The organism is Solilutibacter tolerans, assembly GCF_900155935.1.
GTDB lineage: Bacteria > Pseudomonadota > Gammaproteobacteria > Xanthomonadales > Xanthomonadaceae > Solilutibacter > Solilutibacter tolerans.
Genome location: NZ_FTLW01000003.1, coordinates 395,001 through 445,045 on the forward strand (window position 1 = coordinate 395,001; position 50,045 = coordinate 445,045).

The 50,045-nt window shown below is 63.8% G+C and carries 43 protein-coding genes, 2 pseudogenes and 1 riboswitch (1 of these 46 only partly in view); of the genes and pseudogenes, 20 read left to right on the plus strand and 25 right to left on the minus strand.

What is annotated here, in order from left to right; genetic code table 11:
- Both hemL and BW989_RS08115 read left to right on the plus strand, forming a co-directional pair.
- Positions 1-953, plus strand: partial view of a glutamate-1-semialdehyde 2,1-aminomutase gene (hemL, locus tag BW989_RS08110; protein ID WP_076587113.1) — the 3' portion only. 331 nt of this gene lie to the left of the window's left edge; the window shows 953 of its 1,284 coding nt (coding positions 332-1,284); the start codon falls outside the window, past its left edge; its stop codon occupies positions 951-953.
- A gap of 26 nt (positions 954-979) precedes the next feature.
- The gene (locus tag BW989_RS08115; protein ID WP_083688391.1) at positions 980-1,888 is read left to right on the plus strand and encodes an ion transporter; all 909 of its coding nucleotides are present in this window, start codon (positions 980-982) and stop codon (positions 1,886-1,888) included.
- A gap of 7 nt (positions 1,889-1,895) precedes the next feature.
- Here the strand turns inward: BW989_RS08115 and BW989_RS08120 are convergent, their stop codons facing one another.
- Genes BW989_RS08120 through BW989_RS08130 form a run of 3 tightly spaced genes read right to left on the minus strand, consistent with a single transcriptional unit; the run spans position 1,896 to position 4,382 of the window.
- Positions 1,896-3,125 (minus strand): acetylornithine/succinylornithine family transaminase, encoded by a 1,230-nt coding sequence (locus BW989_RS08120; RefSeq protein ID WP_076587114.1) that lies wholly within the window; start codon positions 3,123-3,125, stop codon positions 1,896-1,898.
- Between the two features lies 1 nt (position 3,126).
- The gene (locus BW989_RS08125; protein ID WP_076587116.1) at positions 3,127-3,558 is read right to left on the minus strand and encodes a VOC family protein; all 432 of its coding nucleotides are present in this window, start codon (positions 3,556-3,558) and stop codon (positions 3,127-3,129) included.
- Positions 3,555-4,382: an SDR family oxidoreductase gene (locus BW989_RS08130; protein WP_076587298.1), complete on the minus strand. Its 828-nt coding sequence runs from the start codon at positions 4,380-4,382 to the stop codon at positions 3,555-3,557. The genes BW989_RS08125 and BW989_RS08130 overlap by 4 nt, the downstream gene beginning before the upstream one ends.
- 79 nt (positions 4,383-4,461) lie before the next feature.
- Between BW989_RS08130 and BW989_RS08135 the strand changes: the two genes are divergently transcribed.
- Complete coding sequence (locus tag BW989_RS08135) at positions 4,462-6,453, plus strand: bifunctional DedA family/phosphatase PAP2 family protein (RefSeq protein ID WP_076587117.1); 1,992 nt, start codon at positions 4,462-4,464, stop codon at positions 6,451-6,453.
- Positions 6,454-6,471: 18 nt separating this feature from the next.
- On the opposite strand, the gene mpl is transcribed toward BW989_RS08135, so the two are convergent.
- A complete protein-coding gene (gene mpl / locus BW989_RS08140) occupies positions 6,472-7,830 on the minus strand; it encodes a UDP-N-acetylmuramate:L-alanyl-gamma-D-glutamyl-meso-diaminopimelate ligase (RefSeq protein ID WP_076587119.1) in 1,359 nt (452 codons plus the stop codon).
- 110 nt (positions 7,831-7,940) lie between these two features.
- Positions 7,941-8,519: an adenylate kinase gene (locus tag BW989_RS08145; RefSeq protein WP_076587300.1), complete on the minus strand. Its 579-nt coding sequence runs from the start codon at positions 8,517-8,519 to the stop codon at positions 7,941-7,943.
- Positions 8,520-8,619: 100 nt separating this feature from the next.
- On the opposite strand from BW989_RS08145, the gene BW989_RS08150 reads away from it, so the two are divergent.
- Positions 8,620-9,858: a 6-phosphofructokinase gene (locus BW989_RS08150; RefSeq protein ID WP_076587121.1), complete on the plus strand. Its 1,239-nt coding sequence runs from the start codon at positions 8,620-8,622 to the stop codon at positions 9,856-9,858.
- Between the two features lie 15 nt (positions 9,859-9,873).
- Entirely contained in the window at positions 9,874-10,098 is a 225-nt protein-coding gene (locus BW989_RS08155; protein WP_076587123.1) for a DUF167 domain-containing protein, read from the plus strand.
- 16 nt (positions 10,099-10,114) lie between these two features.
- On the opposite strand, the gene BW989_RS08160 is transcribed toward BW989_RS08155, so the two are convergent.
- Positions 10,115-10,606, minus strand: coding sequence for a hypothetical protein (locus BW989_RS08160; RefSeq protein ID WP_076587124.1), 492 nt, complete (start codon positions 10,604-10,606; stop codon positions 10,115-10,117).
- Between the two features lie 235 nt (positions 10,607-10,841).
- On the opposite strand from BW989_RS08160, the pseudogene BW989_RS08165 reads away from it, so the two are divergent.
- From BW989_RS08165 to ppa, 3 genes and pseudogenes are all read left to right on the plus strand, one after another.
- A pseudogene (locus BW989_RS08165) lies at positions 10,842-12,869 on the plus strand (sodium-translocating pyrophosphatase); the annotation flags it as partial.
- A 117-nt stretch (positions 12,870-12,986) separates the two neighbouring features.
- Positions 12,987-13,346 carry an OmpA family protein gene (locus tag BW989_RS12825; RefSeq protein WP_242651397.1) on the plus strand — a complete coding sequence of 120 codons (360 nt, stop codon included), beginning with the start codon at positions 12,987-12,989 and terminating at the stop codon, positions 13,344-13,346.
- Positions 13,347-13,452: 106 nt separating this feature from the next.
- Positions 13,453-14,007, plus strand: a complete 555-nt coding sequence (gene ppa, locus BW989_RS08170) for an inorganic diphosphatase (protein WP_076587128.1) — start codon at positions 13,453-13,455, stop codon at positions 14,005-14,007.
- Positions 14,008-14,074: 67 nt separating this feature from the next.
- Here ppa and BW989_RS08175 read toward each other — a convergent pair whose 3' ends face one another.
- The 3 genes from BW989_RS08175 to thiC all read right to left on the minus strand — a co-directional run bounded on the left by BW989_RS08175 (position 14,075) and on the right by thiC (position 17,385).
- On the minus strand, positions 14,075-14,686 hold the full coding sequence (locus tag BW989_RS08175; RefSeq protein ID WP_242651385.1) for a DUF4136 domain-containing protein: 612 nt from the start codon (positions 14,684-14,686) through the stop codon (positions 14,075-14,077).
- 98 nt (positions 14,687-14,784) lie between these two features.
- Positions 14,785-15,480, minus strand: coding sequence for an ion channel (locus tag BW989_RS08180; RefSeq protein ID WP_076587130.1), 696 nt, complete (start codon positions 15,478-15,480; stop codon positions 14,785-14,787).
- A 24-nt stretch (positions 15,481-15,504) separates the two neighbouring features.
- Positions 15,505-17,385: a phosphomethylpyrimidine synthase ThiC gene (gene thiC / locus BW989_RS08185; protein ID WP_076587132.1), complete on the minus strand. Its 1,881-nt coding sequence runs from the start codon at positions 17,383-17,385 to the stop codon at positions 15,505-15,507.
- Positions 17,386-17,437: 52 nt separating this feature from the next.
- Positions 17,438-17,537, minus strand: a riboswitch (TPP riboswitch).
- 76 nt (positions 17,538-17,613) lie between these two features.
- On the opposite strand from thiC, the gene BW989_RS08190 reads away from it, so the two are divergent.
- From BW989_RS08190 to BW989_RS08205, 4 genes are all read left to right on the plus strand, one after another.
- Positions 17,614-18,552, plus strand: coding sequence for a homoserine kinase (locus BW989_RS08190; protein ID WP_076587134.1), 939 nt, complete (start codon positions 17,614-17,616; stop codon positions 18,550-18,552).
- Positions 18,553-18,620: 68 nt separating this feature from the next.
- Positions 18,621-19,268 carry a TetR/AcrR family transcriptional regulator gene (locus tag BW989_RS08195; protein ID WP_076587136.1) on the plus strand — a complete coding sequence of 216 codons (648 nt, stop codon included), beginning with the start codon at positions 18,621-18,623 and terminating at the stop codon, positions 19,266-19,268.
- Between the two features lie 101 nt (positions 19,269-19,369).
- On the plus strand, positions 19,370-20,023 hold the full coding sequence (locus tag BW989_RS08200) for a protein-L-isoaspartate O-methyltransferase family protein (protein WP_076587138.1): 654 nt from the start codon (positions 19,370-19,372) through the stop codon (positions 20,021-20,023).
- Between the two features lie 58 nt (positions 20,024-20,081).
- The gene (locus BW989_RS08205; protein ID WP_076587140.1) at positions 20,082-21,485 is read left to right on the plus strand and encodes a TolC family outer membrane protein; all 1,404 of its coding nucleotides are present in this window, start codon (positions 20,082-20,084) and stop codon (positions 21,483-21,485) included.
- Between the two features lie 63 nt (positions 21,486-21,548).
- On the opposite strand, the gene waaA is transcribed toward BW989_RS08205, so the two are convergent.
- Complete coding sequence (gene waaA, locus BW989_RS08210; RefSeq protein ID WP_076587142.1) at positions 21,549-22,841, minus strand: lipid IV(A) 3-deoxy-D-manno-octulosonic acid transferase; 1,293 nt, start codon at positions 22,839-22,841, stop codon at positions 21,549-21,551.
- Positions 22,842-22,903: 62 nt separating this feature from the next.
- On the opposite strand from waaA, the gene lpxL reads away from it, so the two are divergent.
- Positions 22,904-23,824, plus strand: coding sequence for an LpxL/LpxP family Kdo(2)-lipid IV(A) lauroyl/palmitoleoyl acyltransferase (gene lpxL / locus BW989_RS08215; RefSeq protein WP_076587144.1), 921 nt, complete (start codon positions 22,904-22,906; stop codon positions 23,822-23,824).
- On the opposite strand, the gene BW989_RS08220 is transcribed toward lpxL, so the two are convergent.
- Genes BW989_RS08220 through BW989_RS08235 form a run of 4 tightly spaced genes read right to left on the minus strand, consistent with a single transcriptional unit; the run spans position 23,809 to position 27,211 of the window.
- Positions 23,809-24,579, minus strand: a complete 771-nt coding sequence (locus BW989_RS08220; protein ID WP_076587146.1) for a glycosyltransferase family 2 protein — start codon at positions 24,577-24,579, stop codon at positions 23,809-23,811. The two genes, lpxL and BW989_RS08220, sit on opposite strands and share 16 nt — an antisense overlap.
- Complete coding sequence (locus tag BW989_RS08225; protein WP_076587148.1) at positions 24,576-25,895, minus strand: O-antigen ligase family protein; 1,320 nt, start codon at positions 25,893-25,895, stop codon at positions 24,576-24,578. The genes BW989_RS08220 and BW989_RS08225 overlap by 4 nt, the downstream gene beginning before the upstream one ends.
- Entirely contained in the window at positions 25,892-27,004 is a 1,113-nt protein-coding gene (locus BW989_RS08230; protein ID WP_076587150.1) for a glycosyltransferase, read from the minus strand. Before BW989_RS08230 ends, BW989_RS08225 begins: the two co-directional genes overlap by 4 nt.
- Before the next feature lie 12 nt (positions 27,005-27,016).
- On the minus strand, positions 27,017-27,211 hold the full coding sequence (locus tag BW989_RS08235; RefSeq protein WP_076587152.1) for a zinc-finger domain-containing protein: 195 nt from the start codon (positions 27,209-27,211) through the stop codon (positions 27,017-27,019).
- A gap of 117 nt (positions 27,212-27,328) precedes the next feature.
- Between BW989_RS08235 and BW989_RS08240 the strand changes: the two are divergent.
- A pseudogene (locus BW989_RS08240) lies at positions 27,329-28,540 on the plus strand (low temperature requirement protein A).
- A 7-nt stretch (positions 28,541-28,547) separates the two neighbouring features.
- On the opposite strand, the gene BW989_RS08245 reads toward BW989_RS08240, so the two are convergent.
- The 3 genes from BW989_RS08245 to BW989_RS08255 are packed head-to-tail and all read right to left on the minus strand — an operon-like array spanning position 28,548 to position 30,607.
- Positions 28,548-29,255 carry a pirin family protein gene (locus BW989_RS08245; RefSeq protein WP_076587154.1) on the minus strand — a complete coding sequence of 236 codons (708 nt, stop codon included), beginning with the start codon at positions 29,253-29,255 and terminating at the stop codon, positions 28,548-28,550.
- The gene (locus BW989_RS08250) at positions 29,252-29,971 is read right to left on the minus strand and encodes a YceI family protein (protein WP_076587156.1); all 720 of its coding nucleotides are present in this window, start codon (positions 29,969-29,971) and stop codon (positions 29,252-29,254) included. The genes BW989_RS08245 and BW989_RS08250 overlap by 4 nt, the downstream gene beginning before the upstream one ends.
- Before the next feature lie 45 nt (positions 29,972-30,016).
- Positions 30,017-30,607 carry a malonic semialdehyde reductase gene (locus BW989_RS08255; protein ID WP_076587158.1) on the minus strand — a complete coding sequence of 197 codons (591 nt, stop codon included), beginning with the start codon at positions 30,605-30,607 and terminating at the stop codon, positions 30,017-30,019.
- Positions 30,608-30,694: 87 nt separating this feature from the next.
- On the opposite strand from BW989_RS08255, the gene BW989_RS08260 reads away from it, so the two are divergent.
- Positions 30,695-31,648 carry a mitochondrial fission ELM1 family protein gene (locus BW989_RS08260; protein ID WP_076587160.1) on the plus strand — a complete coding sequence of 318 codons (954 nt, stop codon included), beginning with the start codon at positions 30,695-30,697 and terminating at the stop codon, positions 31,646-31,648.
- Between the two features lie 3 nt (positions 31,649-31,651).
- Here BW989_RS08260 and glnE read toward each other — a convergent pair whose 3' ends face one another.
- The 5 genes from glnE to groES all read right to left on the minus strand — a co-directional run bounded on the left by glnE (position 31,652) and on the right by groES (position 40,074).
- Positions 31,652-34,444, minus strand: a complete 2,793-nt coding sequence (gene glnE, locus BW989_RS08265; protein WP_076587162.1) for a bifunctional [glutamate--ammonia ligase]-adenylyl-L-tyrosine phosphorylase/[glutamate--ammonia-ligase] adenylyltransferase — start codon at positions 34,442-34,444, stop codon at positions 31,652-31,654.
- Between the two features lie 168 nt (positions 34,445-34,612).
- Positions 34,613-36,217: a phytoene desaturase family protein gene (locus BW989_RS08270; RefSeq protein WP_076587164.1), complete on the minus strand. Its 1,605-nt coding sequence runs from the start codon at positions 36,215-36,217 to the stop codon at positions 34,613-34,615.
- A gap of 90 nt (positions 36,218-36,307) precedes the next feature.
- Entirely contained in the window at positions 36,308-37,969 is a 1,662-nt protein-coding gene (locus tag BW989_RS08275) for a sensor domain-containing diguanylate cyclase (protein WP_165688575.1), read from the minus strand.
- A gap of 127 nt (positions 37,970-38,096) precedes the next feature.
- The gene (groL, locus tag BW989_RS08280) at positions 38,097-39,737 is read right to left on the minus strand and encodes a chaperonin GroEL (protein ID WP_076587168.1); all 1,641 of its coding nucleotides are present in this window, start codon (positions 39,735-39,737) and stop codon (positions 38,097-38,099) included.
- 49 nt (positions 39,738-39,786) lie between these two features.
- Positions 39,787-40,074 (minus strand): co-chaperone GroES, encoded by a 288-nt coding sequence (gene groES / locus BW989_RS08285; RefSeq protein WP_076587170.1) that lies wholly within the window; start codon positions 40,072-40,074, stop codon positions 39,787-39,789.
- Between the two features lie 425 nt (positions 40,075-40,499).
- Between groES and BW989_RS08290 the strand changes: the two genes are divergently transcribed.
- Together BW989_RS08290 and BW989_RS08295 are read left to right on the plus strand one after the other, a co-directional pair.
- Positions 40,500-40,697 carry a hypothetical protein gene (locus tag BW989_RS08290; protein WP_076587172.1) on the plus strand — a complete coding sequence of 66 codons (198 nt, stop codon included), beginning with the start codon at positions 40,500-40,502 and terminating at the stop codon, positions 40,695-40,697.
- Positions 40,698-40,718: 21 nt separating this feature from the next.
- Positions 40,719-40,928 (plus strand): hypothetical protein, encoded by a 210-nt coding sequence (locus BW989_RS08295; protein WP_076587173.1) that lies wholly within the window; start codon positions 40,719-40,721, stop codon positions 40,926-40,928.
- Here BW989_RS08295 and BW989_RS08300 read toward each other — a convergent pair.
- A complete protein-coding gene (locus tag BW989_RS08300; protein WP_278245860.1) occupies positions 40,925-42,085 on the minus strand; it encodes an IS1595 family transposase in 1,161 nt (386 codons plus the stop codon). The genes BW989_RS08295 and BW989_RS08300 overlap by 4 nt on opposite strands.
- Before the next feature lie 208 nt (positions 42,086-42,293).
- Here BW989_RS08300 and BW989_RS08305 point away from each other — a divergent pair, with 208 nt between their 5' ends.
- Complete coding sequence (locus BW989_RS08305; RefSeq protein ID WP_076587175.1) at positions 42,294-42,830, plus strand: hypothetical protein; 537 nt, start codon at positions 42,294-42,296, stop codon at positions 42,828-42,830.
- A 48-nt stretch (positions 42,831-42,878) separates the two neighbouring features.
- On the opposite strand, the gene BW989_RS08310 is transcribed toward BW989_RS08305, so the two are convergent.
- Positions 42,879-43,058, minus strand: coding sequence for a hypothetical protein (locus BW989_RS08310; RefSeq protein WP_076587177.1), 180 nt, complete (start codon positions 43,056-43,058; stop codon positions 42,879-42,881).
- A 100-nt stretch (positions 43,059-43,158) separates the two neighbouring features.
- Positions 43,159-46,041: a serine/threonine-protein kinase gene (locus tag BW989_RS08315; RefSeq protein ID WP_076587178.1), complete on the minus strand. Its 2,883-nt coding sequence runs from the start codon at positions 46,039-46,041 to the stop codon at positions 43,159-43,161.
- 157 nt (positions 46,042-46,198) lie between these two features.
- Between BW989_RS08315 and BW989_RS12420 the strand changes: the two genes are divergently transcribed.
- Together BW989_RS12420 and BW989_RS12345 are read left to right on the plus strand one after the other, a co-directional pair.
- Positions 46,199-47,620, plus strand: a complete 1,422-nt coding sequence (locus BW989_RS12420; RefSeq protein WP_076587180.1) for an RCC1 domain-containing protein — start codon at positions 46,199-46,201, stop codon at positions 47,618-47,620.
- 135 nt (positions 47,621-47,755) lie between these two features.
- On the plus strand, positions 47,756-49,903 hold the full coding sequence (locus BW989_RS12345; RefSeq protein WP_083688397.1) for a hypothetical protein: 2,148 nt from the start codon (positions 47,756-47,758) through the stop codon (positions 49,901-49,903).
- Positions 49,904-50,045: the final 142 nt, after the last annotated feature.

Here is a 50,045-nt window from a genome sequence, read left to right on the forward strand (position 1 = left end):
TGCGCATGGTGAATTCAGGCACAGAGGCCACGCTCTCCGCCATTCGCCTGGCGCGCGGTGCAACCGGCCGCATGCGCATGGTGAAGTTCGAAGGCGGTTACCACGGCCACGGCGACAGCTTTCTGGTGAAAGCCGGCAGCGGCGCACTCACATTCGGTGTGCCGACATCGCCAGGTGTGCCGAAAGCATTGGCCGACCTCACCCTCACCCTGCCCTATAACGATTTCCAGGCCGCGACGGCTTTGTTCGACGAATGCGGCGACGATATTGCCTGCCTGATCATCGAGCCAGTGGTGGGGAACGCTAACTGCCTGCCGCCGCGCGAAGGCTTTTTGCAGCACCTGCGCGATCTATGCACACAGCACGGCGCGCTGCTGATCTTCGACGAAGTGATGACCGGCTTCCGCGTGGCACTCGGTGGCGCGCAGGCACGCTATGGCGTCACACCCGACCTCAGCACCTTCGGCAAAGTCATCGGCGGCGGCATGCCGGTCGGCGCTTATGGTGGGCGCCGCGAATTGATGGAACAGATCTCTCCCGCTGGTCCGATCTATCAAGCCGGCACGCTCAGCGGCAATCCGGTGGCGATGGCGGCAGGTTTGGCGATGCTGGATTTGATCCAGGCCCCGGGTTTCTACGAAGGCTTGGATGCGAAATCCAACACGCTGTGCGATGGGCTGGAGGCGGCCGCAAAAGACGCGGGTGTACCTTTCAGCACGCAGCGCGTGGGCGGCATGTTTGGCTTATTCTTCAGCGCGGAAAAAGTGGATACCTATGCGGGCGCACTCGCTTGCGACACTGCGGCGTTCAATCGCTTCTTCCATGAGATGCTGGATCGCGGCGTGTTTCTGGCACCGTCTGCATTCGAGGCGGGCTTCGTCTCCAGCGCGCATGATGATGCAGTCATCGCGAACACCATCGAAGCGGCGCGCGCAGCGTTTCACGCGCTGTAATCGACCGGCACGGCATCGTTCAAGCAATGGATCCTTCGCAAGACTCCCCGCAGCCACAGGGCGAGCACAGCTCGCGCAGCCTGTTCGAGCGCCAGCATCGCCCGGCGGCTGAAACCGGGCTGCGTAATCGCCTGTTCCATATCATCTTCGACCACGAAGGGCGGCTGGAACGCGATTTCGACATCGCGTTGATCATCGCGATCCTGGCAAGTGTGTTGGTGGTGATGCTGGACAGCGTGCCGTCGATCAAGGCGCGCTGGCACGACGCACTGTATGCGGCCGAGTGGTTTTTCACTCTGCTTTTCACTGCTGAATACTTGTTGCGCCTATGGGTAGTGCGGCGCCCGGTGCGTTACGCGACCAGCTTCTTTGGCGTGATCGATTTACTGGCGATCCTGCCTACGTTCTTGTCGCTGCTGTTCCCGGGCAGCACGTCGTTGACGGTGGTGCGCATCCTGCGTCTGCTGCGCATCTTCCGGATCCTGAAGCTGGTGGAGTATTCCAGCGAAGCGGGTGTGCTGGTGCAGTCACTGGTTCGCAGTCGGCGCAAGATCGCGGTGTTCATCGCGACCTTGCTCACGATCACCGTGATCTTCGGTGCGCTGATGCACGTGATCGAAGGACCGGAACAAGGCTTCACCAGCATCCCGACCGGCATGTATTGGGCGGTGGTGACGATGGCGACCGTGGGCTTTGGTGATATCGCGCCTGGCACGCCGTTGGGCAGGCTGGTGACTTCGGTGCTGATCCTGATTGGTTACAGCATCATCGCGGTGCCGACCGGCATCTATACGGCGGAGCTTGCCCGCACCATGCGCGAGCGCAGCCGCATGACCGTGCGTTGCACCGAATGCGGCCTGCCAGATCACGAGACCGACGCTTGGTATTGCCGCAAATGCGGCCGCTGCTTGCCGGACCGTGGCGAGGAAGATTGATCGGGCATTATCGGACGATATCGCCCAGTGCCAATCGCAGGCGCGTGAGCCCTTCGGCCACGTCTTCATCGGTGATGTTGAGCGCCGGCACGAAACGCAGCACGTCAGGGCCAGCTTGCAGCAATAGCAAGCCACGCGCTGCTGCTGCATCGAGGATTTCACCTGCGCGTCCTGCATAAGCGGGCTTCAATACCGCGCCCAGCATCAAGCCGCGCCCACGCACTTCATCGAACACGTCGATTTCAGCGTTGATCGCACTGAGGCCGTCGCGGATGGCGTTCGCCTGTCGCGCCACGTTGTCGGCGATGTGCGGTGATGCGATGCGCTTGAGCGCCACACGTGCAACGGCTGCCGCCAGCGGGTTGCCGCCGAAGGTGGTGCCGTGCGCGCCGAATTGCAGAGTTTGCGCAGCCTTGTCACCGACCAGCATCGCGCCGATCGGGATACCACCACCGAGTGCTTTGGCCAACGTCACCACATCGGGCACCACACCATCAGCCCAGTGCGCGAACAGGGGGCCGGTACGACCCATGCCGCACTGGATTTCGTCGAGCACTAAGAGCGCATCGTGCTGGTTGCATAGCGTGCGTGCGCCCTGCAGGTAGCCCTGTGCCGCCGGCATCACGCCACCCTCGCCTTGCACGGGCTCCAGCATGACCGCGCAGACATCGCCGCCGGCCATCGCCACTTCGAGTTGGGAGAGGTCGTTGAAATCAACGTAGCGGAAGCCAGCGGGCAAGGGCTCGTAGCCTTCCTGATATTTCGGCTGCGCGGTCGCGGTGACGGTGGCCAGCGTGCGGCCATGGAAGCTGCCGCGGGCGGTCACGATCACGCGCTTGTCGGGCGTGCGGCCTTGGGCGGCGGCGTGCTTGCGCACCAGTTTGATGGCCGCCTCGTTAGCCTCGGCACCGGAGTTGCACAGGAACACGCGCTCGGCGAACTTCGATGCGACGACCAACTCTTCGGCCAGGCGCAGCGGCGGCTCGCTGTTGAAGACATTGCTGGTGTGCCAAAGCTTGCCGGCCTGCGTGGTCAACGCATCGATCAGTTCGGGATCGGCATGGCCTAGCGCGCAGACGGCGATGCCGCCGGCGAGATCCACATATTCCTTGCCGGCCTTGTCCCACAGACGCGAACCGCGGCCATGGTCGAGCACCATCGGGCGCGGCTTGTACACCGGCACATAGCGCTCACGACCGATCTCAAGCAATGAAGCGGTGTCGTTGTGGGTCGTCATCTCACCAGGTTCCGGTATTCGACATCGATGCCCACGGTTCGGCCGGTGCCAAATGGCCGTCCTGCAAGAGCTCGACAGAAATCTGATCCGGCGATTTCACAAAGGCCATGTGGCCGTCGCGGGGCGGGCGGTGGATGGTGTAACCCATCGATTGCAGGTGCGCGCACGTGGCGTAGATATCGTCCACCCGAAAAGCCAGATGTCCGAAGTTGCGCGCGTTGCCGTAATCCTCGGTGCTGCCGTCCTCCGCGGGCCAGTTGTAGGTCAGCTCCATCTGGGCGTCGGGTGTTTCATCAGCGGCGAGAAAAACCAAGGTGTAGCGCCCGGCTTCATTGTCCATCCGGCGTAGCTCACGCAGGCCCAGGCCTTCGCAGAAAAAGCGCAGATTCGCGTCCAGGTCACGGACGCGAATCATGGTGTGCAAGTACTTCATGGGGTCGGGTCGAGGAAGAGGTCCGGCAGCAGCGGCTTGGACGGATCGACTGCATAGCCTGAGAAATCGGTGATGCCCGCTTCGCGCAAGACTTCTTCATCGATAAAGAAACGGCCGTTGTTGGCCTTGGCAGCGCGGATCAGCACCTCGCGCACGGCGTCAGCGACGATCTCCGGCTTGCGGCATCGATCAATCTCGACGCCCGGAATCATGTTGAGTGCATCGGTGGCGATGATGGTCTTGGGCCAGAGCGCGTTGACGGCGACGCCCTTGCGGCCGAATTCGCCGGCCAGGCCCAAGGTGACGAAGCTCATGCCCATCTTGGCCAAGGTGTAGGCGGTGTGCGGGGCCCACCATTTCGGATCCAGCGACGGCGGCGGCGCCAAGGTGAGGATGTGCGGGTTGGCCGACTTCATCAGCTCAGGTAATGCCGCCTGCGCGCACAAAAAGCTGCCGCGCGAGTTGACCTGCGTCATCAGGTCATAGCGCTTCATCGGCGTATCGAGGGCGCCGGCCAGCCAAATCGCGCTGGCGTTGTTGACGAGGATGTCCAGGCCGCCGAACTGCTCAACCGTCGCGGCGACGGCCGCACGTACTTCTTCTTCATCACGGATGTCGCATTGGATAGCCAGCGCCTGGCCACCGGCGGCGCGCACTTCTTCGGCCACGCTGTGGATGGTGCCGGGCAGCTTGGGGTTGGCAACGCTGGATTTCGCGACGATGGCGATGTTGGCGCCATCCTGCGCCGCGCGCAGGGCGATGGCGCGACCGATGCCGCGCGATGCGCCGGTAATGAAAAGCGTCTTGCCGGAAAGTGTGCTCACGATTCGTATCCGAATGGTTTGGTCGAAGTATAGGCCGCACGTGCGGTTGGGCGTCATCGCGCACTCCTATAATCTTGGAATGTCTTCGGAATGGTTTGACCAGCTCGTCGCTTGGATCGGCGAGAACCCAATGGCGGCTGGCGGCCTGGCCTTCCTTATTGCGTTTTGCGACGCACTGGCGGTGGTCGGCATCGTCGTGCCCGCCCTACCGCTGTTGTTTGCGGTCGGCGCGCTGATCGGCCTTGGCTACATCAATGGCCCGTATGTAGCGGTCGCGGCGGCGACAGGTGCCTTCGCCGGTGATGCGCTGAGTTACTGGATCGGCCACCGTTGGGGGCCTGCGATGCGGGACCTGTGGCTGTTTCGCCGCTACCCCCAACTGCTTGATCGCGGCGAGCGTTTGTTCCTGCGCAACGGGGTCAAGAGCATCTTCATCGCCCGTTTTGTTGGTGCGGTGCGCCCCTTCGTCCCGGCGATCGCCGGCATGCTGCGAATGCCCTTCCGGCGTTATGCACCGGCCAGTGCGGTGGCCTGCGCGCTGTGGGCGGTCTCGTTCCTGGCACCGGGCTGGATCTTCGGCAAATCCTACGACGCAGTGGCTGCCGTCGCCGATAAGTTGGCCTTGGTGCTGGCGGCCCTGGCCGCAGCCGTGGCCTTGGTCTGGGCGTTGGTGGTGTACGGTTCACGCTGGTTTGCGCTGCACACCGACAGTCTGATGGCGCGGGTGCTGCGCTGGTCGCGTGCGCATCCGTTGCTGGGACGCGCAGCCGGGTACGTGGTGGACCCGAATCGCCCGGAATCTCCGTCGCTGTTACTGCTGCTGGCTGCGCTATTGGCGATGTCGTGGACGGCGCTGATGTGGCTGACCGCCCTGGCGGTGCGCGGCGGCCCCTTGGCGATGGATCACCACGTTTATGACGTGATGTTCAGCCTGCGCAATCCACTGGCCGACCATTTGATGGCCGCACTCTCGCGCCTGGGCGACGTGCAGGTGTTGGCACCGGCGGTGATCGCCGGGCTGATATGGCTGGCGTGGCGTCGCCGCTGGTTGGCTGCCGCACATTGGATGGCCGCGCTGACTTGTGGCTGGCTGGCCACCGTGCTGGTCAAACAACTGGTGACGATGCCCAGGCCGCCTACCGCACCAGATGGCTTCGGCTTTCCCTCGGTGACAGTGACCATGGCGACGATCACTTTCGGCTTCTTTGCCGTGTTGATCGCACGCGAATGGCCGGGGCGTCGCCGGGTCTGGCCATACATGAGCGCCGCGGTCATCGTCACCCTGATCGCGTTTGCCCGGCTGTACCTGGGCGCGCATTGGCTGAGCGATGTCGTCAGCGGGGTGATCTTCGGCATGCTGTGGGTGTTGGTGCTGGGCATCGCCTACCGCCGCCATGTCGCGCGCTCGTTCTGGATGCGCCCGCTGGTCGCCGTGTTCTATGGCGTGTTTGCACTGGCCGGGCTATGGCATGCGCCGCGCGGCACCGAGCAACTGCTGGCGCGCTTCTCGCCGCCCCCGCCTGCCGAGACCATGACAATCGAGGCGTGGTGGAGCGAGGGTTGGCAGCGTCTGCCTGGAACGCGCAATGCACGCGGTGATCGCATCCGCTGGCCGCTGGGCCTGCAGGTCGCGGGCCCCTTGGTGCCCTTGCAGACCGCGCTCGAGGTGCGCGGTTGGCGCGTGAAGCCGCAGGCCGGGTGGGTGGACACGCTGAGCGTGCTTGACGGCGACACCCGCGCCGACCAGCACCCGATCCTGCCCGCCGCGCTGGAAGGCCGCCCGGAGTCGCTACTGATGGTTCATGAGGGCGACCGGATGGATGAGCGACGCGTGCTGCGCGTGTGGCCCGCACCGGCGCGACTGGCCGGCGATACGCCGCTTTGGGTGGGCACGGTGCAAACGATGCGACATCGCCAAGTGATGGATGTCGCCTGGCTGTGGTTGCCCGTGGACGATGCGGGCGCGGCCTATGCGCAGCTACAACAAGACCTGGAAGGTATCGAACGCCGTGAGGAAGGCGAGCGCAGTGACCACATCCGCGTGTTGCGGGTGATCACCGCCCGCGACTGATCCGTGGGCCGCGCGTGCTCAGCCGCGCAACCGCTCGACGAAGCGACGCGGCGCGCCGTCGAAACCGCCATTCGACATGAACACCACATGGTCGCCGGCCTGCACACGCGCGGCCAAGGCAGCGAGCAACGTCTCGGCGTCGGGCACGGCGATCGCTTCGCCGCGCACCTCCGCGATCACCTTGTCGGCATCCCAGGGCAATTCGGGGCGGGCGAGGAACACCACGACATCGGCCCCGGCCAGCGAAGGTGCCAGTGCCTCGGCATGCGCGCCCAGGCGCATCGAATTCGAACGCGGCTCCATCGCCACCACGATCCGCGCATCGCCCACCTTCGCACGCAAGCCATCGAGCGTCGTGGCGATGGCGGTCGGGTGATGGGCGAAGTCGTCGTACACGGTGATGTCGCCCATCTCGCCCACCACTTCCATGCGGCGTTTCACGCTGCGGAAGTTCGCAAGCGCGGGGATGACCGAAGCGGCATCCACCCCTACTGCCTGACACGCGGCGAGCGCGGCGAGGCCATTCATGACGTTGTGGCGACCCAGCATCGGCCATTCGACCGTGCCGATCTTGTTGCCCGCATGGATGACGTCGAAGATGCTGCCATCCGCGTTCACGAGATGGGCGGACCAGTCGAACCCGTCGCCAATGCCGAAGGTCTCGACGGGCGTCCAGCAACCCACCGCCAACACGCGCTTGAGGTTGTCGTCTTCGCCGTTGACGATCAAGCGGCCGCGATGCGGCACGGTGCGAATGAGGTGGTGGAACTGGCGCTCGATGGCGGCCAGATCCGGGAAGATGTCGGCGTGGTCGTACTCAAGGTTGTTGAGGATGGCGACCGCCGGCCGGTAATGGACGAACTTGCTGCGCTTGTCGAAGAAGGCCGTGTCGTATTCGTCGGCCTCGACCACGAACTCGCGGCCAGAACCAATCCGCGCGGACACGCCGAAATCCTCGGCGACGCCACCAATGAGGAAGCCGGGCTCGCGGCCTGCGGACTGCAACAAGTACGTCGTGATGGTGGTCGTGGTGGTCTTGCCGTGGGTGCCGGCGACGGCGATCACCTCGCGGCCCGGCAGCACATGGTCGCGCAGCCATTCGGCGCCGCTGGTGTAGGCGCGACCTTCGTCCAGCACCGCTTCGACCGCGGGGTTGCCGCGCGAAAGGGCATTGCCGATGACGACTGACTCGACATCCGCGCTGATGTGCGCGGGGTCATAGCCTTGGCTCAACGCAATGCCGAGCTTTTCCAGCTGCGTGGACATCGGCGGGTAAACCGCTTGGTCACTGCCTTCGACCTCATGCCCGAGTTCGCGCGCGAGGGCAGCGACGCCGCCCATGAAAGTACCGGCAATGCCGAGGATGTGGAGTTTCATCGTCGAAGGACGTCCGCGTGCCCAGGGTTGATGGCCGGTGGCCTCGCAACCAAGCGAGTGCGGGGAGCGACTTGCGAGGCCACCGGCCCTCGACCCGCAAGTCAGCCCGATCAACCGACCTCTTGGCCCGGCGTGATCGCCTCGATGATCCGCGCGAACACGTCGTCCAGCTCGCCGACGCCATTGACGACGGTCAGCTCGCCCTGCTGGCGGTAGTAATCGATGACCGGCGCAGTCTGATCGTTGTAGACCTGCAAACGCGTGCGCACCGATTCCGGGCTGTCATCGGCGCGGCCCTCGGCCTTGGCGCGGCCGGCGATGCGCTCGACCAGGAGCTCGGTCGGCACATCCAGCTGCACGGCGGCATCGAACTTCTGCCCGATGCGGGCCAGCAGCTTGCCCAGCGCATCGGCCTGGGCCAGGTTGCGCGGGTAGCCATCCAGAATGAAGCCGTTGGCGGTATCGGCGCGGGAGAAGCGGTCTTCCAGCATCCCCAAGAGAATGGCGTCGCTGACCAGCTCGCCGCGGGCCATGACTTCCTTCGCCTCCAGGCCCAGCTTGCTGCCGGCTGCCACTTCCGCGCGCAGCAGGTCGCCAGTGGAAATATGCGGCACCTGCAGATGGTCCTTCAGGCGCGCAGCCTGCGTGCCTTTGCCAGAACCGGGGGGGCCGAGAAGAACCAGTCGCATCGTGTGCTCCATGACGAAGGATGTCGTTGCCGGGCGCTACACTCGGTGCAGCGCAACATTGACCAGCTTAACGCATCCGGCCCCCTGATCCCTCCTACTTATGTCGAAGAAAACCCGTCCCGCAGGCACCCTCCTCTATGCCCAGTCCGGCGGCGTGACCGCCGTCATCAATGCCACGGCCGCCGCGGTGATTGCCGAAGCCCGTGTCCACGGCGTCCCCGTGTTGGCCGCGCGCAGCGGCATCCTGGGGGTGCTGAACGATGATTTGATCGATACCAGCAGCTTGCGCCCGGCCGATATCCGCACCCTCGCCCACACCCCGGGCGGGGCGTTTGGCAGCTGCCGGGTGAAGCTGAAATCGCTGATCGATGACCGCGCGCGCTACGAGCAGTTGCTGGACACCTTCCGCAAGCACGACGTGCGCTACTTCCTCTACAACGGCGGCAACGACTCGGCGGACACCGCGCTCAAGGTCTCGCAGCTGGCCAAGGAGTTCAACTATCCGCTCACCTGCATCGGCGTGCCCAAGACGGTGGACAACGATCTGGCCGTCACCGATTGCTGCCCCGGGTTTGGCTCGGCGGCCAAGTACACGGCGGTGTCGGTGCGCGAATGTGCGCTGGATGTCGCGGCGATGGCTTCCACATCGACCAAGGTCTTCGTCTACGAGGCGATGGGCCGGCATGCGGGCTGGCTAGCGGCTTCCGCCGGACTGGCTGGCCGTACGCCGGATGAGGCGCCGCATCTCATTCTTTTCCCCGAGCGCACGTATGACGAGGCCGCGTTCCTGGCCGCCGTCGATGCGGTGGTGAAGCGCGTCGGCTACTGCGTGGTGGTGGCGAGCGAAGGCATACAGGATGCGAACGGCAAGTTCGTCGCCGATGCGGGCGGCGGCACGGACAGCTTTGGCCACACGCAACTGGGCGGCGTAGCCAGCCATCTCGCGGGTCGCGTGCAGCAGACGCTGGGCTACAAGGTGCATTGGGCGATGCCGGATTACCTGCAGCGCTCGGCGCGCCACATTGCGTCAGAGACCGACTTCCGCCATGCGCAGGCAGTCGGTCGCAAGGCGGTGCAATTCGCGTTGAAGGGCTTGAATGCGACGATGCCGGTGATTCGCCGCATCAGCGATTCTCCCTATCGCTGGCGGGTGGAAGCGGCGCCGCTGGAACGGATCGCGAATGCCGAGAAGAAGATGCCCGACGATTTCATCCGCGAGGACGGCTTTGGCATCACCGATGCCGCACGCCGCTATCTGCAGCCGTTGATTCGCGGCGAAGCGTACCCGCCGTATGCGAAGGATGGGTTGCCCAAGTACGCGCGATTTGATTTTGTTTGATGCGCAGGTTGTTTCATGCGCACATTGCAACTCAAGGTCAAACCCAATGCCCGCATGCAGGCGCTTAGCGAAGGCGAGGACGGCATCTGGTTGGCGCAGCTGAAATCACCGCCGGTCGATGGCAAGGCAAATGCCGAGCTGATCTCACTGCTGGCCGATTACTTCGGCTGCCGCAAGCAGGACGTGACGATCAAGGCCGGTGCCGGCGCGCGGATCAAGCGGGTGACGATCGCGGACTGAGCATCACCCTAAAGCGCTATTTGCAGACCTTGCCGGCGACGCCCATCTCGATGGCGAACGTCGGCACGCTGGTGGTATCCGGTTTGCCCGCCATGGAATCCTTCACGTACAAGCGGCTGCGACCTTGTGCATCGAGCTTGGGCGGCGCGGCCTCGGCGGTGCTGCGCCACAGGCGGACCACGGCCTGTTGGCTCGGGCACGCAGCGCTGGGTACACGGACTTCATCGGCATACACCCAACCCGACTTGCCTTGCGGCTTGACCGATGCGGCATCGACCAATTTCGCTCTTGGCTGGCAACGGGTGCCGGTCGGCACGGCGGCGAAGTCGTAGGGCTTGGCGGCATCACCGGTGAACTTGCCCTGGATGCGCATGCAGGCCTCCGGGATCACCCGCAGCGTGTGCAATGCACCCACCGCCTGAGCCTTGCCCACCGGGCGCTTGATCTCGGGTTGTTGCCCACCGGCATGGGCGGTCAATGCGAAGAGGGCGAGACTTGTCGCCAACATGGAGAGCCGCATGATTCAGCATCCTGATGATGTGGATGGCGGCAGGGTGTCATGCACGGGCTGAATCGCGTGGGAGTCGGCGGGCATGGCGCCATGCCCTGTTCATGTTGAGGCTGCGTCACAGGACGCCGGATTTATTGCGGCACAGCAAAGAAAAAACGTGTCGCTATGCCATAGTCGGCGCGTTTTACGGCTTTTTCACCGAATCATCCGCATCCGAATCTGGGGAGGTTTCATGCTGGAGCAGTACGGTCTCATTCTGGCGCTGGTCTGCGCCGTCATCGCGATTGCCTACGGCCTGTGGGCCGCGGGCTGGATCAACCGGCAGCCTGCCGGCAACGAACGCATGCAGGAAATCGCCGGCGCGATCCAGGAAGGCGCGCGCGCTTACCTCAACCGCCAATACATGACGATTGCCGTCGCGGGCGTGGTGTTGCTGGTGTTGATCGGCATCTTCCTGGGCTGGCATACGGCGATCGGCTTTCTGATCGGCGCGGTGTTGTCGGGCGCGGCCGGTTACATCGGCATGAACGTCTCCGTGCGCGCCAACGTGCGCACCGCCGAGGCCGCCCGCAGCGGCATGGGCCCGGCGATGAACGTCGCCTTCAAGGGTGGCGCGATCACCGGCATGCTGGTGGTGGGCCTGGGGCTTCTCGGCGTCGCCGGTTACTGGTTCGTGCTGGAGAAGATGGGCGTGCCGCAGGACAAGGCCCTGCACGCGCTGGTGGGCCTCGCCTTCGGTTCCTCGCTGATCTCGATTTTCGCGCGCTTGGGCGGCGGCATCTTCACCAAGGGCGCGGATGTCGGCGCGGACCTGGTGGGCAAGGTCGAAGCCGGCATCCCCGAGGATGATCCGCGCAACCCTGCCGTGATCGCGGACAACGTGGGTGACAACGTCGGTGACTGCGCCGGCATGGCGGCGGACCTGTTCGAAACCTATGCAGTGACCGTGATCGCGACGATGCTGCTGGGCGGCCTGATGGCGGCGACCGCCGGCAAGAACGCGATCCTCTATCCGCTGGTGCTGGGCGGCGCGTCGATCATCGCCTCGATCATCGGTGCGTTCTTCGTCAAGGTCTCCGGCAGCAAGCCCAACATCATGGGCGCGCTGTACAAGGGCGTGATCATCTCGGCGGTGCTGGCGGCGCTCGCCTTCATCCCGATCACCCAATCGTTGATGGCCGACAACAGCCACGGCTGGTTCAACCTGTATGTCTGCGCGTTGATCGGCCTGGTGCTGACCGGCCTGATCGTGTGGATCACCGAGTACTACACCGGCACGCAGTACAAGCCGGTCCAACACGTCGCGCAGGCCTCGACCACCGGCCACGGCACCAACATCATCGCGGGCCTCGGCGTATCGATGAAGTCCACCGCGCTGCCGGTGATCGCCGTTTGTCTGGCGATCTGGTTCTCCTACCTGCACGGCGGCCTGTACGGCATCGCCATCGCGGCGACCTCAATGCTGTCGATGGCCGGCATGATCGTGGCGCTCGACGCCTACGGCCCGATCACCGACAACGCCGGCGGCATCGCTGAAATGGCCGAGCTGCCGAGTGACGTCCGTGATGTCACCGATCCGCTGGACGCGGTGGGCAACACCACCAAGGCGGTGACCAAGGGGTATGCGATCGGCTCGGCCGCGCTGGCGGCGCTGGTGCTCTTCGCCGACTACACGCACAACCTCGAGGCCGCGCACCCGGGCGTGAATTTCGCCTTCGACCTGTCCGATCACCGGGTGATCATCGGCCTGTTGATCGGCGGGTTGATCCCGTATCTGTTCGGCGCGATGGCGATGGAAGCCGTCGGCCGCGCGGCCGGCGCGGTGGTGGAGGAAGTGCGCCGCCAGTTCCGCGACATCAAGGGCATCATGACGGGTGAGGCCAAGCCGCAGTACGACAAGGCCGTGGACATGCTGACCAAGTCGGCGATCAAGGAAATGATCGTGCCGTCCTTGTTGCCGGTCGTGGTGCCGATCATTGTCGGCCTGCTGTTGGGACCGGAAGCGCTGGGTGGCCTCTTGATCGGCACCATCGTCACTGGCATCTTCGTCGCCATCTCGATGACGACTGGCGGCGGCGCGTGGGATAACGCCAAGAAGTACATCGAAGACGGCAATTTCGGCGGCAAGGGCAGCGAAGCGCACAAGGCCGCGGTCACCGGCGATACCGTCGGCGATCCCTACAAGGACACCGCCGGCCCGGCCATCAACCCGCTGATCAAGATCATCAACATCGTCGCCCTGCTGCTGGTGCCGCTGTTGCCGGTCAAGACGGGGGGTCATGCCGATGCGGCAGCGATCGCGCACGGCGCGCCCGTGGCTGCGATGGCGACGGATGCGCAACCGGCCGCCCAACCCGGTAGCGATGCCGGCGCGGCAATGAACGCGACCGACGCCGGGGCTCCCGCCTTCGTCACCCGCGGCGATGATCGTTCGGCCGATGTCTACTTCGGCTCCGGCTCGGCGCAGTTGCCGGTGGAGGCCGGCACGGCCCTTTCCGGCGTGATCAGGACGATGGAGGCCGATGCCTCGGCCAAGGCCACCGTCGCCGGCTTCCACGATGCCTCGGGCAATGCCGCCGTCAATGCGGAGCTCTCCAAGCAACGTGCGCAGAACGTGCGCGATGCCTTGGTCGCCGCTGGCATCAATGCCGACCGCATCGACCTGGAAAAACCGGCCTTGACCACCGGCAGCGTTGACCCGGCCAGCGCCCGTCGGGTGGAAGTCCGCCTGGACTGATTCGCGCCAACATGAAAGAAGAACGGCAGCCTTCGGGCTGCCGTTTTTTGTGCGCTGCCGCATGGGCGGCTAGAATGCCCGCTTTCCCAGCGCACGGAGCCGCCCAATGGGCCTCGACCTCGTTTCCACCGGCAAGAATCCCCCCGACGAAATCAACGTCATCATCGAGATCCCGAAGGACGCGGAGCCGGTGAAGTACGAGGTGGACAAGGCCAGCGGCGCGATCTTCGTCGACCGCATCCTGTCCACCCCGATGCGCTACCCCTGCAACTACGGCTACGTGCCGCACACCGTGTGTGGCGATGGCGACCCGGCCGACGTGCTGGTGATCCTGCCCCTGCCGCTGGTGCCGGGCAGCGTCATCCGCTGCATCCCCGTGGGCGTGCTCAAAATGTCGGATGAAGCCGGCAGCGACGAGAAAATCATCGCGGTGCCGGTACCGAAGATCTTCGGCGGTTACGCGCACATCACTGACATCGAGCAGGTCAGCCCGCACTGGCTGGAGCGCATCGGCCACTTCTTCGAGCACTACAAGGACCTGGAGAAGGGCAAGTGGGTAAAGCTGGAAGGCTGGGGCGGCGCAGCGGAGGCCAAGCAGATCCTGGTCGAATCGATGAAGCGCTTCAACGATACGCCCGATGCCGAGAAGCCGCACTTCTAAGTGTCGGCGCAACGCATGAAAAAGCCCCGCCGAAGCGGGGCTTTTTATTTTGATCGCTGCGGCCTGATCAGCGCGCGGGCAGCGGGAGCGGCTGTCCGTTGCCGGCCGAATACGGGTACTTGCTGAAGATCGCTGCCACCGATGCATCAACATCCACAGCACGTTCTTCCGGCGTGCGTCGCGCGCCGATACGGCCAATCGCATCCCCCGTCCACACCATGCGATTCTTCGCAGCATCGACCAAGTCCACGGTCAATGTGCCTTCGGTGTAATTGCTGACCATGGTTTCGTCATACCAGACTGGCACCGCGACATAGCTGCGGGCGCGATAGCTGTATGCCCAGGCGACATCCGATCGCGGCATCGAGTACACATCACTGCGCTCTTGCACCACAGCCTGGAAGTTGACCTTCAGGTCGGGCGTTTTTTCATCGTAACGGTAACCGCGCGCATCCATTTCACGCTGCACATTGGCCTTGATGCGCTCGCTGACCCAACTGGAGTAGCCGGCCTGCTCCATCGCAATGGGCGAGTACCAGCCCCACGTCCTGTACTGCGAAAAGTTGGCCGTCGGATCGTAATCCGTGCGCACGCGCGGGCCGCTGGCGCAAGCGGCCAGCATGACGCAAGCGGCGACTGCGACCATAAAAGGACGGATAAGACGTTGCATGTTGTTCATGGTGGCCCCCGGTGTTTCGTGAATACATCTGAGTGTAGGACGTCGGGTGGAATCAGGCTTGAATGCGAGCGCCCGGGCGGCCCGACGTTGCCTTCGGTTCACCCTTTGCGCGGCTTGAGCATGCCGGCCAGGCGCGCGACCACGATGGCCAGATACATCACGCCATTCCATTGGCCGATGATGCACAACATCCGTGCAAACGGTGTCACGGGCGTGATGTCGGACAAGCCCGTGGCGGAAAAATTGGTGCCGGACAGAAACAGCAACTCCACCCAGGTGCGCACCGGCTGGCTACCATCCAGCGCCACCGGCGTGAACGATGACGGCTGCAACAGCTGCGTGCCCATGAAGAGCCACGCATAGGCTTCGACGAACAACATGAAAGTCGCGGCAGCGGCCCAGAGCTCGTCGAGAGTCGTGTGCTCGTCCTGCATCATGTAAGTGATCAGCGAATAGGCGGCGTAAAAGTAGGTCGCCGCATAGAAGAAGCTGCCGCCCACACCTAGTCCCACGCCGCCCCCAAACCGATAACCACACCACAAGCCGATACTGACCACCGCGAGCAACGTGGCCACCCAGCCATCGCGTGGCGACTGATGCACCATCCACACCGCCACCCCCAACACGCCAACGCTGATCATGCTGGTCGCGATCTGCCCGGCTGGGCTGCCATCAGCAAGCGGATAGAGCAAGAGCGAGAGAAACTGGACCAACAGCAGTGCCCGCGACGGCGTGCGCTTGAACGATGCAAGGAAATGCAGGAAGGGGGAAATCGTGGGCGAAGGCAGTTTCATCGGGCGATGCTAGCGCGTCTGGGCTTATTGCTCGTGATAGACCTCGGCGCCCTGCTCGCGGAATTCGGCCGACTTCTCCGCCATGCCCGCCTTCAGGGCTTCTTCATCACTCATGCCATGCTCGGCGGCGTACTCACGCACGTCCTGGGTGATCTTCATCGAACAGAAATGCGGGCCGCACATCGAGCAGAAATGCGCCTGCTTATGCGCCTCTTTCGGCATGGTTTCGTCGTGGTATTCCATCGCGCGCTCGGGATCGAGGCCGAGATGGAACTGGTCCTGCCAGCGGAACTCGAAACGCGCCTTGCTGAGCGCGTTGTCGCGCACCTGCGCACCGGGGTGGCCCTTGGCCAGGTCCGCGGCATGCGCGGCGATCTTGTAGGCCATGATCCCTTCGCGCACGTCCTCGCGATTGGGCAGGCCCAAATGTTCCTTGGGCGTCACGTAGCAAAGCATCGCGGTGCCGTACCAGCCGATCATCGCCGCGCCGATCGCACTGGTGATGTGGTCATAGCCCGGCGCGATGTCGGTGGTCAGCGGGCCCAGCGTGTAGAACGGCGCTTCGCCGCACTCGCGCAGCTGCTTGTCCATGTTCTCTTTGATGAGCTGCATCGGCACGTGGCCGGGGCCTTCGATCATCGTCTGCACGTCGTGCTTCCACGCGATCTTCGTCAGCTCGCCCAGCGTTTCCAGCTCACCGAATTGCGCGGCGTCATTCGCATCGGCGATGCAGCCCGGGCGCAGGCCATCGCCCAGCGAGAAGGCGACGTCATACGCCTTCATGATCTCGCAGATGTCTTCGAAATGGGTGTAGAGGAAGTTTTCCTTGTGATGGGCCAGGCACCACTTCGCCATGATCGAGCCGCCGCGCGAGACGATGCCGGTCACGCGCTTCGCCGTCAGCGGCACGTAGCGCAGCAGCACGCCGGCATGGATGGTGAAGTAGTCCACGCCCTGCTCGGCCTGCTCGATGAGCGTGTCGCGGAAGATCTCCCAGTTGAGTTCCTCGGCGCGGCCATCGACCTTCTCCAGCGCCTGGTAGATCGGCACCGTGCCGATCGGCACCGGCGAGTTGCGGATGATCCACTCGCGGGTTTCGTGGATGTGCTTGCCGGTGGACAAGTCCATCACCGTATCGCCGCCCCAGCGGATCGACCACACCAGCTTTTCCACTTCCTCCGCAATACCTGATGACACCGCGCTGTTGCCGATGTTGGCGTTGATCTTGGTCAGGAAGTTGCGGCCGATGATCATCGGCTCGCTTTCCGGGTGGTTGATGTTGTTCGGCAGGATGGCGCGACCGCGCGCGATTTCGTCGCGCACGAATTCCGGCGTGATGAGCGTCTGGATGTTTGCGCCGAAGGCCTCGCCCGGATGCTGCGCCAACAGATGCGCCTCGCGCACGGCTTCCAGCCGCTGGTTTTCTCGAATGGCGACGAACTCCATCTCCGGCGTCACGATGCCGCGCTTGGCGTAATACATCTGGCTGACATTCGCGCCGGCTTTCGCGCGGCGCGGCAGGGCGCGATTCGGAAAGCGCACCGCATCGAGCTTGGGATTGGTTTCGCGCGCGCGACCGAATTCGGAACTCAATGCGCCAAGGACTTCGGTATCGCCGCGCTCGTCGATCCATTTCGCACGCAAGGCTGGCAAGCCGACGGACAAATCAATCTTCGCGTCTGGATCGGTATACGGACCCGAGCAGTCGTAGACCGTGACCGGTGCGTTGTCTTCGCCACCAAACAATGTCGGTGTCTTGGTCAATTGGATTTCGCGCATCGGCACGCGCAGGTCCGGGCGCGAGCCTTCGACATGCACCTTGCGCGAGCCCGGGATCGGGCGCACGACCTCCGCGGAGAGTTCTTCGGCCTGGCGCAGCAATTCGGTGGCGGGCATGGCATTCATCGGCATTCGTCCTGTGTGGGTGGACGAAGCGGCGGCGCGCACACCCAGTAACGGCATGTGTCGCGAAGCTTCCCTACGCCGGTATCAACCGGATCAGGTTCGAAGGGTCTGTCTCAACCATCGGCGCGCCGACGGTACCCCCGCTTCATGGCGACATTGGAACACGCCGGTCGCACCGATGCGAGGTACCCGCGTTAATCTGTGGGCCCGCCGCCTCCCGGAACCGTCATGCCGTCCAGCCTCCACGAAGCCCGCGCCCGTGCGCCCGGCAGCGTCGGCAATATCGGGGTCGGCTTCGATCTGCTCGGCCACGGCATCGAGGGCGTGGGCGATGTAGCCACGGTGCGGCGCATCACGCAGCCCGAGGTCCGCGTCATCCGCATTGGCGGCGAGGTGGCAGGCATCGAGCGCATCCCGCTCATCGCCACGGGCAACACGGCGGGGGCGGCGCTGATTTCGCTGCGCGAGGCGCTGGCGCTGCCGTTCGGTTTCGAAGTGGAACTGGACAAGGGCATTCCGCTCGGCTCCGGCATGGGCGGCTCGGCATCGGCGGCAGTCGCGGCCTTGGTGGCCGCGAATGCGCTGCTGGATGCGCCGCTGACGCGCGGGGCCCTGTATCCGCATGCACTGGCTGGCGAATACATCTCCACCCAAAGCCGCCAAGGCGACAACGTCGGCCCGATGCTGCTGGGCGGCGTCACCTTGGCAACATCGACCCGATTATTGCGCTTGCCGGCACCCGAACATCTCTACGCCGCCGTCGTCCACCCAGACTTGGTGCTGGAGACGCGCCGCAGCCGCGAAGTGCTGGCAACTCCTTACCCGCTGGCCGATTTCGTCGCCCAATCGACCGCCCTCGCCCTGTTCCTGACCGGACTGGCACGGAATGACCTGACGCTCATTGGAGAGGGTTTGCGCGATGTGCTGGTGGAGCCGCGCCGCGCGCCTTTGATCCCCGGCTTCAACCGGGTGCGGCAGGCGGCTCTGGACCATGGCGCATTGGGCGCGGGCATATCAGGTGGCGGGCCCAGCCTGTTCGGCTGGTTTACCTCGCGCAGCCAGGCAGAGGCCGCGGCCTTGGCGATGCAGCAAGCCTTCGCCGACGCCGGCTTCTCATCCACGGCCCACATCACCCCGGTCAACGCCCCGGCAGCGGCCCTGATCTGACGACGCCAGATGAATCCTGTCGCGGCAGGGCCTCGAATTAAAGAACCAATCGGTTTATTATTGTGCACATGCCCGCTGCGACTACCACTCCCCGCCCGCCTCTCGGCCGCCCCAAAGACCCCGCCAAGCGTGCCGCGGTGCTCGAGGCCGCGCAGCAGCTGTTCTCGGAGCAAGGCTTTGATGGCGTCAGCATGGATCAGATCGCGCAGACTGCCGGCGTCTCCAAACTGACCGTCTACAGCCACTTCGGAGACAAGGACGGCCTGCTTTCTGCCGTGGTGCGTTCACATTGCGAACGTGAGATGCCGCTCGAGTTGTTCGAACCGTCGCCCGAGGTCGCTTTGCGCCCGCGCTTGCTCGACATCGCCCATGCCTTCTACGCCATGGTCAGCTGCCCGCAGGCCATCGCTGGCCACCGCATGTTGTGCGCGCCACATGCGATGACGCCCAACATGGCGCGATTGTTCTGGGAAGCTGGCCCTGAGCGCATCCAGAACGGCCTGTCCGAGATGCTCAAGCGCCGGGTAGATGCGGGCGAGCTGGATATTGATGACACCGACATGGCCGCATCGCACTTCTTCGCCTTGCTCAAGGGCGAGCCGCATGCACGTTTGATGATCGGATTCCCGGCTGACATGGATCAAGGCGCTACCGAGCGTCACCTCGCGAGCGTGGTCGATCTGTTCCTGCGCGCGCATCAGCCCGCCGCATCATGACCATAGGCCGGATGACTTCCGGCACTCAATTCCACGGCCCATCACGGGCATCCTGCTGTCCGGGCCGGTAAAATGCCCGCCCCCTCTTGCGAATGCCTCCCATGACGATCGATTACGCCCAAGCCCGCGAAAACATGGTCGAACAGCAAGTTCGTCCCTGGGAAGTGCTCGACCCGCGCGTGCTGTCGGTGATCGGCAGCACCCCGCGCGAAGCCTTCGTCGATGAAGCACACCGTGAGTTGGCCTATGCGGACCTGTCGCTGCCGATCGGCCATGGCCAATTCATGATGAAGCCAGTGATCGAAGGCCGCACGCTGCAGGCATTGGGCATCCAGCTCAATGAGCGCGTGCTGGAGATCGGCACTGGCAGCGGCTACCTGACCGCCTGCCTCGCCCAGCTAGGCCAGTCCGTGCACAGCCTGGAGATTGACCCCACGTTCGCCGATGCGGCGCGCACCCGCTTGGCTGCACGTGGCCTGGGCAATACCAGCGTCGAAACCGCCGATGCGATGGCGTGGCAGACCGATGCCCGTTTCGATGCGGTATGCGTCACCGGCGCCGTCGCGGAGATTCCTTCCCGCTTCCTAGAATGGCTGGCACCGAATGGCCGCTTGTTTGTCATCCACGGCCAATCGCCGGTGATGGAAGCTGCTTTATTGCGGGGCAATGTCAACGCACCGCAGGCTGATTCGTTGTTCGAAACCGATATCCCCTACCTTGTCGGCGGCGAGCCTGCCCCCCGATTCGTTCTATGACCCCTTGGCGCGGGGCGGCCTGACGGCTTCCGCGCACTTGCTTGTTTGAGGATTGCCAATGCGTTGCCGCCCGCTTGCCCTTGCCCTGTCGATCGCCCTCCTGCCTGCCGCCGCGCAGGCGGAAGACCTGATCCAGACCTACCAGCTTGCGCGTGGCAGTGACCCGCAGCTGGCCGCCGCCGAAGCTGGCCAACGCGCCACCGCCGAAGGCCAAGTACAGACTCGTGCGCAGATGTTGCCGCAGGTCAACGGCAGCCTGGGTGCCAGCCGCTCGCGCAACACCAGCGAATCGGGCGAACCCCAATACGACCCGGTGACCGGTGTGCTGATCTCGGGTGGTGCACGCACCAGCACCACCGACAGCCTGAGTGGCCGCATCTCGGCCGACCAGATGATCTGGGATCCGCGCGTGCTGAGCCAGCACAAGTCGCAGAAGCTCATTAGCCGCGCAGGCGAGCTGCAGCTGGAATCCACCAGCAGCCAGCTGATCACCCGCACCTCGCAGGCGTACTTCAACGTGCTGGTGGCGCTGGAAACCTTGGCGGCCGCCGAAGCACAGGAAGCCGCGCTGAAGAAGCAATTCGATTTCGCCAGCAAGCGTCTTGAGGTGGGCCTGGCGCCCATCACCGACATGCATGAAGCCCGCGCGCAGTATGAAGGCGCACGCGCCAACACCATCCTGCAGCGCAATGCCTTGGAAGATACCTATCAGGCCTTGGCCGAAATCACCGGCCAACCGGTGCTCAGCCTGATGGGCCTGCCGGACGACTTCAAACCCGAGTTGCCAGCCGCCGGCGGTGCCGATGAGTGGGTCAACCGCGCCATCGAAAACAATCCAGCACTGGCCGCGCAGCAGACCCGCGTTGCTTCGGCCGAGCAAGACATCGGCACTGCGCGTGCTGGCTACCTGCCCAGCCTCTACGCCAATGGTGGCTACAGCCGCAGCAAGAGCGATACCAATGGCCGGCAAATGGGCATCGACTTCAACAGCGACAGCACCAGCTACGGCCCGAGCGTCGGCGTGACCTTGTCGGTCCCGATCTTCAACGGCTTCGCCACCGCATCTCGTGTGCGCCAGGCCGTGGCCCAGCGCGATGTCGCCGAAGAGCAGCTGGAGCAGCAAAAGCGCGCCCTGGAGCGCAACACCCGCAACGCTTATCAGTCGCTTACCGCCGGCATCAGTGCCGTCGAGGCGCGCCGCCTGGCACTGGTCGCCGCACAAAGCGCCTACGACGCTTCGCAAGTGGGTTTGGAAGTCGGTACCCGCACCGTCATCGACGTGCTGCTGAACCAACAAGCCCTGTTCAATGCTCAGCAGGCGTATTCGCTAGCCAAGTACCAATATTTGCAAAGCCGCCTGGTGCTGGAGCAGGCCGCTGGCACGCTCGATATCAGCGATTTGCAGGATGTGAATCGCCAGCTGACGGTGCCGGCCGGACAGGTGCCGCGCATCCGCAACTAAGCGACATCAGCCATATCGCCAGACTGAAACGCCGGGTTCGCCCGGCGTTTTCCTTGTATGCGATCAAAGACGCACAGCTGTCAGCGTGCGTGCCAGTGCACCGCGACCTGACTCTGCGAGGGCGCGCCCAGCCTTGCCCATCTTCTTGCGCAACTCCGGATCGCCCAGCAGCACATCCAACTCATCGCCCAATACTTCATCCGATTCAACGACCCGCATCGCACCGGCTGCTTTGAGTGCATCGGCGATTTGGGTGAAGTTGTGCAAATGCGGACCGGTGACGATTGGGATGCCCGCCGCGGCAGGTTCCAACAAGTTGTGGCCGCCTATGTCTTGCAGGCTGCCGCCGACAAATGCGACATCGCTGACACCGAAGAACATTGGCAGCTCACCCAGGGTGTCGATAACGAAGGCGGCATCGTCCTTGCCCGCCATTCGATCCTCGCTGCGAGTCGCCGTGCGCAATCCTGCACTGCGCAATCGATCGACGACCGGGCGGAAACGTTCGGGATGACGTGGCGCCCAGAGCAAGAGCAAGTCCGGCCAGCGCCGCCGCAAACGACGATGCGCCAGCAGCACCGGCAGCTCTTCGTCCGGATGCGTGCTGGCCGCAATCCACACCATGCGTCGCCCCGCGTGGCGACGGAAAGTCTCGACAAAGGCGTCCGCGTCATCACGATCAGTGACATCAAATTTCAAGTTGCCAGTCACGACAACCGATTCCGCACGCGCACCCAGCAAGACGAAGCGCTCGCTATCGGCCGCGGTCTGCGCACATACCCGCGTCACGGTCCGCAGCGCACGCGAGACCAGCGGTGCCAGCACGCGATAACCCCGCAGCGAACGCGCGGACAATCGCGCATTGAGGATCGCCACCGGGATGCCGCGATCACGACATCCGAACAACAGATTCGGCCACAACTCTGTCTCCATGATCAGCGCCTGCGATGGCTTGTAGCGATCAAGGAAACGCCCGACTGCGCCGGGCAAGTCATAGGGCAGGTAGACATGCTCGATACGATCACCCCACAACGCCTGGACGCGTTCGGAGCCGGTTGGGGTAATGCTGGTCACCACCATCCGACGCCCCGGGTATTTCTTCAGCAACGTGTTGATGAGGGCGGCGGCGGCGGCCACTTCCCCGACCGACACTGCATGCACCCACAAGGTGCGCTGCATTGTGGGGTCTTGCGCAACCTTGTCGCCGTAGAACGCATAACGCTCATTCCATCGCGACAAATAGGCGGGATGGCGGAAGCCGCGCCATACCAAGTGATAGATGGTCACCGGCAACAAGGCATACAACGCGAGCGAGTACAGGCCGCGCAGCAGGCGTTCGGTGAAATCGGGCTTCATTGCGCCAAGGATAATGGAAGCCCGCATCGCACCGGCAAGACAGCGCCGCTTAGAATCCCCGCATGGCTGTCGAAGTCCCACCGCTGTCCCGCGCCTTGCTGGCCCCACGCCATTGGCCCACCTGGGCCTTGCTGGGCTTTCTTGTGTTGATGGCGCGCCTGCCCTGGGGCCTGCAGCACGGCATCGGCGCGCCATTGGGCACATTGCTGAAACGCATCCTGCCCGATCGCCGCAAGGCCGCGCATCGCAATCTGGAGCTCGCCTTCCCCACGATGCCGGCGGAAGTACGCGGTGACTTGCTTGATGACAGCTTCCGCGACCTTGGCATCGGCCTGTTCGAATTCGCGCGTGCCTGGTGGGGGGCGATTACACCGATGCGGCGCACGGTGGAGATTGAAGGGCTTGAACATCTGCAGCGGCTGCAAGAAGAGGGGCGCGGCGTGCTGATGATCTCTGGCCACTTCATGACCCTGGAGATGTGCGGGCGCCTGCTTTGCGATCACGTGCCATTGGCCGGCATGTACCGGCGCTATCGTAATCCGGTGATGGAGTGGGCCGTGCTGCGCGGGCGCCTGCGTTATGCCCATGGCATGTTTGGCAACGATGACATCCGCGGCGCCATTCGCCATCTCAAGCGTGGCGGGTTTCTCTGGTACGCGCCCGATCAGGACATGCGCGGCAAGGACACAGTATTCGCGCCATTCTTCGGCATCCCGGCATCGACCATTACCGCCACGCACCAACTGGCGCGCATCAGCGGATGTGCCGTTGTTCCGTTTTTCCATCGCCGCGAAGGCGGACGCTACATCCTGCGCATCGCGCCGCCGCTCGAGCCCTTCCCCACCGATGATGCGGCCGTGGACACGACGCGCGTCAATGAAGCCATCGAGGCGATGGTGCGCGAAGCGCCTTCACAATACCTGTGGATCCATCGCCGCTTCAAACGCCAGCCAGATGGCGTATCGCTTTACTCGAAAGGCTGAACTTCGCGCTTACGATCCGCTTCCAGCAGCTTGGCGTATTTCAGGAACGCATAGAACGATTGCGTCTTGGCCGCGAAGAAACCGGCCCAGCCATTGAGAAAGTAACGCTTGCCGATATAAAGCTTGAGGAAGGCGAGCATCGGGTAGAACAGCAGCCGCATCGCGATGAAACGACGACGCTTGCCGCGCGTATGTTCGAGCAAGCCGCTGGAGTAACGATTGATCTTGTCTACGCGAATACTCAATTCGGTTTCGCCGCAGTGGCGGAACGGCGCATCCAGATCGATCACATGCCCCTGCACTTCTGGCGCCGCATGCACTGGCACCTGGTTCATGCCGCCTTGGCTGCGGCGGAACAAACGCAATTGATGATTGCCGCGCGTGGCCGGATGCGGCCAACACCAGAACAGCCATTCCTGGCGCGGCAAACGATAGCCATCGGCGCGCGGTGATTGCAGCTCGCGCTCAATGACGCTGCGACCCGCATCAGTCAGGTATTCGTCTGCATCCAGCAGCAAGACCCAATCATGCCCGGCCTTGTCGATGGCGGATTGCTTCTGCGGGCCGTAGCCCTTGAATGGCTCGACAGACACACGCGCATCATGGGCGTTGGCGATGTCGCGCGTGTCATCGGTTGAGCCCGAGTCCAGCACCACGATCTCATCGCAGAACGCGAGGCTGGCCAGACAACGGTCCAGCGTCGCTGCGTTATTGAAGGTGGTGACCACCGCCGACAGCGGCGCGCGTACGTTCACGCAGCGGGCTCGTCACGTGCCATCAAGCTGCCGGCGTAAAGCGCGATGAGCAGCAAGGTCACACCGCCCCAGAAGCTTGAATAAAAAGCGAGATGGGTATTGAAGGGGAACACCGAAACTGCCAAGGCCAACATCGCCGGCCGCGCACGGCGTTTTGCGTCTTCACTGGCAAATCGCCAGGCACGCCACGCCAATGCTGCGCCGGCGAGCCACAGCAACAACCCGATGAAGCCGGTTTCCGACAGCACCTCCAACACCAATTGATGCGCATGCAACGCAGGGCCATCGCCCCACTCCGGCTTGACGTCGGGGCTGGGGTCGCAGGCCGGATAGGCCACGCGGAAATCACGCACACCAACGCCATTGACCGGATGCTCGCGAATCATGCAGGCCGCCGCGCCCCAGATTTTGCCGCGACCGGAAAGCGCAACATCGACATCCTGGTCTCCGCCCTGCAATGCGATGGCGGTACGTTCGAGGCGGTCGCCCAGTGGCTCATACACCATGGCCAGCAGGCTCAGTATGATCGCACCGGCTGCAAACAAGCCGATCAGTCGCTTCCAGCCCAACACATGCCAACCCGAGAACAGCAGCACCAGCCCGTAGGTCAACCAACTGGCACGTGAGCCGGCCAATACGACGGCGAAGCCGACGATGAACGCAGCGAGCAGCCAGCCCTTGATCCCGAACAGACGACGGCTGGCATACAGCAGGAAAGGCGAGAAACTTGCCAGCAACACGCCCAGCACCGGATTGCAGGTGCCAAAAATGCCGTTGAAGCGATCAAAGCCACGGTCAGCCTGTCCTTCGCAGATACCTTTGTCCTTGATCGCCGAATACAACGTATCAAGCCCGTTAAAGAGGACGCTGCGGCCACTGAGCGCTTGCAACAGCAGGTCCACCGACCACACCACTATCAAGATGGCGATGCCGCCGAAGACGATGCGCCGCCCTTTCTGCGTAGCCACGGAGATCGCCACCAGCCACAGGAACGGCAAGTAGCGCAGACCAGCCAAGGTCTTGCCGATCGCGCCGCGCGGATCCGCCGCATCGAAGGTGGAGATCAGTTGTGGCAACCAGTACGCAAAGAACATCGCGGTGGTCAGCGCCCATGCGCCAGAACTCAGCAAACGATTGCCGTCGCGAAAACGCGCCTTGGCCAACAAGAACAACGCCGCCAACGCACCGAGCGACAGCACTGCTTCGGACACGCGTGACGCCGGCCACAACACGGCGTAGGCCAACACCCAAGCAGGCGCCCAGCGCCAACCTATGGGGGTGGTGGAATCAATGGCCGTTTTGTTGGGTGCGTTCATGCAAGTTCGTTGTAGACGGCGAGCGTAGCGTCCTGCATCGCCTGCAAGGTATAGGGCATGGTAGCGGGCGGGACCGGTGGCTGCCGCAACATCGTCATGACATGACGGGTGAGCCGGTCGATGTCGAAAGCGGGCACCGCACCTTCCGGCTGTAGCTCTTCCAGCAATTCGCCTGCGCCGCCATGGGCCCAGCCGACCACTGGCACGCCTACACTGAGCGCTTCGATCACCGTGCGGCCAAAGGTTTCCGGCTTGCGCGAGAGCTGCAAGACCACATCACTCATCGTATAAGCCTGGGCGATGTCGAAAGTCGGCGCGGTGATCGCCAATGCATCGGCGCAACCTGTCTGCCCAGCCTCGGCTTCGAGTTCCGCGACGTAGGCCTCGCGACCAGGCTCACGGGCGCCCGGCATCCACAAACGCGCATCGATGCCTTGATTGCGCAAATGCGACAACAACGCCAGCGCATCAGCATGACCTTTCAATCGCGTGCCACGGCCAGGCAACAACAACAAGGGCCCCTCCCCTGCGAGGGCGGGGTATTGCTTCGCCATCACTTCGCGCGCAGCACGATCAATACCTTCACGTCGCGGAAAGTCAGCGATATCGATACCGCGCGGAATCACTCGCAATTTCGATGGATCGGTCTTCGGGTAGTGATGCAACACGTAATCACGCACCGTTCGTGACACGCAAATCACGCGCTCGCCGCTCACCATCACCGCGCTGTAGCGCGAGGGTGAGTTGAGCCCGTGCACAGTCGTCATCCAATGCGGCCGCTTGGCAGCAGGCATACCGCGCAAGGCAAATCGTCCCAGCCAAGCCGGCAGGCGCGAGCGCACGTGAACGATGTCGGGATCGACATCTGCAATGGCTTTGCGCAATGCACCGACGCGCGTCAGGGTGGCTAGTGACTTCGCCCCGATATCCAGTGTGATGTGCTCACCGCCCGCTGCTTCCAGCATCGGGACCAATCGCCCGCCCTTCGACACCACGATGGCGCGATGCCCCGCGCGCACCAGGGCTTGGGCGATTTCTATCGTTGAACGCTCGACGCCGCCGGAAGCCAGCGCCGGCAACAGTTGCACCACGGTCAGGCGACGGCCCACGTGGGCGCGACGTCAGTCGATCAGGCGGTATTTCGCACCGCAATAAGGACACTCGGCCTGGCCGCCCTCGGCTTCAATCGGCAAATACACGCGCGGATGCGAATTCCACAGCGCCATAGAAGGCAGCGGGCAGGAAAGCGGCAAATCGGCACGGCGTACGTCGTATTCGCGTTGGGCGTTGGCCTGGGTCGGATGGGCGTCGGTCATGTCGATGCGAGTTCGTGGGATATATGAGGATTCTACCGCCGCCTGTCGCACAATGCCGCCATAAACACACCGACCGCACCCCACCAGCCCTTTTCCCTGCCTCATGGTTTGAAGCCGATGTCCGGCCGCGACATCGACGAGGGCCATCGCACTGCCACGCCGCTAGAGCTGCTGTACGACTTGACGCTCGTGGTGGCGTTCGGTGTTGCTGGCGGGCAGGCCGCGCATCTGTTGGCCGATGGACATATCTTGGCCGCGATCGTGGGCTTTCTGTTTTCGATGTTCGCTGTGTGCTGGTGCTGGATCAACTAGACCTGGTTCGCCTCCGGCTACGATACCGACGACTGGGCCATGCGCCTGTTGACGATGCTGCAAATGCTGGGCGTGCTGGTGATGGCCGCTGGCATGCCGCGTCTGTTTCATGGTCTGCCCGAGGGGCATCTGGACAATGGCGTGGTGGTCGTGGGCTATGTCTTGATGCGCATCTCGATGATTGTGCTTTGGCTGCGCGCCGCACGTCACGACCCCGGTTGCCGCGCGTTGTCCCTGCGCATGGCAGGCCTGCTGATCGTCGCGCAACTGGGCTGGATCGCGATGGCAACGAGTCATTTGTCATTGGCAGGTCTCGTCGCCAGCTATATCGCGCTGCTCCTGCTGGAAACGATGGGCATGTGGTGGGTCGCCAAGCGTCACGGCCCGATGCGCTGGCATGCGCATCACCTGGCTGAGCGTTTTGGCTTGCTCGCCATCATCACTTTCGGCGAAGGCATCATCGGCACGATGGCGGCAATCGAAGCAGTGGCCAGCAGCCAAGGCTGGACGCTGGATGTCGGCATGATCGGGTTGGCGGGACTGAGCCTCACCGTCGGCATGTGGTGGGTGTACTTCGCCGTACCGGACGCTGAACTTCTGCATGCGCGTCGACGCAAGATGCTCGGCTGGTCGTATGGCCACATCGTGGTGTATGCAGCGATTGCCGGCACCGGTGCCGGGCTGCATGTCGCCGCCTATTTCGTCGAAGGCAAGTCGCAGCTTGACCTCACTGCGACCGTTCTCAGCATGGCCGTGCCGATCGGGGTCTACCTCATCGCTGTGTTCGCGCTATTGAATTATTGCGCGCCGGGACGACACCCCTTGCATGTGTTCCTGTTGCTGGGTAGCGCGGCACTGCTGGCCATCACAGTCGCTATGGCTGCATCAGGGTTTTCGCTGAACGCTTGCTTGCTCGCCTTGATGTTGGTGCCGTGGGTGACGGTGGTCGGCTACGAACTGCTCGGCCACCGCCACATCGCCCAATTGGTTGCCGAAGCTGAAGCCGAGCAGCACTAAGCCCGGGTCAGCGCGGCAGATCGAACAACAGCACCTCGGCGCTTTCAGCGACACCGGCCAGCGTCAACATCTGGCCTTCCTCAACGAAAGCCAAGGCATCGCCCGCACTCAGTGGATGACCATTCACGGTGATCTCACCCGTGGCCACGTGCAGCCAGTACAAGCGCGATGCGTCCAGCGCAACATCGACCCTTTGGTCTTGCGGCAGCACGCAACCTCGCAGCCACGCCTGTTGACGAATCGCGATGCTGCCATCCGCGCCGTCCGGTGACACCAACGTGACCCACTGGCCTGCATGCGCCGGCAAATCGAAGGCTTGCTGCTTGTAGGCGGGCTCGGCATTGACGCGGTCGGGCTGGATCCAGATCTGCAGGAAATGCGTGGTGCCGTCCGGGTCACCGTTGTACTCGCTGTGCTCGACACCATGACCGGCGCTCATCCACTGCACTTCGCCCGGACGCAATACACCTTCACCGCCGGTGCTGTCGCGATGCGCGAGCGCACCGGACAACACAACGCTGATGATCTCCATGTTGGCGTGACGATGGGGCGGGAAGCCCGCGCCTGCTGCCAGACGGTCCTCGTTGATCACGCGCAACGGGCCGAAGCCCATCCATTTCGGGTCGTGATAATTGCCAAACGAGAACGTATGCCAGCTATCCAAGCCAGTGTGGACCGCGTGGCCACGCTCAGTGGCCGGCCGCGCGATGATCATTTCGCTTCAGCCTCCGCGGCTGCGGGGGCAGCGGTATCGGCAGTCGCTTCGATCATCGCCTCGGTGGTGATGCGCAGCTTGACCTCATCGCTAACCATCGGCGCGGCCATGTCGAGACCGTAGTCGCTGCGCTTGACCGTGCCGGTGGCGTCAAAACCAACGGCCTGCAGTTTCGCCATCGGATGCTCGCCCGCACCGTTCACGGTGACGTCCAGCGTGACCGGCTTGGTGATGTTCTTGATCGTCAGGTCACCGACGACGGTGTACTTGTTGGCGCCGGCAGCCGTGACCGAGGTGCTCTTGAAGCTTGCTTCGGGGAACTTGGCGACATCGAAGAAATCTGCACTGGACAAGTGCTTGTTGAAGTCGTCGCTGAAGGAGCGCAAGCCCGACAACGGAATGGTCACCTCCACCTTGGAAGCCGTCGGATTTGCGGCGTCCCATGTGATGGTGCCACTGGTGTCGCCGAAGTTGGCGGTCGGATTGGAGAAGCCAAGATGGCTCCACTGCGCCAGCACCATCGTGTGCGCGGGGTCCAACTTGTACGTGCCACTCGCGACGGCGATCGCCGGCTTGGCGGGCTCTGCCTGTACAGCTGGCGTGGTGGCTGCCGCGGCATCGGCGACGGGCGGCGCGGCGCCCTCTTGGCGGCAAGCGCCGAGCGCAACAACCAATGCTGCAGAGAGAACGGTGGTGTTGAAAATCTTGCGGTTCATGAGCGGTCTCCTTCGGGGGAACAAGACATGGAACGGAAGTGGTGATCAGACGATGCGGCAGGCTTCATCGAACGGCAGGCGCGGGCTGCGCGGGAAGATACTGGCAGGATCGCCCTTGCCCAGGTTGACGAGGAAGTTGGACTTCCACTGCGTGCCTGCGAAGAATTCGGCATCGACACCCGCGTTATTGAAACCCGACATCGGGCCGGTGTCCAAACCCAGCGCGCGTGCGGCAAGGATCAAGTAAGCGCCCTGCAATGAGCCATTGCGGAACGCCGGCACCTGGCGATTCTCGCGCGGGCCTTCGAACCAGCTCTTGGCATCGGTGTGCGGGAACAGTACCGGCAACTTTTCGTGGAAATCGAGATCATGCGCGACTACCACCGTCACCGGCGCGGCCAAGGTCTTCTCGCGATTGCCATCGTCAAGCAACGGGGCCAGACGTGCCTTCGCTTCTTTCGAACGAATGAACAGGAAGCGTGCAGGTGAGCCATTAGCTGCGGTCGGGCCAAACTTCAGCAAGTCGTACAGCTGGTGCAGGGTGGCATCGTCGATTTCGCCGCTGAAGGCGTTATAGGTACGCGCGGTGCGGAAAAGCTGGTCGAGAGCGGCTGGATCAAGAGCGTGGTCGGACATGAGGCTCAATCTGTCATGGGGAACACACAGTGTAGAGTGCAGACGTCGACAACCGATGACGCCCGCCCGCAACACGCAATCGCATAGATGGAACACACGCGCGCCCCCATTCTCTGCGTGACCGATGGCCATGCCGGAAATCGCCGACAGGCCGAGGCTTTGGCGCATGCGCTGGGCCATGTCGCCCCACCGCATCTGACCCTAGAGCCATCATGGCTTGCACGGGCATTGGCACCACGCCGCTTCCCGGGGGCCTCGATGTCGCTGGGCAACGCCTTCGCCAGCACGATGGCGAATCCGCCGACGCTCGTGATCGGCTGCGGCAGGCAGGCCGCCTTGGCAACGCGCTTGCTGCGTCGTGCGGGCAGCCGCGCCATCCAGATCCTCGACCCACGCCTCGACCCACGTCATTGGGATCGCGTGATCGCGCCTGTGCATGACGAACTGCACGGCGACAACGTCATTCCGATGCTGGGCAGCCTGCACGATGTCGATGATCTGTGGTTGGCGCGGGCAAGAAGTGATTTCGCCCAGATGGCGGATTTCGCATCACCCCGCATCGCCTTGTTGGTCGGCGGCCCCAGCAAGCATTGGTCGATGGACGATGCCGACTTCGAGGACGCTTTGGCACGCTTGCGACAAACGATGTCGGCCAACAGGGGCAGCTTGCTGGCCACCGCATCCCGGCGCACGCCGGAGAGATGGCGATCGATATTGCGCGAATCCGGCGCCGACCTTGTGTGGTGCGACGACAACGACGGGCCCAACCCTTACCGCGGCCTGCTGGGCTGGGCCGATGCCATTGTCTGCACCGCCGACTCGGTGAACATGCTGTCCGAAGCAGCCGCCACGACCGTGCCCGTGTACGTCATCGGCGCCGACCAGATACGCGGACGCCCACGCACATTCGTCGAAACGCTGCTGACGCGCAGACGCATCCACCCATTGACCGATGACCTTGCCGCATTCGCGATCGGCCCACTGCGTGAAAGCGCGCGCGTAGCCGGCTTGCTGCACGACTGGCTGGATAGCCCGCGCTAAACATCAACCCTTGGGCTCTTCTGCTTGGAAGGTCAAGCCGTGGCGTCTCGCGATGGCGCTGATGGCGTTGGCTGCGGCAGTTATCTCGACCGTTGCCTGCATCTGTCGCGGTCGGCGATCCAGTGTGCAGCGCAGACCTGCCTCCAGCAATTGTCGATGCGCCCCCAGCAAGCGCGCCGACTCGTCTTCATCCAGCACGCCCGCAGCAAGCAGCGCCCGGATCAACGCATCGTTCGCGCGCGGATGGGCAAGCGATGGCTGCGCCGGCGCATCGCGCAGGATCAGATACTGCAGCAGGAACTCCAGATCGACCAAGCCGCCTTCGCCTTGCTTGAGATCGAATAGGCGCGCATCACTGCGATCAAGTTCGGCGCGCATCTTGCGCCGCATCGTGATGACATCAGCACGCAAGGCATCGGCATCCCGTGACATCAAAAGGATGCTTGTGCGTGCCGCTTCGAACTCAGCACACAGCGCAGCATCGCCTACGGCGCAGCGCGCACGCACGAGGGCTTGTCGTTCCCACGTCCAAGCACGCTCGCGCTGGTAGTCGATGAAACTGGCCAAGGTCGACACCAACATCGCCTTGCTGCCATCCGGACGCAGGCGCACATCGACTTCGAACAAACGACCTGATGCTGTCGATGTCTGCAAATAGCCGACGATCTTCTGCGCCAGCCGTGCAAACCAGCGCTGCGCCTCGATCGGGCGTCTGCCATCGGACTCGGCATCCATCGGCGCGTCGTACAGGAACACCAAATCCAGATCGGACCCGAAGCCGAGCTCATACCCACCCAAACTGCCGTAACCCAGTACCGCGAAACGCGCATCCGGCACTTCACCATGCGCAGCCCGCAATTCGTCTTCGGCGATACCGAGCACACTGGCCAGCACAGCATCCGCGAGCTGGGCCAGTTGCCGCGCACTGTCGGCAGCAGACTGCGTGGCATCGAGCGTCGCAAGGGCGATGCGGAAACTGATCGCTTGCCGTGTTTCGTTGAGCAGGCGCAAGGCATCGTCGATATCGCCATCGGCTTGCGCAATCGCGGCGTCGCAGGCCTCACGCATCGCAGCCGCATCGGGAATCGCATCGGCGCCGCGACTGTCCAGCAGCTCATCCAGCAACAGTGGATACATCGCCAATCGCTCGCCCAGCAATGCACTGCGTGACAGGGCATCGACCAAGCGTGTGAGTGCCTGCGGCTGCTCATCCAGCAAGACAAGATAGCTGCTGCGACGCAGGATGTTCTGCACCAGCGTCAACACGCGACGCAATGCTGCATCGGGTTGGCTGGCGTTTGCGCTGGCGGCGATCAAGGCGGGCATCACGCGATCCAAACGCGCGCGGCCGATGTCAGAACTCTGCCGCGCCGCCGCGCCGCGCAGGAAGTCCCGCAGCTGTGCATCGAGCGATTCAGCATCCTCGAAACCGGCATCCCCCAGCACGCTTGCGTCACCGCCTTCAGGCAATTGCTTCCAATACGCCTGCAATGCATCGGGCTTGTGTTGCTTCTGCCGGCGCGTGAGCAAGGCATCGAACTCTGTCGACACTTGCGCGCGCACGGCATCGAGCCCGGCCCGTAGCGCAGGCCAGCCGTCATAACCCAAGCCTCTGGCCAAACGCATTCGGCTCTCATCGTCGGCTGGCAGCGAATAGACCTGCTCATCGCGCAACATCTGCAGGCGATTTTCCAGTCGCCGCAGGAAGCGATAACTTTGCGCGAGCACGTCACCGGTATCTGGCGCGATCTGGCCGCCCTCAACCAAGGCGTGCAGTGATGCCAGCAAGCCGCGACGCTGCAATGCGGGCTCGCGTCCCGCTCGAATCAACTGCAAGGCCTGCACCAAGAATTCGATTTCGCGAATGCCTCCGGGCCCGCGCTTGATGTCGTCGGCCAAATCCTTGCGCGCGACTTCCGCCGCGATCAACGCCTTCATCTCGCGCAGGCCTTCGAGCGCGCCGAAGTCGAGATATCGCCGATAGACAAAGGGCTGGATCAGGTCGAGGAAGCGCTCGCCCGCCGCGATATCACCGGCCACTGGCCGCGCCTTTTGCCAGGCATAACGCTCCCAGTCGCGGCCTTCGCGCTGGAAGTATTGCTCCAGTGCCGCGAACGACCACGCCACGCGTCCGGCATTGCCATACGGTCGCAAGCGCAAATCCACACGATGGCTGAAGCCATCCGCCGTCAGCTCATCAAGCAACTTCGCAAGCTGTTGGCCCAGACGGGCGAAATACACTTCCGCCGCCAGCGGCCGCGCGCCGTCGCTTTCGCCATCGTGCTCATAGCCATAGACGATGTCGATGTCGGAGCTGAAATTCAGCTCACCACCGCCCAATTTCCCCAGCGCGAACACCACCAAGCGTTGCTCGCGACCTTCAGCATCGCGCACCACGCCATGACGCTCGGCAAAATCGCGTTCCAGCGCCGCCAAAGCCACGGCCAACGCCAGCTCCGCCAGGCGCGTCGTACCACGCAAGGTGGATTCGACATCATCCAATCCTTGCACATCGCGCCAGATAAGGCGGGTGGATTCCCCCATGCGCCAGCGCCGCAACAAAGCCGGCCATTCGGCGCGATTTTCATCATTCAGGAGGGGGGGTGATGCCGCTTCCGCACCGTCATCGGCCAGCAAGCGCGCCAGCAAGGCCGGCTGCAGCGCCAAGGTGTCGATCGCGAAGTCGCTGGCAATCGCCAAGCGCTGCAGTCTTGCGCGCGCGGGGTCATCAGCACCATTAGGCAGTTCAAGTCGGTCGAGGGCGCGTCGTGCGCGATCGTCAATGGCGGCATGCATCGGCGGATGATGGCATGCGTCCACCGCGACATAAAAAAACCCGCCAGCTGCCGAGCAGCTGACGGGTTGGAGCTCCCTCCCCCACGTCGGAAGCGCTCTTATCGTGAAATATTTGTTATCCGAATTGCACGCTGCACTGCAAAATTGAACAGATCAGTTCAATTAACGTTAAATCCGTCGCCAATCCCGCAGCAGCTCACGGGCCGCGTTCTTGCCCGGCAAGCCGGTGACGCCGCCGCCCGGATGGCTGCCGGAGCCGCACAGGTACAGGCCCTTCAGCGCCCCGCGGTAATTGGCCTGCCCCAACAGGGGCCGCGTGGAAAACAGCTGGTCCAACCCCAAGGCACCATGAAAGATGTCGCCGCCGACCAAGCCAAAGCGTCGCTCCAGGTCCAGTGGCGATAACGCCTCATAGCCCAGCACGCTGCGCGCGAAATTGGGCGCCGCCGCATCGACCGTATCGATCATGAGCTTGGCAACGGTGTCGCGATGCGCATCCCAACCGCCATCGACCTCCGGATTCACCTGCTGGCAGAACAAGCTAGCGACGTGCTGACCGGGCGGTGCGAGGGTGTCGTCGAGCGTCGAGGAAATCACCATCTCCACCACCGGTGCGCGTGCCCAGCCTGCATTGTGCGATTTCGATTTCGCATCGAAATATGCTTGCTCGAAATAGCTGAGCGACGGGCCGATGAGAATGCCCGTCTGGTGATGCGGCTGTAGATCGGTGCCGGGCGCGGCGCTGAAGTCCGGCAACTCCGATAGCGCGACGTTCATGCGGAACGTGCCCGAGCCGCAACGGTAGTTGGCAATGCGCTGGCGGGTGTCGTCATCCAGGTGTTCTGGCGCGACGATGCGCTGGTACAGCAGCTTGGGGTTGAGATTGGAGGCCACCGCGCGGGCACGGAACTCGCGGCCATCCTCGGTAATCGCGCCGATCGTGCCGCCATTTTCGACGATGAGCGAGGCGACCGGCGCATCCGTGTGAATGACGACACCACGGGCTTCACATTCCTTGTGCATCGCAGCCGTGATCGCGCCCATCCCGCCAATTGCATGGCCCCACGCGCCCGGCTTGCCATTCACACCGCCGAAGAGGTGATGCAAGAGCACATACGCACTGCCGGGCGTATAAGGCGAGGCGAAATTGCCGACGATGCTGTCCCAGCCCAGCACCGCCTTGAGCGGCGCGCCCTCGAAATGCGCGTCCAGCACGTCGCCCGCGGACTTGGTCATCAGGTCCATCAAGTCGCGGCGACCACGCAGGTCTAAGTGCTTCAAGCGCTTCGCCACGGCATACGAGCCCAGCCAATCAGATAGGCCGATGCGATCGGTGATGTTCGGCGGGGTCAAGTGCACCAACTCGCGCAGCACACCAACGACGCGTTCGAGCATGGCGTTGTAATCGGTCCAACGCGGCAAGTCGCGCTTGGAAAAACGCGCGATCTCGCCTTGCGTATGTTCGCCGCCGAAGCGAAACGCATCACCATCGGTTAGCGGCAGGAAATTGGCGTAGGGCCGCTCGACCACGCGCAGGCCGTTTTCGGCCAGGCGCAGGTCGCGGCCGATGCCGTCATCAAGCAAGCTGACGGTGTAACTCGCCACAGAGTTGCGGAAGCCGGGATGGAATTCCTCGGTCACCGCGGCACCGCCGACGATGGCGCGGCGCTCCAGCATCTGCACTTTCAGTCCGGCAGCGGCGAGATAGGCCGCGCACACCAACCCGTTGTGGCCAGCCCCCAGGATCAGAACATCGCAATCATTTTTTGCCATTCCGTGATCATCGCGGGCGGGGAAGAAAAAGGGAAAGCCTGATTCATTTCGTGATCTGTCTGACGGGAGCCAAACCCCGCCGGGCAAGCGTTATCGCAACGAGAGCGCAGGCGCATCGAAGACGGTTTCAAGCACGGTGCGGTCGCGCCCATGCGCCTTGGCGCGATAAACCGCGGCATCAGCACGCTTCAACAGGCTTTCGGCATCGTCTTCATCACGCAGCGCCGCCACACCGACCGAGACCGTCATCCGGCAAGTGAGATCGCCGAGAATCAGCGGATGTTCTGACAGGACGTTGCGCAAATCATCCGAGACCTTGCGTGCATGTTCGAGTGGCACGCCCGGCAGCAACACCACGAACTCCTCCCCCCCGAGGCGCGCCAGCATGTCGTCCGCACGCAACCTGCTTTGCAATGTCGCTGCAAAATGCCTGAGGCAGTGATCACCCACGTCGTGCCCGTGCTCGTCATTGACGTGTTTGAAGTGGTCCAGATCAAGAAACAGCAGTGAAAGCGGCGCGCGGGTGGTGCGCGCCTTCGCCATGCCACTTTTCAACGCCTCAAACAACGAGGCCCGGTTCGCCAATCCGGTCAGCGCGTCATGGCTGGCCGCGCGGCGAACGACGTGCATTTCCCGCTCGGCATCCCGTGTCGCGCGGGCCGTCACCAACAGCAGAACAAACACGGCAAACAGCAAAGTAACCTGCCAAAGCGGCTCCAACCAGACAGGCAGCGGAGCAGGGGTCAGGAAAAAGAGGGTCCGCACGACGGACATGACCAAGACGGGAGACCACCCCAGAATAAAAAAGCGCGCCATCTCGTCGCCGCGATGGAACAACACCAAGGCGCAGATGCCAACTAGCATGAACTGCAGGATGATCAAGGCGTTATAGAGCTCTCGCAGATGCGTCGTCACTTGTCCTACGGTCAGCAGGCCCACGCCGATCAAGACCAATACCAGCGCCATCAGCAGCCGCGAGATCCGTGGAAAGTGATCGCCAAGCTTGAGGTAGCGATCACTGAAGACCACCGAGAACGCGATGGCAACAGTCAGGCTGAGGGTATTCAACAGACGCCGCGCATCTTCTTCTATGGATACCCATGTCGTGAACAAGCCCGACTCAAGGACCCTCAACACGATCACCGATATCACCCATAAACACAGGTAAACCAGCACACGCCTTCCCAACTGATAGGCAAACAGGCTTGCCATCAATCCCAGCACCGCCATGCTGGCCATGACGGCCATCTCGAAGGACTGCTCCGCGCGTACCCGGGCGGTGAAGTCGGAAACGCCCCATGCCTCCAACACCCCTCTTGGACTGCTGCGTGTCAGGAAGCGCAGGTAAATCGGCTGCCCTGTGTGGCGCGCTTCCACCAACACGGATGGATGACGTGCTCCGCCAAAACTGCGGGTCTCGACACCGACCTGCGTCCCTTGATCATCCCGCAGGACATCGGGCCAATAGAAAGTCGCCACCGGTGCAATCAGGGCCGAGGACACCTTGAAGCGCACCACCGCACCCAGGGTATCCGCACCGGACACCTGCAAACGACACCACTCAGCCTTGGCAAGATCGACAAACGGGGCATTGGGGTCCACGGTCTTCCATGCCTCAGTCGGCAGCGCGCGCACCTGTTCGAGCGTCAATTGCGCGGAAGTTGGACTGCAGCCGATCGTCAGCTCCGGAGCTGCGTAGGCGCGGCCCGCCACCATCAGTAGAACCAGGCTCAACAGGACACGTCCCAGCACTCGACTCTCCTGCACGAACGGCGCCCCACCCCGGCACCAGGGCCAGTATCTGCAACCTTCAGGCAAAACAAAACCCCCGCATCGCTGCGGGGGTCTTGATGTTGCAGTACAACAAGGTGAGGCCAGATCAGAAATCCATGCCGCCCATGCCGCCCATGCCGCCGGCGCCCGGCATCATCGGCTCTTCCTTCTTCGGCGCATCCGCCACCATGGCTTCGGTGGTGATCATCAGGCCAGCGATCGACGCAGCATTCAACAACGCGGTGCGGGTGACCTTGGTCGGGTCCAGGATGCCGGCTTCAACCATGTCGACGAATTCACCCGTCGCGGCGTTGTAGCCGTAGTTGCCCGAGCCTTCCTTCACCTTGTTGACGATGACCGAGGGCTCTTCACCGGCGTTGGTCACGATCTCGCGCAACGGCGCTTCCATCGCGCGCAGCGCGACTTCGATGCCGTGGTTCTGGTCTTCGTTGGCACCCTTGAGGCCCTTGATGGCCGACACGGCGCGGATCAGCGCCACGCCGCCGCCCGGGACGATGCCTTCTTCCACCGCAGCGCGGGTGGCGTGCAGGGCGTCTTCGACGCGTGCCTTCTTTTCCTTCATCTCGACTTCGGTCGCGGCGCCGACCTTGATCACCGCAACACCGCCGGCCAGCTTGGCCACGCGCTCCTGCAGCTTCTCACGGTCGTAATCGGACGAGGTCTCTTCGATCTGGGCCTTGATCTGCTTGATGCGGGCCTGGATGCCATCGGCTTCGCCGGCGCCATCGATGATCGTGGTGTTTTCCTTCGAGACCTGCACCTTCTTGGCGCGGCCGAGATCCTTGATGGTCGCCTTCTCAAGCGACAGACCGACTTCTTCGGAGATCACGGTGCCGCCGGTCAGGATGGCCATGTCTTCCAGCATCGCCTTGCGACGATCACCGAAGCCCGGGGCCTTCACGGCGCAGACCTTGACGATGCCGCGGATGGTGTTGACCACCAAGGTCGCCAGCGCTTCGCCTTCCACTTCTTCAGCGACGATCAAGAGCGGCTTGCCGGCCTTGGCCACGCCTTCCAGCACGGGCAGGAGGTCACGCACGTTGGAGATCTTCTTGTCGTGCAACAGGATGAAGGGGTCATCCAGCTCGGCCGACATCGACTGCTGGTTGTTGACGAAGTACGGGCTCAGGTAGCCGCGATCGAACTGCATGCCTTCCACGACGTCCAGCTCGTTGTCCAGGCTGTTGCCTTCTTCAACGGTGATGACGCCTTCCTTGCCGACCTTCTTCATCGCGTCGGCGATGATGTTGCCGATCGACTCGTCCGAGTTGGCCGAGATCGTGCCGACCTGGGCAATGGCCTTGTCGTCGGCGGTCGGCTTGCTGATCTTCTTCAGCTCGTCGATGGCGCTGGTCACGGCTTTGTCTATGCCGCGCTTGAGGTCCATCGGATTCATGCCAGCGGCCACGCCCTTCATGCCTTCGCGGATCAGCGCGGCGGCGAGGACGGTCGCGGTGGTGGTGCCGTCACCGGCGTTGTCAGAGGTCTTGGAAGCGACTTCCTTCACCATCTGCGCGCCCATGTTCTCGAACGCATCCGCCAGTTCGATTTCCTTGGCGACGGACACGCCGTCCTTGGTGATGGTCGGTGCACCGAAGCTCTTCTGCAGCACGACGTTGCGGCCCTTCGGGCCCAGGGTCGCCTTTACGGCGTTGGCGAGGGTGTTGACGCCGCGCACCATGCGCGAACGGGCGTCTTCACCAAAACGAATGTCTTTGGCAGCCATGTGTGTATTCCTTGAAAACTAAAGGGTCTTGACTAAAACCGGGGAGGGATCAGGCGAGGATGGCGAGGATGTCGTCTTCGCGCACGATCTTGTATTCGGTGCCGGCGTCTTTGTAGGCGCTACCGGCGTACTGGCCGTAGATGACCTTGTCACCGACCTTGACGGTCATGGCGCGGACCTGGCCATTGTCGAACACCTTGCCGGTGCCCACAGCGACCACTTCACCCTTGGTCGGCTTTTCTTTGGCGTTGTCGGGGATGACGATGCCGCCGGCGGACAGTTCCTCGGCTTCGATCGGTTTGACCACGATGCGGTCATGGAGCGGCTTGATGTTCATACGAATCTCTCAAGTAATTGATTGGGATGGGAAAACCCGCCGATTTTAGCAGTCGGCACGCAAGAGTGCCAACCCACCAGGCGCACGCAGTGCCGCGTCGGGATGCATTGGAGATGGGGCGGGGTTTGGGGGTTTCAAGGGGGTGAGGGCATTGTCCTGTCACCCACAAATCGAACGCCCAGGGCTGCTGCGGCCCATGACACATGCGCCGGAAATTGAGTGAGCGCCACGCTTTTACTCGACACCTGTTACATCAATTTTCTTCGCCCGGTTTTGCTCCAAATCATGTTCAATCGATATTCATCGAGTTAAATTACCCAGCGTTGACCGTCACAAAACAGCGGACTTATGTAGCAGCTGCACCCAGCGCGGCGTAACCGGCTGACCCAGAATTACCGCATCCGATGCTATGGAGATGCGGTCAAATGGGCAAGATTGTCGTCAACGGACTGGTGGAAAAGCGGGCTGAATTGGCCGGCGAAATCAAGGGTGCGGAGCAAAATCTGCAGGTGATGCGAGAGTCCTTGTCCCATCTGGACGCCACGATTCGGCTGCTCGCGCCGGAAGTCGAACTCTCACGTGTCAGTGCAAAGCGGCGTTACCGCAAGAACAGCGTCTTTTGACGCGGAGAATTGAGCCGGGCCGTGCGCGAAACCCTGCGTGATGCCCGGGAGCCTCTGTCCAGCAGGGACATCGCCATTGCCATCCTGGCGCTGCGTGGGCTGGAACACGATGCCACAGCACTGAAGGAGGCCTGCGTCGGAGTGTCGCGCACGCTATGGAGCATGGAAAGCGTCGGACAAGCCCTAAAGGTCGACGCCAGGGGTAAGAATACCCTCTGGGAAAAGCGCTAAACCAACTGTTCCACGACGCGATGGTTCCCCTGCCAGTAGCCGGAGAACTCCCGCGACGGTGCCGTTGCGGCGCAAAGGGTCAGGTTTTGGGCGAAGATCGTTCCGTTGGCTCGCCGGCGGTTGTCCTCGCGATACGCGGCTTCGTTGGCATACAGATCCAGGTACATTGAACTGAAATGGTGGGACACGCCGTACTGCATCCGGCGCAGGCGTAAGAAAAAGCCTTCCGCCGTGTTGGTATTCGTGCCATCGTCGGCACGGTACTCTTCCTGGTGATTGATGCGGCGCGTCACGAAATGCGTGCTCAGTACGTCGTAGGCCGGTGCTTCGTCAGCAAACACCGTGGTGCCAGGAGCGATGTATTTCCTCGCCAGCTTCGCCACGCTTATCTGGTTTTCGCTCCGGGCAACGAAGGTCAGGGTTCGTCTTCCGCCACAGCCCTTCGTACCGCGTGAGCGCAGGGTGATCACCACCCGCTTGTCAGGCCGCTGATACTTGGCCTTGCGCCGATCAATGCGGTTGACTTTCTTGTTCGCCGGCCGGATGTGACCATTGAAATAGGCGCCATCCATCTCGACCTCGCCATCCAGCGGCGACTCGTCGCGCTGGATCAGCATGGCCTCGCGCATCTTGTGGACCAGGACGAAGGCCGTCTTGTATTGCACGTTCAACTCTCGGGCCAGCCGTAGCGCCGGGATGCCCTTGACCGAATTGCTGAAAAGCAGCAATGCGCCAAGGTAAAGGTTCAAGGGCAGCTTGTGGTGGGCGAACACCGTGCCGGAGGTTACCGAGAACACATACCGGCAAGCCTTGCAGCGCCACTGGAGCCGGCCGTTGTGGAAGTAGTGCTTCCCCACCACCTCGCATCGTGGACACGCGGGGTCGCCTTGCCAGCGCGCCGCGGCGAACAGCAGGCAGGCTGATCGTTCACCATGCACATGACCTGCCTCAGCGACAGGTTCCGGGCTTCCCTGGACAGAAGGAAATGCTGCGCCATGCTGGGGCTCCCGAAGTGAGGGCTTGCCACCATGCCTGCGCGAGGTCGCAAAACCTGCGACGAGAAACCCGAAATCTTGAGAAATATCCGAGTGTCCACGCGGGACGCCACTTCCCAAACTTGCCGCAAGGAGCAACGGAACGGGTCGATGTGCCAGCATTCTTGCTGGGCTGGGTTCTTAGGATCGAGAGGTGGGTACCGATACATAGGCGACTTCACTCCAGCCGACCCTCGCGACAGATCTCGATATCCAAGGTGTCCGGTTCCACCCTCCCACTACGCATATGGCAGTACAACGGGGCGATTCGCGCCGCTTCGGGAGAAAGGCAATGAGCAAGGGGATAACGGTTGCATCGATACTGGTCCTGATGACCGCACCGTTGTTGGCGGTGGCGACGGAGCCGGAGCTGGCCGCCGAGCAGATGATCATCGAGACAGCGTATAACACCGACCTCGGCGGGAGCGCGAATCAGCAGTTCGCGCAGGTGTTCGAGTTGCACGAGGCCGGCAGCCTCAGCCATCTAATGCTTCCGCTGCATTGCCACCCGCATGTACAGGTCGAGGTGAAAATCGAAGAGGCGCCGAACGGAATTCCCGGCGGAGCGGCGCTGATGCGCCAGATCGTGCCCGGCTATGTGCTGGACGGAGTGTCTGCGCACATGCGAATGATCGAATTCACCCGGCCGCCGCGGGTGAAGCCCGGCAAGTACGCGTTCACCATCGGCATCCGCGGGGCGGCCAACGCCAGCAATTTTTGCATCCTGTGGCAGGCACCGGCAGGCATCACGACGTCCGGCAATGCGTACTTCGTCGCCACGGGCAATCCGCCGGGCTGGCTGCCCTTGCTCGACAGCCAGTTTCAGCCGCGCGTGTTGGCATTCCAGGTCTACCTGCGGCCGAACTGATCTTGCCGGGCGCGGGTCGGGCACCTGCGCCTGGCCTGCCTTGCCTGGCTATACCCCAAGCTTTTTGGCCAGCGCTTCCGCGGCGGCGCGGTTGATCTCCTGCGGCAGCAATGCGGTGCGCAGCACCGGCAGCGATTCGCGCAGGAGCTCGCGCGCTTCTTCCGCATCGCCCTGGCGGTCGCGGATGGCGGCCAGTTCCGCCTGCGTGATCGCGACATCAACGGGCAATGCCCCTTGCCGCAGGCGTGCGCACGCCGATGGGAACGAAGTGCCGCAACGGTACCGAGAAATACACGTTGACGCCGATCGAGCCGTGCGAGGAAACGCCCTAGACACCTAGTTCCCTGGCGAGCGCTTCGGCCATGGCGCGGTTTGTTTGTTGGGGTAGGAACTGCTTGCGCAACACGGGCAAGGCCTCGCGCAGCAATGCCTTGGCCTCTGTGCGATCTTTGTGCCGGGAGAGCAGTGCGGCAAGTTCTGCGCGCGCGACCGAAGGTGCGGTGAGGTTGTTGTTGGCAATCTCGCGGGCCAATACATCGCGGCGTAGCCTCTCGGCGGTGCTCAGGTCGCCACGTGCGGTCGCAAGCGTTGCTTCATGGCGTAGAAACTCGATGAACACCTGATGGGTGGGTGGGACGAACTTCTCTGAGCGTGCGCGCACCTCCGCCAACAGTGGTTCGCCGTTCGCCACGTCCTGCATCGCCACTGCAGCGCGTAGCAGCTGCCAGGTGACATCGGCATGCTCGACGGAGTCTTCCCCGTCAAGTTTGCGTGCGCGTTCCTTTAGCGGCAGCAATCGTGCGCGCGCTTCCGCCGCTTGCCCAGCCTGGATCATCGCCAGTGCCTGCCACTTGCGGGCCCGGCGATACTCCAAGTGGTCCTCGTCGATGCCAGCTTGCTCAAGGATCGCCAGGCTACGTGCGTGTGCGGCCAGTGAATTCGGATAGTCCCCGTAGTCACGGTAGAGATAGCCGATGTTGTACTGAGTGATGGCCTGGTCGAGCGGCCGCATCCCGGCGGCGCGTGACAACTCTGCGGATCGTTCATGCTCGCGCAGAGCCTCGCCAAGGCGACCCATCTGTTGCAGGTTGCTGCCGAGGCTGGAGTAGTACTCACCCAACTGTGCGCCACGTGGCCCGATCGTCTTCTCGTGCATGGCGATGGCTTCTCGCAGCAGCGCTTCGACCTCCCCGGCTTGTAGCTTGCGAATGGGCGCACCGTTGATGGCCTTGACCCAAAGCAAGTCTGCGCGAGCTGGGGCGAGTGCAGGCAAGCCGGTCTTATCGGCGGCGGTCAAGCCCGCCTCGGCAACCTCGAATCCGCGCGCGTATTCGCCGCAGTTGAACAACATGCGTGAATACATCACCGAGGCTTGCGCTGCTTCAGCGGCGGGCACATTGGCCGAAGCCGACAGTGCGGACATGGCCTGCTGCCACTGGGCATCCGCCTGCTTGCAGTCGGTCAGGCTGGTATGTGCCAAGGCGAGTTGTCGATGACCAAGGAAGCGCTGGTATGTGTCATCGGGCGAAAAGCGATCACGCAGCACAAGCGCACGTTGCGCGATAGCGAGGCTTTGCTTGCCGCGTTCCAGCGTGGCAAGTGTGCTGGCGTAGCCATCCAGGTCATGGGCCAGTGCCAGCGCCTCGTCGCGATTCGCCGGCGTGATGTCCTTCAGGCCGGCCTCGAACAGCGTTGCCGAGGTGGTCGCTTCGCCAAGGGCACCATACAGATGGCCAAGCAGGCGCTGGATCGAACTGCGCACCTGTGGTTGCAGGTTGCGCTTCTCGAGTTGCCCGCGCGCCTGGTCCAGCAGTTGTCGCACACTCACTTCGGAGCTCATGGTTTGCGCAGGCGACGCAGCGCCAAGAGTGTCCGTGAGGAACGCCAGCGACGCCCGCGCGCTTTCGCTCTCGCGTTCAGCGATCCGCGCCTGCTCGCGTGCCTCGTGTGCCTGCCATAGCGCCACGCCCGTACCGGCGAGCAACGCCAACGACACCGCGCCGATGGATGCGGCCAGCAGCCGATTGCGACGCAGCCACAACTTCGTGCGATCGGTGCGACCCAGTTTCACCGCTGCGATCGGGCGGTCATCCAGCCAGGCCTTGAGGTCGTTGGCCAACGCATCGGCCGAGGCATAACGTGCTTCCGGGTCGCGCTGCAGGCAGGTCTGCACGATGCGGGCCAGGTTGCCGCGCAGTGCGCGTGTCAGCGAGGCCGGGGTATGTCCGCCGCGCCGCGCGGCCTGCTCGGTGCTGGCCTTGGCGGCAGCGCGGGTCAGCGGTTCGGGCTCGTTCTCCAGTTGCTGCAACTGCCGGGCCACCGGGGTGTCGCGGCTCAGGCCGAAGGGGTGCGAACCCGACAGCAAGCGATGCAGCACCACGCCGAGTTGCCACAGGTCGGTGGCGGTGGTGATCGGCGCATCATGCAATTGTTCCGGCGATGCGTACTCGAAGGTCAGCGCGCGGTCATGGGTGGCAGTGACGTCGCCGGCTTCGAGTTGCTTGGCGATACCGAAGTCCAGCAGCTTCACCCGGCCCTCGCCATCGACCAGCAGGTTGGACGGCTTGAGGTCGCGATGCACCACCAGGTTGCGATGCGCGTACCTGACCGCATCCAGCACCTGCAGGAACAGCATCACGCGCTCGCGCAGGCCGAGCTTGCGCGCATCGCACCAGCGGTCGATCGGCACGCCGTCCACGCGCTCCATCACGAAATACAGCTCGCCCTCGGCGCTGATACCGCCGTCGAGCAGGGTGGCGATGTTCGGGTGCCGCAGGCCGGCCAGGATCTGGCGTTCGCGCAGGAAGCGTTCGCGCGCGGCGGGCGAATCCGCGCTGGCGCGGATCAGCTTGAGTGCGGCTTGTTGCGCATAGGCGCCGTCGCCGCGTTCGGCCGCATACACCGCACCCATGCCGCCGCGGCCGATGACGTCGACGATCTTCCACGCCCCGATGCTGCGCTCCGGCACGACCTCGTCCGCGCTTGCATCACGCGCCAAGGCCTCGCTCCAGCGGGCGGCGTCGCCACCGTGGAAAAGCTCGGCATCTTCGGCCGTATCCGCCCGCAACAGCGCCTCCACCTGTCCGCGCAGGGTGTCGTCGCCGGCGCAGAGTTCGGCCAGCCGTGCCGCACGCAATTCGGTGGGCAATTCGATGATTTCATCGAAGATCGCCCATGCGCGGGGTCCAAGTTCGGTCTGTCTCGAGGTCAAGCTCGACTCCTGCCCCTTCGATCCCCGAGGGCTGCGGTTGCCGGGTGAGGGCGGAGTGTCGCACGGGCGCGGCCCGCGATGCGCGGATGTCCGGTTTGCGCCCTCTACTGCGCATGAATGGACTGCCGCCGACCAGAATCCGGCGCCGGAGCCTGCCATGTCGTTCAATCCCGCACGCAAACTTCTCCTTCCCGCCGTCCTGCGCGGCCTGGCCTTGGGCGCGATCCTGACGCTGCCTGTGACCGCGCCCGCGCTGGCCCAATCGCCCCGCATCGTGCAGTTGGCCGGTTCGATGGAAACCACCTTCGCCCTGCGCGAGGATGGCAGCGTGGTTGGCTGGGGGCGCAACGACAAGGGGCAACTGGGTCCGGACCCAACCCCCGGCAACGTGCCGCACAAGGCGCGCCCGACCCCGATCGCGCTGCCGGGCCGTGCCCGCCAGATCGCCAGCGGCGGCGACAACGGCTATGCCCTGCTCGAGGACGGGCGGCTTTTCGCCTGGGGCAAGGGCGAGGGATTGGGCACGGGTGGCAGCGCCGGTGGCGTCGTACGCCAAGCGGTGGCCGACCGCGGCGCCGGACTGCGTCGGGCCGCAGGCCAGGTGCAGTCGATGGCGGACGAGGCCCAGCGCGCCTCGCGCGGCGATCTGGGCGCGGCCGCCTCGCTGCTGGGCGGACTGCTTTCGCGCAAGGAGCGTGCGGCGACCCCCAAGGCGGCCCTCTCCGCCAACCTGCCGCCGCCGGCGGCCGATAGCGCCGTGCCGATCGAGGTGCCGTTGCGTGACGTCAAGCAGATCTACGCCTACAAGGGCGTGGCGATCGCGCTGATGCAGGACGGCACACTGCGGGCCTGGGGTTCGCGTTCGGCCGGGCGGGTGGGCGATGGCAAGGCGGTCAAGCGCTGGGGCGAAAGCAGCCCGCCCGCGCTCTCGCCAGTGGTGGTGACGGGCGCGGAGGGCATTACCCAGGTCTCGATCGGCGACAAGCACGTGCTGGCCCTGCGCAACGACGGCCGCGTGCTGTCCTGGGGCCTCAACGCAAGAGGACAGCTTGGTCGCCAACCGGTGCAGGAACAGGCGCTGGACACGCCGGATCTGGTGGAAGGCGTGTCGGATGCCGTGCAGGTCGCAGCGGGAGATTACCCGGTGTCGATGGCGGTGCGCCACGACGGCAGCCTGCTGGTCTGGGGATCGAGCAGCATGGCGCACTTCGGCAGCGGCGAGGCCGACAACGGCCGGGGCGAATGGGATATCCATCCGCGCCCGGTGCCGGGCGTGCGCAGCGCGGCGCGAGTGGTGGTGGGCAACCTCAATGCCATCGCCATCCTCCGGGACGGTTCGCTGATGGGCTGGGGCAACACCGACTGGGGCAACCTGGGCATCGGCAAGAAGACAGGCTTCGTGTATTCGCCCACGCGCCTTGCGCTGCGCGACGTCGTCGACGTCGTGGTGCAGTTCGGACGGACCTACGCGATCAAGCGCGATGGCAGCCTCTGGTACATGGGCGTGGGCGACAAGGAAGACTGGCAGTCGCCGCATACCAGCAATGCGTCGCCCATTCCGCTGTCGCTGCAACCCTGATCCGGCACGCCGTGCGCCCGTTCGGCCGGGCGGGCTGGATTGCCTGCGATTCCCGGCATTGTCCGGTGTCGGCACCCTTTTCCGCATAGATACACGCCGGTAGCGAGCCGGCCTTCATCCACAGAGGAGATCCACATGAACATCAACCGTCGTCGCCGGCCCTCCGCGTCCACCCTGGCCCTGGCTCTGCTGGCCGCCATTTCCGCACCCGTACTGGCGCAGGACGCACCCTGCCTGAATCCCGACGGGACGCCGGTTTCGCCCGCACCATCCACCGACCAGGGCAGCGAGCACGGGACCGACAATACGACATGCCACCCGCAGGCGTCGGCCTACGGGCAGGACAACAACGCCAGCGGCTTTCAAAGCAGTGCGTTCGGATTGGCCAACTACGCCCGTGGGAACACAAGCATCGCGATTGGCAATAGCAACCACGCCCTCGGTACCAGAGGCACTGCGCTCGGCTTCAACAACCTTGCCGCCGGTACGCAGAGTACCGCCATCGGCATCATCAACGTGGCCAGCCAAAGCGACACCGTCGCGATTGGCAACTACAACACCGCATCGGCGCTTGGTAGCGTAAGCATGGGCGCTTACAGCACAGTGAACCAGGCCGCCGATTACGCCGTGGTTCTGGGTGCGGGCAGTTCGGCGGCGGATGGCGCCCGCGCCGCCGTCGGGGCCGTGAATGCCGTTGCGATAGGCCGCGGTGCAGCCGCAGCGTCCGCTGATGTGGTCGCCATTGGCCAATACAGCACTGCCGAGGGCGGTCGCGCGACTGCCCTCGGCCATCGCAGCCACGCATCGACGGCCGATTCAATTGCTATCGGCAACAGCAGCAGGGCATCGGGCGCCCTTTCCATCGCCGTTGGCTCGATCAGCATCGCCTCGGGCAACAACTCGACCGCATCCGGCTACAACGCGAGGGCAAGCGGTCTCAACTCCGTCGCGGCGGGCGCGAACAGCAATGCGGGAGGGGCGTCTTCCACCGCCACGGGCGTGAGCAGCGAAGCGCGGGGCAACAACGCCACCGCAACCGGCATGAACAGCCAGGCGCTCGGTTTCGACTCCACCGCGACCGGCCAGGCCAGCCGCGCCGAGGCCAACCTGGCAACCGCCACCGGAGCCTCCAGCAGGGCCGCTGCCGCTGCTGCCACCGCAACCGGCGCCAACAGCCTGGCCTCGGGCGCAGGCGCGACTGCCACCGGCGCGGCCAGCAGGGCCGACGGCGAGGACAGCGTCGCTTACGGCAGGCTCGCCCGGGCCAGCGCAGCCAATTCGGTGGCACTGGGCGCCAACTCCGTCGCCGAAGAGGAAAGTACGGTTTCGGTGGGCAGCGTCGGTCGCGAGCGGCGCATCGTCAATGTCGCGGCAGGCGCTACCAGTACCGATGCGGTCAACGTCAGCCAGTTGACCACGCTCGTCGGCTGGCTGGGCGGGGGGGCCGCCTTCAGCAGTGGCGTGTTCACCGCGCCCAGCTACGTCGTCCAGGGCAGCACCTACAACAACGTCGGCGCGGCCTTCGCCGCGGTGGACAGCCGGCTCACCGCGCTGGGCAGCGGCGGCGGCAGCACTGGCCCGCAAGGCCCTGCCGGCGACAGCGCCTATCAGGTGGCGGTGAACAACGGCTTCACTGGCACCGAAGCGCAATGGCTGGCCTCGCTGGTTGGTCCGCCAGGCCCGGCCGGTGCGGATGGCGCGACTGGCGCGCAGGGTCCGGTAGGTCCCGCAGGTCCGCAAGGCCCCGCGGGCGCGGACGGAACCGGCGGGAGCGGCCTGACCGAAGCGCAGGTCGCCACCATCGCCGGCACCGTGTCGGCCAGTGGCGACGCCACCACCCTGCAAAGCGCACAGGCCCACGCCGATGCCGGCGACACACAGACGCTGGAACAGGCCCGGGCGCACAGCGACAACACCGCAACCGAAACCTTGAACGCGGCCAACGCATACACCGACCAGCGTGTCGCCCAGATCGCGCTGGGCGGTTGGCAGGACGACTTCACTGCGCTGCGCAACCAGATGGACGAGCGCTTCCGCCTGCAGGACCGCCGCATCGACAAGCAGGGCGCGATGACCTCGGCCATGATGAACATGGCGATCAACGCCGCCGGCACGCAAAGCCCGCGCGGGCGCATCTCGGTGGGGGCCGGCTGGCAGAACGGTGAAAGCGCGCTGTCCATCGGCTACGGCAAGCGCATTGGCAAGAGCGGCTCGTTCTCGCTGGGCGGCGCCATGAGCAATGGCGAGAAAACGGCCGGCCTGGGCTTCGGCATGGATCTGTAACGGGCAGTTTCGCCGGGGCGCCCCGGACGCCCATGGAAAACGGTGGGCTAGCTGTGATCTCTCAGTAGGTTGTTCATCCGGGGTGATCCCGGAAGACTGGAGGTGCGAATCAGCCACCCCTCCAGGAGCCCCGGATGAACCT

Excerpts from the sequence above, each read along its gene's own strand:
- BW989_RS08300 (WP_278245860.1), bottom strand. The coding sequence starts at position 42,085 with ATGCTGGCACATCGACCCGTTCCGTTGCTCCTTGCGGCAAGTTTGGGA.
- BW989_RS12345 (WP_083688397.1), top strand. The coding sequence starts at position 47,756 with ATGAACATCAACCGTCGTCGCCGGCCCTCCGCGTCCACCCTGGCCCTG.
- groES (WP_076587170.1), bottom strand. The coding sequence starts at position 40,074 with ATGAACATCAAGCCGCTCCATGACCGCATCGTGGTCAAACCGATCGAA.
- BW989_RS08115 (WP_083688391.1), top strand. The coding sequence starts at position 980 with ATGGATCCTTCGCAAGACTCCCCGCAGCCACAGGGCGAGCACAGCTCG.
- BW989_RS08235 (WP_076587152.1), bottom strand. The coding sequence starts at position 27,211 with ATGACCGACGCCCATCCGACCCAGGCCAACGCCCAACGCGAATACGAC.
- glnE (WP_076587162.1), bottom strand. The coding sequence starts at position 34,444 with ATGCATGCCGCCATTGACGATCGCGCACGACGCGCCCTCGACCGACTT.
- BW989_RS12420 (WP_076587180.1), top strand. The coding sequence starts at position 46,199 with ATGTCGTTCAATCCCGCACGCAAACTTCTCCTTCCCGCCGTCCTGCGC.
- BW989_RS08200 (WP_076587138.1), top strand. The coding sequence starts at position 19,370 with ATGACGATCGATTACGCCCAAGCCCGCGAAAACATGGTCGAACAGCAA.
- lpxL (WP_076587144.1), top strand. The coding sequence starts at position 22,904 with ATGGCTGTCGAAGTCCCACCGCTGTCCCGCGCCTTGCTGGCCCCACGC.
- BW989_RS08135 (WP_076587117.1), top strand. The coding sequence starts at position 4,462 with ATGTCTTCGGAATGGTTTGACCAGCTCGTCGCTTGGATCGGCGAGAAC.
- BW989_RS08150 (WP_076587121.1), top strand. The coding sequence starts at position 8,620 with ATGTCGAAGAAAACCCGTCCCGCAGGCACCCTCCTCTATGCCCAGTCC.
- BW989_RS08120 (WP_076587114.1), bottom strand. The coding sequence starts at position 3,125 with ATGACGACCCACAACGACACCGCTTCATTGCTTGAGATCGGTCGTGAG.
- BW989_RS08245 (WP_076587154.1), bottom strand. The coding sequence starts at position 29,255 with ATGATCATCGCGCGGCCGGCCACTGAGCGTGGCCACGCGGTCCACACT.
- BW989_RS12825 (WP_242651397.1), top strand. The coding sequence starts at position 12,987 with ATGAACGCGACCGACGCCGGGGCTCCCGCCTTCGTCACCCGCGGCGAT.
- ppa (WP_076587128.1), top strand. The coding sequence starts at position 13,453 with ATGGGCCTCGACCTCGTTTCCACCGGCAAGAATCCCCCCGACGAAATC.
- BW989_RS08160 (WP_076587124.1), bottom strand. The coding sequence starts at position 10,606 with ATGTTGGCGACAAGTCTCGCCCTCTTCGCATTGACCGCCCATGCCGGT.
- BW989_RS08155 (WP_076587123.1), top strand. The coding sequence starts at position 9,874 with ATGCGCACATTGCAACTCAAGGTCAAACCCAATGCCCGCATGCAGGCG.
- BW989_RS08195 (WP_076587136.1), top strand. The coding sequence starts at position 18,621 with ATGCCCGCTGCGACTACCACTCCCCGCCCGCCTCTCGGCCGCCCCAAA.
- BW989_RS08145 (WP_076587300.1), bottom strand. The coding sequence starts at position 8,519 with ATGCGACTGGTTCTTCTCGGCCCCCCCGGTTCTGGCAAAGGCACGCAG.
- groL (WP_076587168.1), bottom strand. The coding sequence starts at position 39,737 with ATGGCTGCCAAAGACATTCGTTTTGGTGAAGACGCCCGTTCGCGCATG.
- BW989_RS08205 (WP_076587140.1), top strand. The coding sequence starts at position 20,082 with ATGCGTTGCCGCCCGCTTGCCCTTGCCCTGTCGATCGCCCTCCTGCCT.
- BW989_RS08225 (WP_076587148.1), bottom strand. The coding sequence starts at position 25,895 with ATGAACGCACCCAACAAAACGGCCATTGATTCCACCACCCCCATAGGT.
- BW989_RS08125 (WP_076587116.1), bottom strand. The coding sequence starts at position 3,558 with ATGAAGTACTTGCACACCATGATTCGCGTCCGTGACCTGGACGCGAAT.
- BW989_RS08255 (WP_076587158.1), bottom strand. The coding sequence starts at position 30,607 with ATGTCCGACCACGCTCTTGATCCAGCCGCTCTCGACCAGCTTTTCCGC.
- waaA (WP_076587142.1), bottom strand. The coding sequence starts at position 22,841 with ATGAAGCCCGATTTCACCGAACGCCTGCTGCGCGGCCTGTACTCGCTC.
- BW989_RS08270 (WP_076587164.1), bottom strand. The coding sequence starts at position 36,217 with ATGGCAAAAAATGATTGCGATGTTCTGATCCTGGGGGCTGGCCACAAC.
- BW989_RS08250 (WP_076587156.1), bottom strand. The coding sequence starts at position 29,971 with ATGAACCGCAAGATTTTCAACACCACCGTTCTCTCTGCAGCATTGGTT.
- BW989_RS08305 (WP_076587175.1), top strand. The coding sequence starts at position 42,294 with ATGACCGCACCGTTGTTGGCGGTGGCGACGGAGCCGGAGCTGGCCGCC.
- thiC (WP_076587132.1), bottom strand. The coding sequence starts at position 17,385 with ATGAATGCCATGCCCGCCACCGAATTGCTGCGCCAGGCCGAAGAACTC.
- BW989_RS08260 (WP_076587160.1), top strand. The coding sequence starts at position 30,695 with ATGGAACACACGCGCGCCCCCATTCTCTGCGTGACCGATGGCCATGCC.
- BW989_RS08190 (WP_076587134.1), top strand. The coding sequence starts at position 17,614 with ATGCCGTCCAGCCTCCACGAAGCCCGCGCCCGTGCGCCCGGCAGCGTC.
- BW989_RS08290 (WP_076587172.1), top strand. The coding sequence starts at position 40,500 with ATGGGCAAGATTGTCGTCAACGGACTGGTGGAAAAGCGGGCTGAATTG.
- BW989_RS08180 (WP_076587130.1), bottom strand. The coding sequence starts at position 15,480 with ATGAAACTGCCTTCGCCCACGATTTCCCCCTTCCTGCATTTCCTTGCA.
- BW989_RS08175 (WP_242651385.1), bottom strand. The coding sequence starts at position 14,686 with ATGAACAACATGCAACGTCTTATCCGTCCTTTTATGGTCGCAGTCGCC.
- mpl (WP_076587119.1), bottom strand. The coding sequence starts at position 7,830 with ATGAAACTCCACATCCTCGGCATTGCCGGTACTTTCATGGGCGGCGTC.